45 protein-coding genes and 1 riboswitch are annotated in these 57,671 nt (G+C 42.2%); of the genes, 26 read left to right on the plus strand and 19 right to left on the minus strand.

The features are described from left to right. Positions 1-209: 209 nt before the first annotated feature. The 3 genes from fdhF to H5125_RS15275 all read right to left on the minus strand — a co-directional run bounded on the left by fdhF (position 210) and on the right by H5125_RS15275 (position 6,661). Positions 210-4,418 (minus strand): formate dehydrogenase subunit alpha, encoded by a 4,209-nt coding sequence (fdhF, locus tag H5125_RS15265; protein ID WP_182744673.1) that lies wholly within the window; start codon positions 4,416-4,418, stop codon positions 210-212. 456 nt (positions 4,419-4,874) lie between these two features. After that, on the minus strand, positions 4,875-5,591 hold the full coding sequence (locus tag H5125_RS15270) for an oxidative stress defense protein (RefSeq protein ID WP_182744674.1): 717 nt from the start codon (positions 5,589-5,591) through the stop codon (positions 4,875-4,877). A 164-nt stretch (positions 5,592-5,755) separates the two neighbouring features. After that, positions 5,756-6,661, minus strand: coding sequence for a LysR family transcriptional regulator (locus tag H5125_RS15275; RefSeq protein ID WP_182744675.1), 906 nt, complete (start codon positions 6,659-6,661; stop codon positions 5,756-5,758). 100 nt (positions 6,662-6,761) lie between these two features. On the opposite strand from H5125_RS15275, the gene H5125_RS15280 reads away from it, so the two are divergent. Continuing rightward, entirely contained in the window at positions 6,762-7,568 is an 807-nt protein-coding gene (locus tag H5125_RS15280; RefSeq protein WP_081430151.1) for a class II aldolase/adducin family protein, read from the plus strand. A 136-nt stretch (positions 7,569-7,704) separates the two neighbouring features. Continuing rightward, complete coding sequence (locus H5125_RS15285; RefSeq protein WP_182744676.1) at positions 7,705-8,586, plus strand: bile acid:sodium symporter family protein; 882 nt, start codon at positions 7,705-7,707, stop codon at positions 8,584-8,586. 171 nt (positions 8,587-8,757) lie between these two features. Here the strand turns inward: H5125_RS15285 and H5125_RS15290 are convergent, their stop codons facing one another. Further along, positions 8,758-9,762: an AraC family transcriptional regulator gene (locus tag H5125_RS15290; protein ID WP_182744677.1), complete on the minus strand. Its 1,005-nt coding sequence runs from the start codon at positions 9,760-9,762 to the stop codon at positions 8,758-8,760. A gap of 141 nt (positions 9,763-9,903) precedes the next feature. Between H5125_RS15290 and H5125_RS15295 the strand changes: the two genes are divergently transcribed. After that, a complete protein-coding gene (locus H5125_RS15295) occupies positions 9,904-10,233 on the plus strand; it encodes a 2Fe-2S iron-sulfur cluster-binding protein (RefSeq protein ID WP_182744678.1) in 330 nt (109 codons plus the stop codon). A gap of 10 nt (positions 10,234-10,243) precedes the next feature. Further along, positions 10,244-11,401 (plus strand): alkane 1-monooxygenase, encoded by a 1,158-nt coding sequence (locus H5125_RS15300; RefSeq protein WP_182744679.1) that lies wholly within the window; start codon positions 10,244-10,246, stop codon positions 11,399-11,401. Between the two features lie 37 nt (positions 11,402-11,438). Here the strand turns inward: H5125_RS15300 and H5125_RS15305 are convergent, their stop codons facing one another. The 4 genes from H5125_RS15305 to H5125_RS15320 form a co-directional block, all read right to left on the minus strand. Continuing rightward, complete coding sequence (locus H5125_RS15305; RefSeq protein WP_182744680.1) at positions 11,439-12,584, minus strand: sensor domain-containing diguanylate cyclase; 1,146 nt, start codon at positions 12,582-12,584, stop codon at positions 11,439-11,441. Between the two features lie 540 nt (positions 12,585-13,124). Beyond that, positions 13,125-13,496: a DP-EP family protein gene (locus H5125_RS15310; protein WP_162022418.1), complete on the minus strand. Its 372-nt coding sequence runs from the start codon at positions 13,494-13,496 to the stop codon at positions 13,125-13,127. 23 nt (positions 13,497-13,519) lie between these two features. Next, positions 13,520-16,813 carry a winged helix-turn-helix domain-containing protein gene (locus H5125_RS15315; RefSeq protein WP_182744681.1) on the minus strand — a complete coding sequence of 1,098 codons (3,294 nt, stop codon included), beginning with the start codon at positions 16,811-16,813 and terminating at the stop codon, positions 13,520-13,522. Positions 16,814-17,017: 204 nt separating this feature from the next. Beyond that, entirely contained in the window at positions 17,018-17,983 is a 966-nt protein-coding gene (locus tag H5125_RS15320) for a 2-dehydropantoate 2-reductase (RefSeq protein ID WP_182744682.1), read from the minus strand. A gap of 131 nt (positions 17,984-18,114) precedes the next feature. Between H5125_RS15320 and H5125_RS15325 the strand changes: the two genes are divergently transcribed. Together H5125_RS15325 and H5125_RS15330 are read left to right on the plus strand one after the other, a co-directional pair. Continuing rightward, positions 18,115-19,428 (plus strand): amidohydrolase family protein, encoded by a 1,314-nt coding sequence (locus tag H5125_RS15325; RefSeq protein WP_101085937.1) that lies wholly within the window; start codon positions 18,115-18,117, stop codon positions 19,426-19,428. Between the two features lie 385 nt (positions 19,429-19,813). After that, positions 19,814-20,779 carry a GGDEF domain-containing protein gene (locus H5125_RS15330; protein WP_182744683.1) on the plus strand — a complete coding sequence of 322 codons (966 nt, stop codon included), beginning with the start codon at positions 19,814-19,816 and terminating at the stop codon, positions 20,777-20,779. Positions 20,780-20,982: 203 nt separating this feature from the next. On the opposite strand, the gene H5125_RS15335 is transcribed toward H5125_RS15330, so the two are convergent. Beyond that, on the minus strand, positions 20,983-21,429 hold the full coding sequence (locus H5125_RS15335) for a MarR family winged helix-turn-helix transcriptional regulator (protein ID WP_162022423.1): 447 nt from the start codon (positions 21,427-21,429) through the stop codon (positions 20,983-20,985). 205 nt (positions 21,430-21,634) lie between these two features. Between H5125_RS15335 and H5125_RS15340 the strand changes: the two genes are divergently transcribed. The 4 genes from H5125_RS15340 (at position 21,635) to H5125_RS15355 (ending at position 24,958) form a co-directional block, all read left to right on the plus strand. Next, on the plus strand, positions 21,635-22,663 hold the full coding sequence (locus H5125_RS15340; protein WP_101085934.1) for an NADP-dependent oxidoreductase: 1,029 nt from the start codon (positions 21,635-21,637) through the stop codon (positions 22,661-22,663). 43 nt (positions 22,664-22,706) lie between these two features. Continuing rightward, positions 22,707-23,384: a type 1 glutamine amidotransferase domain-containing protein gene (locus H5125_RS15345; RefSeq protein ID WP_194956143.1), complete on the plus strand. Its 678-nt coding sequence runs from the start codon at positions 22,707-22,709 to the stop codon at positions 23,382-23,384. A 130-nt stretch (positions 23,385-23,514) separates the two neighbouring features. Beyond that, a complete protein-coding gene (locus H5125_RS15350) occupies positions 23,515-24,135 on the plus strand; it encodes a glutathione S-transferase family protein (RefSeq protein ID WP_182744684.1) in 621 nt (206 codons plus the stop codon). A 223-nt stretch (positions 24,136-24,358) separates the two neighbouring features. Next, positions 24,359-24,958: a hypothetical protein gene (locus H5125_RS15355; RefSeq protein ID WP_101085931.1), complete on the plus strand. Its 600-nt coding sequence runs from the start codon at positions 24,359-24,361 to the stop codon at positions 24,956-24,958. Here H5125_RS15355 and H5125_RS15360 read toward each other — a convergent pair. Both H5125_RS15360 and H5125_RS15365 read right to left on the minus strand, forming a co-directional pair. Beyond that, complete coding sequence (locus H5125_RS15360) at positions 24,948-25,781, minus strand: TIGR03899 family protein (protein WP_101085930.1); 834 nt, start codon at positions 25,779-25,781, stop codon at positions 24,948-24,950. The two genes, H5125_RS15355 and H5125_RS15360, sit on opposite strands and share 11 nt — an antisense overlap. 66 nt (positions 25,782-25,847) lie before the next feature. Then, entirely contained in the window at positions 25,848-26,987 is a 1,140-nt protein-coding gene (locus H5125_RS15365; protein ID WP_409085831.1) for an MFS transporter, read from the minus strand. Positions 26,988-27,267: 280 nt separating this feature from the next. Between H5125_RS15365 and H5125_RS15370 the strand changes: the two genes are divergently transcribed. From H5125_RS15370 to H5125_RS15390, 5 genes are all read left to right on the plus strand, one after another. Next, complete coding sequence (locus H5125_RS15370) at positions 27,268-28,671, plus strand: hypothetical protein (RefSeq protein WP_182744686.1); 1,404 nt, start codon at positions 27,268-27,270, stop codon at positions 28,669-28,671. 56 nt (positions 28,672-28,727) lie between these two features. After that, on the plus strand, positions 28,728-29,891 hold the full coding sequence (locus tag H5125_RS15375; RefSeq protein ID WP_182744687.1) for an imelysin family protein: 1,164 nt from the start codon (positions 28,728-28,730) through the stop codon (positions 29,889-29,891). Positions 29,892-30,032: 141 nt separating this feature from the next. After that, entirely contained in the window at positions 30,033-31,661 is a 1,629-nt protein-coding gene (locus H5125_RS15380; RefSeq protein WP_182744688.1) for a di-heme oxidoredictase family protein, read from the plus strand. Between the two features lie 467 nt (positions 31,662-32,128). Beyond that, positions 32,129-32,650 (plus strand): menaquinone-dependent protoporphyrinogen IX dehydrogenase, encoded by a 522-nt coding sequence (gene hemG, locus H5125_RS15385; protein WP_182744689.1) that lies wholly within the window; start codon positions 32,129-32,131, stop codon positions 32,648-32,650. A gap of 3 nt (positions 32,651-32,653) precedes the next feature. Continuing rightward, positions 32,654-33,169, plus strand: a complete 516-nt coding sequence (locus H5125_RS15390) for a cytochrome b/b6 domain-containing protein (RefSeq protein ID WP_101085924.1) — start codon at positions 32,654-32,656, stop codon at positions 33,167-33,169. Between the two features lie 89 nt (positions 33,170-33,258). Here the strand turns inward: H5125_RS15390 and H5125_RS15395 are convergent, their stop codons facing one another. Further along, complete coding sequence (locus H5125_RS15395; RefSeq protein ID WP_182744690.1) at positions 33,259-34,146, minus strand: LysR family transcriptional regulator; 888 nt, start codon at positions 34,144-34,146, stop codon at positions 33,259-33,261. Between the two features lie 144 nt (positions 34,147-34,290). Between H5125_RS15395 and H5125_RS15400 the strand changes: the two genes are divergently transcribed. Continuing rightward, a complete protein-coding gene (locus tag H5125_RS15400) occupies positions 34,291-35,262 on the plus strand; it encodes an aldo/keto reductase family oxidoreductase (protein WP_182744691.1) in 972 nt (323 codons plus the stop codon). Between the two features lie 73 nt (positions 35,263-35,335). Next, positions 35,336-37,135, plus strand: a complete 1,800-nt coding sequence (locus H5125_RS15405) for an alpha-amylase family glycosyl hydrolase (RefSeq protein WP_182744692.1) — start codon at positions 35,336-35,338, stop codon at positions 37,133-37,135. Between the two features lie 57 nt (positions 37,136-37,192). Here H5125_RS15405 and H5125_RS15410 read toward each other — a convergent pair whose 3' ends face one another. Both H5125_RS15410 and H5125_RS15415 read right to left on the minus strand, forming a co-directional pair. Beyond that, complete coding sequence (locus tag H5125_RS15410; protein ID WP_182744693.1) at positions 37,193-37,849, minus strand: thiol:disulfide interchange protein DsbA/DsbL; 657 nt, start codon at positions 37,847-37,849, stop codon at positions 37,193-37,195. A 579-nt stretch (positions 37,850-38,428) separates the two neighbouring features. Continuing rightward, positions 38,429-39,088, minus strand: a complete 660-nt coding sequence (locus H5125_RS15415) for a DNA-J related domain-containing protein (protein ID WP_259395472.1) — start codon at positions 39,086-39,088, stop codon at positions 38,429-38,431. Positions 39,089-39,436: 348 nt separating this feature from the next. Between H5125_RS15415 and H5125_RS15420 the strand changes: the two genes are divergently transcribed. The 6 genes from H5125_RS15420 (at position 39,437) to H5125_RS15445 (ending at position 46,931) form a co-directional block, all read left to right on the plus strand. After that, positions 39,437-40,003 carry a phosphoribosyltransferase gene (locus H5125_RS15420; RefSeq protein ID WP_101085918.1) on the plus strand — a complete coding sequence of 189 codons (567 nt, stop codon included), beginning with the start codon at positions 39,437-39,439 and terminating at the stop codon, positions 40,001-40,003. Between the two features lie 175 nt (positions 40,004-40,178). Beyond that, a complete protein-coding gene (locus H5125_RS15425; protein ID WP_101086306.1) occupies positions 40,179-42,092 on the plus strand; it encodes a U32 family peptidase in 1,914 nt (637 codons plus the stop codon). A gap of 194 nt (positions 42,093-42,286) precedes the next feature. After that, positions 42,287-42,631: a DUF3622 domain-containing protein gene (locus H5125_RS15430; protein WP_182744694.1), complete on the plus strand. Its 345-nt coding sequence runs from the start codon at positions 42,287-42,289 to the stop codon at positions 42,629-42,631. 126 nt (positions 42,632-42,757) lie between these two features. Further along, a complete protein-coding gene (locus tag H5125_RS15435) occupies positions 42,758-43,423 on the plus strand; it encodes a hypothetical protein (protein WP_101085916.1) in 666 nt (221 codons plus the stop codon). A gap of 312 nt (positions 43,424-43,735) precedes the next feature. Beyond that, positions 43,736-43,950: riboswitch (cobalamin riboswitch) on the plus strand. A gap of 140 nt (positions 43,951-44,090) precedes the next feature. Further along, a complete protein-coding gene (locus tag H5125_RS15440; RefSeq protein ID WP_182744695.1) occupies positions 44,091-46,070 on the plus strand; it encodes a TonB-dependent receptor in 1,980 nt (659 codons plus the stop codon). Positions 46,071-46,190: 120 nt separating this feature from the next. Beyond that, positions 46,191-46,931 (plus strand): HDOD domain-containing protein, encoded by a 741-nt coding sequence (locus tag H5125_RS15445; protein WP_101086305.1) that lies wholly within the window; start codon positions 46,191-46,193, stop codon positions 46,929-46,931. Here H5125_RS15445 and H5125_RS15450 read toward each other — a convergent pair. Continuing rightward, the gene (locus H5125_RS15450) at positions 46,914-47,816 is read right to left on the minus strand and encodes a LysR family transcriptional regulator (protein WP_182744696.1); all 903 of its coding nucleotides are present in this window, start codon (positions 47,814-47,816) and stop codon (positions 46,914-46,916) included. The genes H5125_RS15445 and H5125_RS15450 overlap by 18 nt on opposite strands. A gap of 154 nt (positions 47,817-47,970) precedes the next feature. Between H5125_RS15450 and metE the strand changes: the two genes are divergently transcribed. Beyond that, positions 47,971-50,262 carry a 5-methyltetrahydropteroyltriglutamate--homocysteine S-methyltransferase gene (metE, locus tag H5125_RS15455; protein WP_182744697.1) on the plus strand — a complete coding sequence of 764 codons (2,292 nt, stop codon included), beginning with the start codon at positions 47,971-47,973 and terminating at the stop codon, positions 50,260-50,262. Between the two features lie 299 nt (positions 50,263-50,561). After that, on the plus strand, positions 50,562-50,774 hold the full coding sequence (locus H5125_RS15460; RefSeq protein ID WP_041412796.1) for a dodecin: 213 nt from the start codon (positions 50,562-50,564) through the stop codon (positions 50,772-50,774). A gap of 33 nt (positions 50,775-50,807) precedes the next feature. On the opposite strand, the gene queG is transcribed toward H5125_RS15460, so the two are convergent. Then, the gene (queG, locus tag H5125_RS15465; protein ID WP_182744698.1) at positions 50,808-52,037 is read right to left on the minus strand and encodes a tRNA epoxyqueuosine(34) reductase QueG; all 1,230 of its coding nucleotides are present in this window, start codon (positions 52,035-52,037) and stop codon (positions 50,808-50,810) included. Between the two features lie 40 nt (positions 52,038-52,077). Beyond that, positions 52,078-53,961, minus strand: a complete 1,884-nt coding sequence (locus tag H5125_RS15470) for a diguanylate cyclase (protein WP_182744699.1) — start codon at positions 53,959-53,961, stop codon at positions 52,078-52,080. Positions 53,962-54,384: 423 nt separating this feature from the next. Between H5125_RS15470 and H5125_RS15475 the strand changes: the two genes are divergently transcribed. Then, positions 54,385-54,819 carry a DUF3069 domain-containing protein gene (locus H5125_RS15475; protein WP_182744700.1) on the plus strand — a complete coding sequence of 145 codons (435 nt, stop codon included), beginning with the start codon at positions 54,385-54,387 and terminating at the stop codon, positions 54,817-54,819. 156 nt (positions 54,820-54,975) lie between these two features. On the opposite strand, the gene H5125_RS15480 is transcribed toward H5125_RS15475, so the two are convergent. Further along, on the minus strand, positions 54,976-56,664 hold the full coding sequence (locus H5125_RS15480) for an NAD-dependent malic enzyme (RefSeq protein ID WP_011636309.1): 1,689 nt from the start codon (positions 56,662-56,664) through the stop codon (positions 54,976-54,978). A gap of 284 nt (positions 56,665-56,948) precedes the next feature. Beyond that, positions 56,949-57,413, minus strand: coding sequence for a DUF1456 family protein (locus H5125_RS15485; RefSeq protein WP_101086303.1), 465 nt, complete (start codon positions 57,411-57,413; stop codon positions 56,949-56,951). Positions 57,414-57,671: the final 258 nt, after the last annotated feature.

Genomic DNA, 57,671 nt, shown 5'->3' on the forward strand with positions numbered 1-57,671 from the left:
CTAGGATCGCTTCGCTGCTAGGGCGGACTACGTCCTGCTAGGATCGCTTCGCTGCTAGGGCGGACTACGTCCTGCTAGGATCGCTTCGCGACTAGGGCGGACTTGCGTCCTGCTAGGGGCTAGGTTCTTGATTTTATAGGATCTAGCCGCGCAGCGACCTAGCAGCGTAGCGCTACTAGGCTACTAGTATGATGTGAGCTAGGCTCTGCTTAAGCAACAACACTTGGCTGCAGTGACTTTTCTGCTTTAACGGCACACACCTTATATTCTGGAATTTTTGCAATGGGATCTAATGCATTGATGGTCAGTTTATTGGCTGCGGCTTCGGCAAAGTGGAATGGTAAAAATAATACTCCTACCTGAGCCCGCTTAGTCACAAAGGCGGCTATGTCTATTTCTCCGCGGCGAGTACTCAGTTTCAACATATCACCGTTATTGACTCCCAATTGCTCGGCATCAAAAACCGAAATCATTACTCTGGGCGAGCCTTTAATATCCAGTTCCGGGGTTTTGCGCGTCATAGTACCAGTATGGAATTGTTCCAGTAAACGGCCTGTTGAAAGGGTTAATGGATATTCGCTATCGGGCATTTCGGCAGGTAGTCGATAGCTCACTGGCATCATCCTGCCTTTACCGCGTAAAAATGTTTCGGTATGCAAAATCGGTGTGCCAGGATGGTTTTCATCAAAGCATGGCCACTGTAAACCATCTACCTTATGTTCAAGTCGTTGCCAGGTAAGGCCTTGATATTGCGGGGTGACGTGGTTAATTTCTTGCCAGATATCTTTGGTGCTGTGGTAATGCCAATTAGCATCAAGGCTGTTGGCAATCATTTGGATAATTTTCCAGTCTACAATCGCATCCCCCGGAGGGGTTAACGCGACACGTAATTGTTGTACCCGACGTTCTGTATTAGTGAAATGGCCATCTTTTTCGGCAAAGGCAGTTGCGGGTAGTACCACATGGGCCATCTGCGCGGTTTCGGTTAGAAAGATATCTTGCACTACCATAAATTTAATTTTGGATAGTGCAGCGATTACGTGAGCTTGGTCCGGATCGCTTAGCACTGGGTTTTCTCCCAAAACATACAGAGCATCGAGTTTACCTTTCACAATCGCCTGCATGATTTCAGTTGCTGCTAATCCTATCTCTAAATTTAGCGATGTATTGCCCCAAGCTTTGGCAAATTTAACGTTATTGAGTGGGTTATCGACTTGCTGATAACCGGGATAATAATTGGGTAACGCGCCCATATCACAGGCACCTTGCACATTACTTTGGCCACGCAGTGGATTGAGTCCGCCGCCCGTCACGCCAATGTTGCCACACAGCAATTGCAAGTTAGAGGTGGACACAACGTTGTCATAACCCGAGGTATGTTGAGTAATTCCCATGGCATAATACAAGGCGGTTTTATCCGCGGTACCAATCATTTTTGCCATAGCGGCAATGTTTTCAGCGCTCACACCAGTAATTAACGCTGCATTGGCTAAGTTGTAATCTGGCTTCATCACTTCTTGCTTGAGCAATTCATAGTCTTCAATACGGCTATTGATGTAGTGCATGTCTTGCCAGTTATTGATGATAATTTGCTGCATGATGGCATTGAGTAACATCACATCTGTGCCCGGTTTATGTGACACATATAAATGGGCACTGTCTGCAATAGCCGTTCTCTTTGGGTCCGCCACAATTAAGCGCGCGCCGTGTTGGCTGACCGCTCTTTTAATGTGAGAGGCGATAATAGGATGGGCGCTGGTGGTATCGGAGCCAATGATAAAAATTACATCTGAGTCTTTAATGCTGGGAATATCATTGGTCATGGCCCCGCCGCCAATGGTATCGGATAACCCTGCAACAGATGATGAATGACATAGTCGTGCGCAGTGATCGATGTTATTAGTGCCCATAATGCTACGGGCGAATTTTTGCATTAAATAGTTTTCTTCATTGGTGCATTTAGCTGAAGACAATGCCGCAAACTTGCTTGGCCCAGCAGCATCTTTAATCGGTTGCAGTTGCTGTGCTATATAACTAATAGCCTCGCTCCAAGTGGCCGGTTGTAGCTGACCATTTTTGCGAATTAATGGTGTGGTAAGGCGTTTAGGGCTGTTTAAAAAGTCAAAACCAGAGCGCCCTTTAACACATAGCATGCCTTCATTGACCACTGATTGAATGTCACCAGATACTCGCATTACATGATTTTTGTCCTGGTCGACATGCAGTTCAACCCGGCAACCAACGCCACAATATGTGCACACGGTTGAGGTTTTGATTAACGCTCTGTCGCTACCTTGGGTTTTATCGCGGGCATCAACCAAAGCGCCAGTAGGGCAAACTTGAACACAGTTACCGCATTGCACACAATCGCTGTCATTCATCGACGCAGTAAAGCCAACTCGAGGGGCGTTGCGGCTAATGCCTGCTGTTGTAGCATCGGGTAGTGCTTGATAACTATTGGCTTCAAAGCTGATAACGTTATGACCACTTTGTTGATGGCAAGCATCAATACAAGCGGCGCAACTGATACAGCGATTAGCATCGAAAGTAATAAAAGGCGCACTGTTATCGACTTTAAATTTACGCGCCTGAGTTTGATCCAGTGTTTTTCCGTCGACTTTATATTCGGTGGCATAATCGCGTAATTTACAATCGGTATTGGCTTGGCAAGCGCACTCCAAACAGCGCATCGCTTCTTTCATTGCCTCATCGGGAATGAATCCTAGTTCTACCTCGGCAAAGTTAAGCGCTCGATTGAGCTGGTTTAGCTCTGGCATTTTTAAGCGGCGACGCTTGGCTGTCTCTGGGTATATCTCAGCAGATAACGAGGCTGTTTTGTTGGCCTTTCGTGAGTTAAATAGTCTAGGTTCTAAATGACAAGTTAAGCCTTCAGTTAACAATCCTTCAATGGCTTCAGCGGCTTTTCGGCCATCTGCTACTGCACCAACTGCAGTACCTGGGCCGGTGCGGGAATCACCGATAACAAATAGCTTTTCCACTCCAGCAGACATGGTTTGCTCGCAGCCAAGGAAAGTATGCCAGCGGGTCAGGGCGATATGGCCAGTGTCTATTTGATTTTCTGGTTGGTCTAAAAAGGCTAAATCCACTTGTTGAGATACCGCAGGAATTACAGTGTCGAACGCTTCTTCAAAGGTTTCGCCGGTCGCTTTAGGGGAGCGGCGACCAGATTCATCGGGCTCACCGAGCGCCATTTTAGCAAAGGTGACGGATTTAACCCGGCCCTGGTTATCGCTGTGGTTTTCCAGAGGATTAGTGAGAAAATGAAACTTAACCCCTTCCTCTTCTGCTTCATGTATTTCATAGGGCTCAGCTGGCATTTCATCACGGCTACGACGATAGATTAAGGTCACATCAGCACCATCACGGACAGCGGTACGGGCGCAATCAATGGCAGTATTACCGCCACCAATGACGGCTACTTTTTTGCCTGTAATGAATTTTTTGTCGGTGCAATAATCGCGTAAATAGTCCACACCTAAATAACAGCCGATTAAATCACTGCCAGGATAATTCATTGGCACGGCTTTTTGCGCCCCAATCGCGAGGCAAACCGCATCATAATTGGCCACTAACTCGGTTAAATTGGTATCACGACCCAGTTCAACTCCAGTTTCAATCTTAAGTCCATTGCGGGTGAGCAGTTCAATCTCTTTATCCAGTATATCTTTAGGTAAGCGGTACTCAGGAATACCGTAACGTAACCAGCCTCCAGCTTTAGGAGCCGACTCCATAATGGTCACATCGTGGCCATTATTAGACAAATAATAACCCGCGGTGAGTCCTGCAGGGCCACTGCCGATAATGGCAATGCGCTTGTTGGTAGCGGGTGCTTTTGGCGGAACATAAGACTCTGCATCTTGTAAATCTAAGTCTGCTGCATGACGTTTTAATTGGCGAATTGCCACAGGTTCATCTACCAGTCCGCGGCGACACTGGGCTTCACAAAAAGCCGGGCAAACACGGCCAATAGACAAGGGTAAAGGTAAGGTTTGCTTGATGACTTTGACGGCTTCTTTATGATCACCTCTGCCGATATGATACAGGTACGACTGCACGTCAACGCCGGCAGGACAGGCGGTTTGGCAGGGCGCTTCACAGTCAGCAAAGTGATCACTCAGAATATCTTTGAGTGCTTGTTGACGAAGATGGCTTAAGTGGCTCGACTGGGTAATGACCTCTAAGCCGGTTTCAAGCGGGGTTTCACAGGCACGAACACATCGTAAGCTGCCATCATGGTTTTTGATTTGTACTTGGCACAAATTGCAGTGTTGTCTCTCTTGGCGATGAGAATAATCACATAAGCTAGGGATGTTAATACCGGCGTTTTTTGCTGCCTTTAACAAGCTGTCAGCTTTAGGAAGCGAAAGTGTTGTTCCGTCGATAGTGATATCAATCATTGCAAAGCCTTTTCATTTTTTGAGTCACGGGCAAAGTCTAATGCCTTTGAGGATGGGACGAGTAGGGCGTCAATAGGCATAAAAAACTAAACCTAAAATGGGGTTAATGTCAGCAATGGCAGATTAAGCTGATAACCTTGCTCTGGCATCTACAGTCTATGTATCAAGTTTAATTTGAGGAGTGATTTTCAGATGTGACTTAGATCATTTTTATTGCGATTAAATGTGTATTTTATATTAATGTTATAATAAACAATTAATTACTTATGGTTTTATGTCGTAATTATTGCTAGGAGAGTGATGATTTGTTGTCATTGTTCACAATTGTGGACAGTTGGTTGTGATGAGAGGATTCATCGCTGTTGCAACCATTGCAGTTATAGCCATTGCTGTTACAACAATGGCTGTTACAACAAAGCAGGCTGAATAAATGATATTCAACCTGCTTGTTTATTGCTACTTCAATCTAAAAACCACTTCAACTCTGTCGCTAATGTTAACTTGGCCTTGTTGATAGGTTTGCGCCACATCGGCATTCATTTTCATGCTGGCGCGGTACATTTCTGGCTGATTGGCTTGTTGCGGAAAGTATCTTACTTGCCATACCCCAGCAATTTGTTCACCAAAGCCTTTTGCTAAAGATTGAGCTTTTTGCTTGGCATCATCAATCGCGGCTTGGCGAGCTTGAGCAATGATTTTGGCTTCTTGGCTCGACTTTAGTTCGATATTATTAACGTTATTAATCCCTTCAACCAAAGCGCTGTCGAGTAATTCATTTAAGTTGTTAAGGTCAATTACGGTAATGGTCATTTGACGACTAGCGTTATAACCCGTGAGTTTACGCGGTTCATTTTGCACATACATATATTGCGGATTAAGTTGTAAATTAGCACTTTGAATGTGTTTTTTGTCGACTCCAGCCTTGAGTAAACGTTGCATAAATTGGCTGACGGCTTCGTCGGCTTTGTCTTTAGCGGCTTTAGCGCTATCGGCTTCTATAGATACTTGAACATTGATAATAGCCATGTCTGCTGCAGCTTCAATGGTGCTTGTTCCCACTGTTTCAATATGAGCAAAACTGAGCTCGGCTGCTTGTACTGGCGATAAACTGCTGGTGGCGGTTAAGGTAAATAATGAGGCAGAAATGATGCTTGTGAGTAATATTTTGTTCATTGATAACTCCGCTAGTGGTTAGCTAAATACTGTTTACACTCAGGTAAAGTGGGTCTGTTATGAGTGTAAACGGTGCAAATATAAAAAAGGGTTTTTATTTTTGACTATTTTCTGCGATTTATTTCTTACGGTTTATTTATGACTTACTAACTACTTAACAGAAACTAAAACAACTGGGCCGAGATATTAAGCAATTTGTTTCTGATCCATTGATTTACCGGATCGTCTTGGGCTTGTTGATGCCAATACATGTGTACCGCCAGTTCTGGTACTTCAAAGGGCAATGGCGACACTACAATTGGCATGGTTTGTTGTAACAACATGGCGTAGGTGTTTGGCATGGTCATGATCAAATCTGATTGGCAGATCACGCTGATGGCGGCAAAGTAATGCTCGCAGCGTAATGCAATATTGCGGCTAACGCCTTGATGGGCGAGTGCCATGTCGACGGTGTCGATGCTGAAGTCTTTTAAGCTCACTAATGCATGAGATGCGGCGGCATAATTAGCGAGCGTGAGCTGCTGTAATATAGGATGGTTTTGACGACACACTAATGAAAATCGTTCGCTACATATTAGAGTATTGCGAATATCTTTATGGGTTGGCATCAGTACATCGATAACAATATCTAAACTTTGCTGCGCCAGTGACGGCTCAAGTTCAGTGCGTTTAATTTGACGACTGTTTAGGGTGATATTGGGGGTGTTATTGAGTAAATCGGGCATAAGAATAGGAAAGAACATTGACTCTAATATGTCTCTTAAGCCTAGTTTTATCTCGCGTTTGTGCTGTTGTATGTCAAATGTCGCGGGTTGGCTAACGGTATTATTGAGTAACAGCAGCGCTTGTTGCACGTCGGGAATGATTTTTTGGCATAAGGCGGTTGGCACCATTTTACGGCCATGGCGGACAAACAACGGGTCGTTAAATTTGTCGCGTAGCCGAGCAATAGCATGGCTTACAGCGGGTTGTGTTAGGTGCAGTTTACTGGCCGCAGCAGTAATGCTGCCGTGCTGATATACCGTGCTCATAATGAGGAATAAGTTTAAATCAATCTTACTATGCAGCATATTAATAGTTATCTATGATTTAGTATCATTTGAATTTATTTTAGGCTTGGTTAAATTAAAGTCAAACTAAACTAATAAAAGTAGACTCAACATGACCGCAATAAATGACACTCAAGCACAGCAAATTCAAAAAATGACCATTGGCACAGATAAATATCCAATGCCGTTACCGCCAAAGTTTGATAATAAACAACAGCAACAACAATATGAAAAACAGCGTCTAGCGGCGGCATTTAGAGTATTTGCCCATTATCGATTCGATGAGGGTTTAGCGGGGCATATCACCTTGCGTGATTGTATTGACCCTGAGTCATTTTGGGTTAATCCGTTAGCGGTGCATTTTTCTAAAATTAGGGCTTCTGATTTAGTGCGAGTTGATCATAAAGGCAATATTTTGGAGGGTAAGCACCCAATCAATAATGCCGCATTTGCGATTCATTCGCGTATTCACCATGCGCGCCCCGATGTCAACGCAGTGGCCCATGCCCATACTACTTATGGGCGTGCATTTTCATCATTAGGCGAGTTACTTAAACCTATCTCTCAAGATGCCTGTATGTTTTATGAAAACCACAGTGTGTTTGACACTTTTACCGGCGTGGTCGCCGATTTATCTGAAGGCGATATGATTGCTGAGGCGCTACAAGGCCATGCTGCGGTGATATTGCAAAATCATGGTTTGCTTACCGTAGGCAAGTCTGTTGATGCGGCAACGGCTAATTTTGTCATGTTAGACAGTTGCTGCCATAGCCAGTTATTGGCACAGGCGGCGGGTGAACTTAAATTGATTGGCCATGAAATTGCGACTAAAACTCGCCAAATTAATGGCTCAGATTTAGTGACATGGGGTAATTTTCAACCTTTGTATCAGGTCATGTTGGCGCAAGATAACAGCTTTTTAGATTAAGCCTGTTAACGATGCCAAAGGGCGGTTTGATTTTGATAAAACCGTATGCATGCAGCTATATTTCGCAAGAACGTATTCTGTACTGATGCTTATGATACTCGCTAAGTCTGCTTAGCGAGCAAGGATGCAATTCCCTATGACAGGTTCGATTATTACCGAAATACTGCTGCCATTGTCGCTCGCCTTCATTATGTTTGGCATGGGCTTAAGTTTAACTCAATTTGATTTTTTACGTTTATGGCAAACTCCAATGCCGATTATTGGCGGCTTTATTGGCCAAATTATCGTGTTGCCTTTGTTGGCTTTTACGCTTTGTTTGTTGATGGACTTATCGCCAGCGATGTCGATAGGGTTAATGATTTTGGCTGCCTGCCCCGGTGGGACTACCTCAAATGTAATTAGCCACTTAGCTAAAGCGAATTTGGCATTGTCAGTGAGTTTGACTGCACTGAGTAGCATAGTGTGTGTTTTTACCGCACCGTTTATCATCCAATTTGCGGTTAGCTATTTTAGTGATAGCCATGATATTGAGGTGTCGTTAAGTAGTATTTCATTAGGTTTATTGGTGATTACCTTGCTACCGATTATGTTTGGCATGATTGTGCGGCGTTATTATCGCGATTGGGCTGTGAAGGTTGAGGTGTATTTTAGGCGCTTTGCGTTAGTGTTTTTATTGTTGATGATTACTGGGGTAGTGATTCAAGAACGTGACATTATCAGCGACGCTTTTAACGAGGTGTTTATTGCATGCATGTTGTTAAATTTGATTGCCATGATGGTGGGCGTAATTACTGCTAAGATATTCAAATTAAGCCACAAAGATAGCCTTACGTTGGCCATTGAAATTGGTTTGCAAAACTCCACTATGGCAATGCTTATTTGCATTAGTTTACTGCAAGCCCCGAGTTATGCTGTGGTGGCTGGAGTGTATAGTTTAACGATGTATTTAGGGGCTGGCTTATTAATCGCCTATGCCCGTTATGCTAGAAACCAAAAACATACAGTTCAATCTAGCTAATTACATTAGTGCTATTGATTAACGGATTTTGTCGGTTAGTTAATAGCTTAGTTACTTACTTAGGGCTTAGTTAATCACTTAGTGTTTAGTTACATAGTGTTTAGTTAGTTACTTAGTTACTTAGTTACTTCGTTAGTTAGTGCTTACGCACTCGTGTTCCTAAATCGAATGTTATTTTACTCTTTTTTGCTGGCGGTATTCACTGGGTGTGGCGCCTTGCCAGCGTTTAAAAGCCCGCCGAAAGTTAGCCACATCAACATAACCTAATTGATATGCCAACAGCTTAATACTGCCACTAGATTGCGATAAGTATTGCTTCGCAATATGGTGATTCACCGATGCGACAATGTTTTTATAGCTTGTTTGTTGTTGGGTTAAATGGCGATGAAGAGTCCGTGGGGTCATATTAAAATGCGTGGCTGTATCGCTTAAGCTTGGTAGTGGCGTTTGGCTTTGCAGTAAATACTGATACAACTTATCGCTAAGGCTTTGCTGTAAATCAAGTTTTTTAAGTTCGTTAATACACCATTGTTTGGCTTGAATAAACGAGCTGGGATCGGCCATATCCAAGCGTTGATTTAATGATGCTTGAGTTAATATTAGCTGGGTGCTGGCTTGATTAAAATGCACTGGTACTTTGAGTAATGCGGAGTATTGCTGCCAATAGGCTGGTGCAGCGAACCCCAAATTAACCTGGCTTATTGCAGGTGACAACGGGGTGGTTTGTTGTAACAAATTGGCAATGGTGACGAGCAAAGCATCCATAAACGGTTGTTGAATCACGCCCAATGGTTGTATCGCTTGCAGTGTGATAACCATACTGCTGGCGGTTTCATGGGTATTAACATTAACCAATGGTGTGCGTGTATTGATAAATTGCTTCAATGTATCAACAGCTTGTTTAAGGGTACTGCTATTAAGGATGGCAAATCCCATCATGCCATGGGTGTTAATGCCTATTCGGCTGCCGACATGTAAGCCCAAGTCTGGCCGTGCCGATAGATGAATTGCAGACGTTATCAGTCGTTGATAATCATCAAAAGTCACTTGAAAGTTAGGGTCTTGTAGTTGTTCAAGCATAAGGCCGTTATGGGCTAGCCATATATCGACATTGCATTCCCACAGGCGCAGCTGTTGATACACTTGGTTTAAGTAAAATACAGGAAGCAGCTGCATAGCAATCTTATTAATGGCTTTGAGTTAGTTGTAACGGATTTTGCTGTGCTTGTCTATTAATGACCCCTTAATGTCCATTCTTCCCTCTTTGTTATATTTCTGGTTGGCGTACAGTAAACCTTTAATCACCAAGGAATGTGTATGTTGTCTATGTTTACTGCCAAACCGGTTAGCCTAACCATTAATGATGAAATAGTGATAGCGCAAACTAGCGTTAAACACTCTATTTTAACCGCCGCGTTGGCCGCCAACATTGCCTTTCCGCATCATTGCCGAGTAGGCAGTTGCGGTGCTTGTCGATGCAAGTTGGTTGCGGGCGAAGTGAAACAATTAACCGACAGCGCATATGTTTTATCAGCTGAAGCCATCGCTCAAGGAATGATTTTGGCCTGTCAGAGTCTGGCTAAAACTGATGTGAACATTCACGTTAATTTACGCCAGCGTCCTTTAGCTGACGAACCGCAAGCATAAGGACGTGGCCATGTTTAAATACCTTAAATTTATGTCGTTTCATCTTATGGCGGTGATCGCTATTATCAGCATCACTTTGGGTGGAACCTATATCAGCATTGGCTTTGCTATTTGGGTTGCGGTGTATTTGGGTGGTGACATCGTGTTTGGTGATGATACCGCGACGCCACAATATCGCTATCCGGCTTTGCTTACGTGGCAATTGTGGTTGGCACTGCCATTGACTGTGATATTAGTGTTTGTGTGTTGCTGGCAATTTGCCAGCCAAGATATTGGCCAATATGGCGCATGGGTCACTCGTTTTACGGGGTATGACGCCCTGTTAGCGAGGCAAAACACTAGCGTTATTCAATATGGGGTGATGGTGATTTATTTGGGCTTAGTGGTTGGCGTAATGGCGACGATTACAGGCCATGAGCTAACCCATCGTACTTGGCAGCCGGTGTCATTATTGATTGGACGCTGGTTATTGGCATTTAGCTTTGATGCTAACTTTGCCATTGAACATGTATATGGCCACCATAAATACGTTAGTACCTTGAACGATCCTGCTACCGCTCCGCGTGGTCGTGGTGTTTATGCACATATTATTATTTCGACCATTAAGGGCAATATTAGTGCGTGGCATATTGAGCAACAAAGGCTGGTGCGTAAACAGTTAGCTGTGTGGAGTTGGCACAATAAAGCGTTACGAGGTTACGCTATGAGTGTCGCTATTATGGTGTGGGTATTTTGGCTTGCTGGTTGGCAGGGGGTAAGCTTTTTTGTATTAATGGCGTTATGGGCTAAAGCGACTTTAGAGATAGTCAATTACATGGAGCATTATGGTTTGGTTCGCGAACTTAACTCGCCAGTAAAACCTCATCATTCTTGGAATACCAATAAGCGGGTAAGCTCGTGGGCAATGTTTAACTTAACCCGACATTCACATCATCACGCTCAAGGGCAGTTACCTTACCATCAGTTATCGCCTTATCCCGATGCACCGCAAATGATTGGCGGTTACCTTAGTACCTTTGTATTGACCCTCATTCCGCCTTTATGGCATCGACTTATGCTGCCCAAATTACAACATTGGGATGCACATTTTGCCACGCCAGCTGAATATAATATGGCCCAGCAGGCAAATCAACAAAGTGGCATTGCAACTTATCAAGCGTGTTGTTAACCCTTTGATTGTTAGATTGTTTAGACGCTAATAGATATTAGCTACTCATATTAATGCGGTTACGGCCTGTTGATTTGGCGCGGTAAAGTGCTGTGTCTGCGGCGCAAACCAGTGCGGTTGGCGTGCGGTATTGACCACTGCGTTCACAGGCAATGCCCTGGCTGACACTGATTTTGGTTTGTGCAGGTAACCCTATATCGGTAAAGCTTAACTGGTTAATACGACGTTGAATATTTTTGGCAATGTATTCTGCAGTTAACGGATTACTGTTGGGCAAAATGACCACAAACTCTTCACCACCATAACGGGCAGCCATCGCATTGTTAGACGGGAGCACCTCTGCCAGTACTTGGGCAATTTTTTGCAAACATTTATCACCGTTAACATGACCATACTGGTCATTAAACATTTTAAAATAATCGACATCGATAATGATTAAACACAGCGGTTGATCGTGGTTAATGCTGTCGTTCCAGTTGGTTTGCAGGGCATCATCAAAAGCGTGACGGTTGGCAAGGCCAGTTAATTTGTCGGTATGCGCTAAGTGGCGCAGTTTGTTGTATTCAGCTTTATGGGTTGTGAGATTATGCATGATGCCAATAAATAACGGCTCAGAACCTATCTGCATCGACGGTAAACATGACAATGATAAGTCTGCTTCGAGTAACGTGCTGTCGGCGCGATTAATGATAATTTCTTTAGGGCCATGATTAAACTGAGTCACTTTATTGGCCTGACCGCTGGCGCTGTTCCACAAGGTAAATAAAGATAGATACTCATCTTTAAAAGGGCTTTGTAGATAATCGGTCCAGGTTTGACCGATTAACATTTCGGCTGGGGCACCGAATAATTTAGCGCCTAACGGATTGATCATCTCAATGACGCCAGCAGAATTAATCACAAAAATCGCTTCTGAAATCGCGGTGATCACATTGAGCAAGGTGCTAATTTGTAGGTTATCTGCTACTGCCATTTTGCCATTATGGCTTGCTGAGGTGGCATCAAAAGTTGCATTAAAAGTGGTATCAAAAATGACATCTGTTGCTGATGAGTTGGATTGTGGTTCAGCCTCAACTCGCAATGGTATTTTTATCGCGCTGGGAAATTTAGCGAATGAGTTTGTTAATTTAGTCACACGAGAAATAGTGTCATTGAGTTCAGTTAATTTATCATTGGTAAACATGGTGCATTCCCTTAAGCGTTTGGTATTGGTAACCCCTTGTTGATGTCAAATACTCTATTAGGAATAAGGCTTATTTACCTTTCGGTAATCTTCTGCTTTTAACTTGTTGATTTTAAATTGTTTAAAGTTGCTATTTATTGTGAAAATGTGTTGCGATTGAGTTGTGTCTATTGCATGTACCTTGGAGGTAAGCTGATTTTGTTGCTGGTTTTTAGGATTTGTCTCACTAAAATCGATAGTGTTCTTAGCTTAAATAGCCTGTTTTGCAGCTGTATTTTATTGCATCGTTGACAGATATTAAGCCGTTAATGGGAGGTGGCGAGACCGTTATTTGACAGGCGTTTGCTCATCGGTCTATTGAGAAATGATTGGTTTTTGAGTTCGGTTAACGGGTAAAAGGTAACTCCAACCTCGGGTTATGCTACTGGATAACACAAGTCGTTTTAGCAATGGTTATGTTATTGATTAATGTTGCTCTGTGGTTCAGCATAAAAGCTCAGGGCAAGCCTGAGCTTTCGTCATATTCAACTCATCGAATATTTAGTCTGGGTGATTAACAACTTCAGGATCTGGGCTGAGTACCAATAAGGTATTGCTGGTGTTCGACAACACAAACTGAAAACTGGTATTGCCTGCTACTTCATCTAAATCGGTTAAGTGTATCAAGCTGCCATTGTTGCAGATGCTTACGGCATCAATAATGCCGTCAAATGGGGTAATAAAAGCCGCGCCAACAAATCTAAGTCCTTTGCCCGTTTGATCAATAAGTTGGTACGTGATGGTACAGTTTTTAGTAATAATAACATCACCGCTTTTAGGGGTGCCATCGTGATTGGTATAACTGAAAAACGGCTCGCCGTTTTCTAGGGTGACGGTGAGATTAAAAAATGTTGTATCTTGAGTTGTTGACATTATATTTTCCATTTTTTGTTGGTTTAGGGTTTAGGGGTAAATCTATAATTGGTTATTGCCGATTTATCTAACAGTTGTAACAAGTCAGGATACTTATTCAATTCGCCTAAGCAGTCGAGTGCTTTAGCATAGGGAATCGTATACTTAGGGTCGCTGTTGTTATCTATAATCAGTGCCAGTTGGTTTTTAGTCTGTTTACACTGAACATTAACTTGCTGTGATGGTTCTATAGATTTCATCAAAATGGCTGTAAGAATGGTACTTTCAGCTAAATCGGCAGTGTAAGCCGTATTTTGGTGAAACTCGGTGATTAATTGATTAAACGAGGTTATTGCCTGACGCGCAAAAAGTAGGCTTTTTTGTAACTGTCCTTGTGATGCTAAATAATTTGCAGCTGCCAGCTGATATTTAGCCCATAACTCGTTATTTTTACTAGAAGTTGTTAAAGTCGCATCGGTTTCAAGCATAGCCGCCAAAGAGTTAATACTCTGACCCATAGTGTTTTCAATAGGTATCGAACTATATGTCAACATATCAAAGTAAGCATAATATTGTTGGATTTTCAAAATATCATTTTGAGGGTCTTGTTTAAAGGCCTTGGTAATAGTAGCTAAACGGAGTTCGGCAGTTGAAAATACTTCCTGATGTTTGCCTTGATAGTTTAATAATTTAGCCAGCAGACCATAACTACTCGATAATCGTTCAAGTAAATAAGGCTGCTTTTCTAAAGCTTGATTGGCCAACTGCTGTTGAATTTGTTGGTGTATTTGTATCGCAGCGGTAATGTCGCCTTGGGCGGTGGCTGCACTGGCAATCCATGATTGTGCATTGGCCACATCAGCAATCATTTTGCTATTACTTGGGTCTTGAACTAGTGCTTTTTGTTTTAACTGTAATGATTGCTCAAATGCCTCTCGTGCAGCAGCAAAGTTTTGCTGCTTCATATGTATCGAGCCAAGAGAGTTTTGCGCGTACGACAACTCCATTAACGCATCGTCATCGTCTGGCGCGTATTGATACATGGCTTGGCTGTATGTTAAATATTGTTCAAACCAAGGTTGAGTGGCAAGCCAATCACTTTTATCGTACTCAAGCAGACCGATCCAATAGGCATTAGCGCCTAAGGTTTTAAGTAAACTAAGGTTTTGAGGTTGTATTTCGAGTAACGGCTGCATGCGCTCACGGGCGGCGATTAAGGCGCTGCGGGCTTCGTCGGTATTGCCGCGAGAATAGGCCACTTCGCCCATGGCCTCTAAGGTTTGGCTGTGTTGAAACTGGGCTTCAAAGCTTAAATAGCTGGCATCGTCGGCAGAAAAATCGCTGAAATATTCCAATGCTTTATTGCTGATACCATCGAGCAAGTCCATGCGGCCAATACCGCGCATTTTGTCGGCGAATTCACCCACCATAAAACCAAGTAAGTTTTCTGCCGCAAGGCGTTTTTGTTGTGCCTGGGTTTCGGCCTCAATGCTGCGAATACTCATGGCGACCGAAATGAGTGTCAGTGCCACAAGGGCTAGCATGACTGCACGGCGGCGCCAGCGGCCGATGTTGGCTTGTTTGGTTGAGGCTTGAATGAGTGCCAGTTCTTGAGGCTCTAAACTAAACAATTGGTTATCGAGCAATGTGCTTGCTTCTACTAATGGTTTGCCTTCTGCCAGTAAATAAGCATTACTCTTTGACTCGGCCAGCCAGCGGTTAGATTGATGCTGTAAACGGCTTTTAATGGCTAAACTGTCCTTGTGCTCGGTTATCCATTGGGTGGCGCGGGGCCAGCGCCTTAATAGCGCTTCGTGAGCAATACTAAAGCAGGGTTGATCTTGTTGCAGATGCGAAACAAACAAACGGTTATCAACCATGGCTTTGACGAGGTTTATTTCGGCATCACTACTGAGATCGCTCCAGCGGGCGGTGCTGCTGGTGATTGATTTTTCATCTTCGGTTAGGGTGACTAACATCGACAGTATTTTAGGCAGTGCGGCGCGTTCGCTGTTGTTTAATTGGTTGAGCACTTCTTCGGCATTTTTACCGATGGCGCCTTCAATCCCCCCAAGCGAATGGTATACCGACACCAATAATTGGTTGTTGTCATCTTTGTGCAAATACAGTGATTGCAAGGTGTATTGCAACATGGGCAGAGCATCGGGGTTTGAGGCGGCTTCACTGCAAAGTATTTCGTCCAACGGCATTGCCGTATCGGGATCGAGTGTCCATGTGAGGTTAGCTGCATTGGCCGGCAAGCGGATCATTTGCATCAGCTCTGATCGGGTTGGCGCCGATAAATCGAAATGTGAGCCATTAGCTTTGCCTGCCATTAGGCTTGGGTGGCTAACAACCTGAGGGTAAAAGTCATTGCGGCAAGCACTAATTATTAATACTGCCCCTGAAACCGCAAGGGTTTCGAGGATATCTAATACATTGTTGCGTTCGGATTCGGTAAATAATGGCGACGCTAATAAGATTTCTAAACGGTCGATAAACAATGAAAAATGGGGCCGACTGTATTTTGGGGCATTGTCATCATTGATTGATGAGTATTTGGCTAAAGCTAGCTGACAATATTCAATAACGGCGTTGATGTCGTTTTGCAGTTTGTTTGCCAGCATATCGGCACTACAGTCGGTAAACACCGCTTGGTCTTTGATTTCCCAGTCGAGCATCGCACTGGCGATATCGATAATTAAGCGTCCTTTAGTGACATCGGCTAAATCTAGGTTAGCATTATCGATTACGCCAACCCCGTTAAAGCCATTTTTGGACATTAAATTAGGCATGATGCCGGCATTAATTAACGATGATTTACCTGTACCGCTGGGGCCGAGGATTAAGCAAAAGGCACGGCCAAATTCAACTTGTTTTGTGATGCGATTTAATAAAGTGTCAACTTGCTCACTTCGGCCAAAAAATACATTGGAGTCGTTGGTGTCAAATGCGCGTAAACCTGGAAACGGCGAGGCGCCTTGCCATTGTTGGGTAGTGACTTTGGCATGATGACCAATAGGGAATTCAACACTGGCGATGGTGCGATAACCGCGTTTGCGGATGGTTTCTATGTACTGCGGATTAGATGCTTGATCGCCTAATGCTTTACGCAGCTGGGTAATGACTTTATGCAGCGGATTATCGCCAATGGCGATGCTGTTCCAGCAGTGGTTAATAATATCGTCTGCTGCTAGCACTTCCCCTTGGTGTTGGCACAGTAAACGCAACACATCCATGGCTTTGGGTTCAAGACTGCGAATAACATCGCCAGACTGAATGCTATTGCTGTGTGGATTAATTTGCCAATCGCCAAAAAAGAAAGTGCTGTCGTTCATCTGTAATTAATTTCCGATTGGTTAATCGCGTTAAGTTATAAGCAATAAAGATTACGTCACGATGACTCTTATTGAGAGTCATCTTTAGGCGTACTACTTCTGCTTGTTTGATTGTATCGTGCGACTACGTCAATTGTATTTTTTTGCAATATTTTACAATAGATTTACTTTTTTCTCGACAACGATATCGCGTACGGCATTTGGTTAATGTCGTTGTTCTAGCTGCTTTATTTGTTCTACTATCGCTTGATTCTCCGGTGTTTTTATACCGTATTTTTTCCCAATGCTGACCACCGCGCCATTGATGTAATCGACTTCTGTTTTTCGTTTCGCTTGAATGTCTTCCCACATTGATGATCGTGCTTTGGGATCGATGTCGAGCATCTGTTTAGCGACCAGATTAAACAACCCATTTGGCAACGATAAAATGGTGGGTAACCAGGAGGGTTTAACCTTGGTGTATTGATGCAATGTAATGTTTGCCGCTTCGCATACTGCTAGCCATTCTTTCATTGCTTTGGCTAAAACTCGGCGATTTTTGTAGTCACTTAATTGCTGTTTAATCGGTAAATCGGTGACCGCATTTAATGCATTATTGAGATTTAATAATAATTTACCGTAAATCATTGGGGTAAAGTCTGCTTCAATGTCGCAACCAAATCCGTGGTTAACCAGTGCGGATTGAATTGCGATGGTATGAGGGTTTTCTTGTAAGGTAAACACACCCTCTGTGCCTTTATGAAATACGCCATTGGGCAGTTGCAGCACATTAAATGGCGTGATCCCTTGGAGTAAGCGGTAATGATCGAGCGAGTCTTTAATGCTGTCAAAACTGCCTAAGCCATTTTGCATAAATATAATGCTGCTGTTGTCGTGAGTAATCGCCATTAATTGATTGGCAATACTGCTAACTTGATGACATTTTAAGGTGACAAATACTACATCAAATTTGCCATTGATTGATGATTCTTGGTCGATATCGGTGATCAACGCTTGCGGCATAATCGTTTGTTTTAAGCCGTTATAATCGGTCAAGGTAATGCCGTTATTGGCAATGATTTTTTGCTTAATTGCTTGGCGACAAATTAAGCTGACTTGTAACCCCGAAATACATAACTGACCCGCTAAATAACAGCCTGTTGAACCCGCGCCAAAAATTGCAATATTCATTTTTTATTCATTCACTGTTTGTTAATGACGAAACGATTTTTCTAATACAATATTTTACTCTCTTGTAACATAACAGCATTTTTGGCAGTGTAGAAACTTAACCTCTTTCTCGTTATCAACAGTGAGCGTCTATGAATAATAATACTATTACCACCATCGCCTTAGCGGTGTTCGGATTAACGATGGCATCGACGGTGGTTGAGGCTGCCGATATTAACGTTATTTATGCTGGCACATTATTAACTACGCCAGGCGAGTCACCTTTAACTCAGCAAACTGTGGTGATAAAAGATGGGGTAATCACTTCTATCACTTCAGGTTATCAGTCTGCACCGGTGGTGGACGAGCATGACAATGTTGAGATGATTGATTTAAAAAATAGCTTTGTTATGCCTGGCATGATGGATATGCATGTTCATTTACAAGGCGAGTTAGGGCCGAATAATGATAGCGAAGCTTTGCGAATGTCGGATGCTGACGTGGCAATGCGCAGTGCTTATTTTGCTAAAAAGACCTTATTAGCAGGCTTTACTACGGTGCGAGACTTAGGCGCGAAACCGGAACAGATTTATGCCTTACGCGACGGCATTAATAAAGGCTGGATTGATGGCCCGAGAATTATTGCATCTGGTGGCGTGTCGGTTACCGGAGGCCATGGTGATGTTGACGGTATGAGTCCTGATTTACTTGATAAGTTTACCTCTAAAACCATTTGTGACGGACCTTATGATTGCCGCCGCGCGACTCGTCGGGCGATAAAGTTTGGCGCTGATGTGATTAAAATCACCTCTACCGGAGGAGTGTTATCGGACACTAATACGGGTACTGGCCAGCAAATGGATGATGATGAGCTTAAAGAGGTGATTGATACTGCGCATGCCTTAGGTCGTAAAGTGGCCAGCCATGCCCATGCTGCTCAAGGTATTAATGCAGCGTTGCGCGCCGGTGTCGACAGTATTGAACATGGCAGTTACGCCGATAAAGAAAGTATTAAATTAATGAAAAAAAGTGGCGCGTTTTTAGTGCCAACATTGTTGGCGGGCGACACGGTAGTGAAAATGGCCAATACCGCAGGGGCTGACTTTATGTCTCCTGCCATAAAAGCCAAGGCAATACGTGTTGGTGGCGACATGATGCAAAACTTTAGTGCGGCTTATAAAGCTGGGGTTAATATTGCTTATGGCACCGACAGTGGGGTGTCACATCATGGTGATAATGCTAAAGAAGCTGTATTGATGAGCAAAGCGGGTATGAGTAATGAGGATATTATAATCAGTGCGACGATTAATTCGGCAAAACTGATTGATATGTCAGATAAACTTGGCACTTTGGAGGTTGGCAAATATGCCGACATCATCGCAACGCATAAAAGTCCTCTTGAGCAAATTGAAGCGTTATTAGATGTGTCATTTGTGATGAAGAGCGGAGTTATTTATAAGCGTTAATGTTATTTATTATTGTAGGTCAATAGTATCGACAATAACTAACCTTAACGCTTGTTTTGTTTTGAGTTGAGGTTAGTTAGCAAAACAGTAGACAGTTTAATCACCGTTTATTAGCGGAAGCTAAGGTTAACTTGACTTGAGCCCCAATATTGTCGATTTCAACACGATAATCAGAATCTATATTGCGATATTTCAATAATATGCAACGCATTTCGGCGTTGAATCCAGGCATTCATTATTTGATTGTCACAATAGATCTTTTTATACTTGACCCTGTTTACTATACGGTATGGTTAACCGTAAGTAATAAGAGTATATTGTTGGATCTGCGTCATTAACATCATCAATGACGTATATGGATATAGATGGTAGCTAAGGAATGCTCATGTCGCTTGAAATCGTTGGATTATTGATTTTCATCTTATTGTTAATCATTGCTTTTTTGCTGTTTTTTAACCTAAACCGATACCGTCAGCAGCAAGCAAAAAAGATGATATTAGATACCTATGAGCTTATCCTTGATCAAGTTGATGCTTATATTTATTTAAAAGACACTCAATGCAAATATGTTTATGCGAATCAACTAACGCTTGACTACTTTGGTGTGACGCTTGAAAAGCTAAAGGGCACTTCCGATAGCGATTACTTTCCCGCGAATGTTGTAGATATTTTGCACGTGAATGACACTAAAGTGCTTAACTCGCAAAGTAAACTCTCTGACGATATTATTGTTGATACCCCAGCCTCGCTCATTGTATATCACGAAGTTAAACAACCCTTATATAACCATAAAGGCACATTAATTGGCCTCATCGGTATTTCTACCGATATTACCGCTGCTTATCATTTACGTTCAAAACTAGAGCGACTTGCTAATACCGATCCGTTAACGGGTTTGTTTAATCGTCGTTCATTTACGTCTTTTTGCGAACATGAGTTTTTTCGTGCTACTCGCTATTTTCAACCATTCTCGTTAATGATCATTGATATTGATTTATTCAAAAATGTGAATGATACCTATGGCCATTTAGTGGGTGATGAAGTGATTAAGCGCGTTGCCAATATATGCAATGAACATATTAGGGAGGCCGATGTATTGGCTCGAATTGGCGGTGAAGAGTTTGCTATTTTATTACCCGATACTGATATTGACTCTGCTTATATCTTGGCTGAACGGTTAAGAGAAGCTCAACAACAGTACGACGAACAAAAAGCTCCTTCGATAACCATTAGTATTGGCGTTGCAACCTTACGTTCTCAGGATAAAGCATTTTTAGAGATATTTAAGCGGGCAGATAAAGCGTTGTACTCATCAAAAAATATCGGTCGCAATAGTGTCAATGTCGCGTAATGGTAAGTGCTTGATAACCATTTCAGTCAGATGGCAAAGTGGGATTTCATCGCGTTTTATTCTCTTCAAACAATGCGGCGGCATCACGTAATTGTTTATAGACCTTAAAAATTGTTAATTTAAGTTGCGCACAATTAGTTATCGTGATTATCATATAGCTAAGCAAAACAAATTAAACTCAAAATTTTGAGTCATTTTGTGCGTTAGAACTCAATATGACTAGGCAGTTTTAGCCTAAATTGATCCAGTTGTCGTTTTAGATCGGTGATTTCAGACATTTCGATACCGCATTGTTCAAGAATACATAGGTGGATTTGTTCTGCTTGGGGCTGCAGTTGATGACCTTTTTCAGTTAATTGCATGCACAAGGTCCGTTCATCTAAGGGCTCGCGAATGCGCTTTAGCAGGCCATCAGTTTCGAGACGTTTTATGACCGGTGTTAATGCACCCGATTGCTGCCCGAGTTTGCTGGCCAAGGTTTTTAAACTTAGACCATCTTGCTCCCAGAGGACTAACATCACCAAATATTGAGTGTAAGTTAGCCCAATAGAGTCTAGTAACGGTTTGTACAGTTGGGTAATAGCCAATGACGTTGAATAAACAGCAAAACACAACTGATTTTCGAGTAATAGATGTTTGTTTTTATTCATATCAATCGCTTAGCTCGCAAAGTTGTTGATCATATTTGAATTGATCAACTTAAGTAAAAAGATCGTATTATTTGGCCTCGGTTGTTTATTGTACCAGTGTTTGGTTGATATCAGTATTACAGCGGTAATCAACTTTTAACAACCGAGGTCATATTGTCTTCTCAAGTACCACTTTATGGTGCTTATGTTATTTAAAGGACACAAGATGAACACTCAAAATCGTCGTATAGTACTTGCCAGCCGTCCACAAGGTGAGCCAGTGGCTAATAATTTCCGTTTAGAAACCGTCAACAAACCTGTACCAGCAGAAGGTGAGGTGTTATTGCGCGCGGTGTATTTATCGCTTGATCCTTACATGCGTGGCCGTATGAATGACGCCAAATCATATGCAGATCCAGTAGCAATTGACGATGTGATGGTGGGCGCGGCGGTATCACAAGTGGAAGAGTCTAATCATCCTGATTATAAAGTGGGTGAGTGGGTGTTAGCGTTTGGTGGTTGGCAAGATTATTTGGTCTCTAATGGTGAAGGACTGATGAAATTGGGCGATAACCCAAGCCATCCTTCTTATGCGTTGGGTATTATGGGCATGCCAGGCTTTACTGCGTATATGGGGCTATTAGACATTGGCGCGCCTAAAGCGGGCGAAACCGTTGTGGTTGCTGCAGCTACTGGGCCTGTTGGCGCAACGGTTGGCCAAATTGCTAAGTTGAAAGGCTGTCGAGTTGTTGGTATCGCCGGTGGCGCAGAAAAATGTCGCTACGCAAAAGAAGTATTAGGCTTTGATGAATGTATTGACCATAAAGCGGCTGATTTTGCGCAGCAACTGGCAACGCATTGTGATAACGGCATTGATGTGTATTTTGAAAACGTTGGCGGCAAGGTGTTTGATGCGGTAATGCCATTACTCAACACTGGTGCTCGAGTGCCAGTGTGTGGCTTAATTTCTCAGTACAACGCGACCTCGTTACCGGATGGTCCTGATCGTTTGTCATTACTGATGGGCACTTTGCTGGTTAAGCGCATTAAGATGCAAGGCTTTATTATTTTTGACGATTATGGCGACCGCTATCCAGAGTTTGCCAAAGATATGGGCCAATGGCTTGGTGAAGGTAAGATTCAATATCGTGAACAAATTGTCGATGGTCTTGAAAATATGACTACAGCCTTTATCGGGCTATTAAAAGGCGAAAACTTCGGCAAGGTTGTCATTAAAGTAAACAATCCTCTGTAATCTAAGTGATTACAACTAAACATACAGTATTTAAGGAATCACTATGAAAGTATTAATGGTATTAACTTCGCACGATAAATTAGGCGACACTGGCGAGAAAACCGGTTTTTGGTTAGAAGAATTAGCGGCTCCATACTACGCATTTACCGATAAAGGTGTTGAGGTAGTGCTAACATCTCCTAAAGGTGGTTTACCGCCATTGGATCCTACAAGTGATAAAGTTGATTTTCAAACTGACTCTACGCGTCGTTTTACAGCCGATACTAAAGCGCAAGCATTACTAGCCAATACACTCACATTGGCATCAATTGACGTAGCAGATTATGACGCGGTATTTTATCCAGGCGGTCATGGTCCATTATGGGATTTAACCAATGACAAAGACTCTATTGCATTAATTGAACAGTGCTACAAAACAGATAAACTTTTAGGTTTAGTATGTCACGCACCGGCTGCACTTAAGTACCCTAAAAAGCCAGACGGAACGCCACTCGTTGCCGGTAAAAATGTCACTGGTTTTACTAATGGTGAAGAAGAAGCTGTACAGTTAACTAACGTTGTACCGTTTTTAGTTGAAGATATGCTGCAGCAAAATGGCGCGACTTATTCTAAGGGTGACGACTGGCATCCATATGCAGTAGTTGACGGTAAACTAGTTACCGGTCAGAACCCTGCATCGTCTGAATTAGTGGCAGAGAAAATGTTAGCTTTACTAAGCTAATCTGCTGTTTAGTTTAGTGGTTACAGTTAACTGTAACTCGAAATAACAGAATACGTAGATTGATAGAAGCAAACCCAGTGAGTTGTTCATTGGGTTTATTTTTTATCACTAACAATACAAGGATGGCTTAATGATTAAACTACATCATTTAAATAAATCACGTTCAAAACGCATTATTTGGTTATTAGAAGAATTGGGAGTGGACTATGAGCTGGTTGCTTATCAGCGTGATACAACCACATTTTTAGCGCCAGAGTCGTTAAAAGCGGTTCATCCATTAGGTAAATCACCAGTATTAGAAGCGAGCGGTTATACCATTGCTGAGTCGGGCGCGATTACCGAGTATTTAATTCATACCTATGGCGCTGATAAACTGATGCCAGCACTCGGCACAGCAGATTATATCGATTACTTACAATGGATGCATTTTGCTGAAAGCTCAGCTGCTTTGCCACTATTGCTGAAAATTTTTGTTAAAATGGATGGCGCAGAAACCCGTTTTATCGGTGGATATGCCGATGCAGAAACGGCAAAAGTCATCAGCTATGTTAACGACCGCTTAGAAGATAAGTCATACCTAGTCGGTAACCGTCTTAGCGGTGCAGATATTATGATGTCGTTTATTGCAGAGCTTGTTGGCCAAAACGGTGAGTTTGACAAGTATCCTAATATTGCTAAGTACTATCAACAACTAATGAGCCATGCATCGTTTAAAAAAGCCATGCAAATAGAAGCTGAACACGATCGATAATGATTAGATTGTATCGGCACTAAAAAGACGAACTGAGTTCGTCTTTTTTCATTTAAGTGTGAGTACTGTTCATTCACATCGGCTTATCCTTTGTGATGTATTTTACGCTGTTCGGCAACTCTTGTGCATTATAAGTGGTGGTGTATTTTGGTTAAAGTTTGTTCGCTATCATACTAAGGTGTTAGTATAGGGGTCGTGTTAGTGTGTAAAAAAAGGCTAGATTATGTCGACTTTATCTGATGAAGAGCTCGCTTATTTTAGCGGTGTATTTTCGCCGGAAGATGACAGTACCGATAATGCTTTATCGAGACATTCATTAAGTGTTGCGACTGAAATACCGCAAGTGCTTGCTCATATTTTGGGGAATGCCAAATTAACCTTATTGGCAGAAATTAGTTATTACCGTTTATGGTTTCCATTAACCTTAAAGCAAGATGAGCTTGGGCAATTTTTGCCTGAGTTGGGTATTCCTGAAGTGATTGATATGCGCGGCGGTGAACGTAGCTGGCGGCTCAATAATGTCAAAAATATAAAAGTCATTGATAACGATACGGCTAAATTTGTTGAGGTACTCTCTTTATCGAGTTCAGGCATGACCATTAAAGTGCCGCAAGAACTTAACGATAAAGTGCCACGCTTAACACAGCTAATTTTACCTAATGGTGTGCACCTCGATATGGTGTTTGAACCGGTACGAACTGAAAATGGGGTAATGGCAGCAAAAATTAGTGCTGAAGGTGAATCCCGTGAAATACTGCGTCAATTTTTGTTTAGCGAACATAAGGCTAAGTATTCGCACCTTTACAAAAATATTAACCGCTAACCATAAAATCTTTGGCTAACATGGTTTTAACGGCATTGATAAATTCATCATCACTTTTTGCCTGAATTAATTGGCACAACTCATCACCTACAGTGGTAAATCGATAATACGTAAATAATAAGTGCTGATGCTTAGGTTTGAGCGACAAAGTGGCATTACACATAGTTAACTGAATATGTTCACTACTGCTTAATAGTCCGGTTTCAAACTCGCTTTTATGTAAAATTCCCGCATCGACTAAGGTAAGAATACTCGAATAAGGTAAGCCGAATTGGGACAGGCCGAAGTTAGTGTGAGTATGCTTACGAAAATATTGTTTCATCCCACCATTAATACGGTAACTACTGAGTAATTTAAATCTGGGCTCGGTATTAATTTTAACTGACATGCCTAAGGCTTTTTCAAATATCAGTGCTTCTCGAAACGTCAGTTGCAGTAATACCGCTAAAGTTCTAAGGCTAAAGTTACCTGGATTAACGACTTCACTGGCTAAAATTCTGGCCCACAAATCCTGCATTTTACGGTTATGAATTTGTTCAGCCATTTGAAAAAATTGATAGCGCCAATCTGGATCTAATTCAACTCCTGTCACATCGGATGGGGTGTAATTGAGTGCTAAGGCAAAAATGCTTTCAAGGTTGGTCTGATGCTGGCTGAGTTGCTTGCGTTGACGGTGCTCAGCACGCTCGGCAACGGAGGCTGTTGAAGGGCGATAATCTTCCTCGCTCGCTAAGCCGATAATGCGCCCGAGTAATAAGGTTTTTTTGCGTGCGGACACTTGAGTATTGTCATCTTGTGTTGCCGTCACATCAATATCAGTCATCATTAACTCCCTTTATGCATTACACTTTCGCCATGTTTGTATGGTATGACATCTGTGCTAAATCTTTTAGCGTTTTGTCATTAACGGTGACCATAAGGCTTCTTTACCAGGCTCCGGATGACGCGGCACATTGAATGCTAGTGCGAGTGAGCATACGGCAAACCCAGTGCCTATGAAGAATACTGCTTTAGGCGAACTGAGCCATAAAATGCCTAATAAAACAGGGATAATTACCGCGGCAATATGGTTAATGGTAAAGCTGACCGACATGGTTGAAGCAATATCTTGTTTATCGGCAATTTTTTGAAAATAGGTTTTCATCGCAATCGCCATAGCAAAAAGCAGATGATCAATCACATACAATCCAGCCGCAATATTGGCATCGCTGACATAAGCGTAACTACTGAAAATAATCACTAAGCCAACGTATTCGATAATTAACGCGTTACGTTCCCCCATTTTGCCAATAAAGCGGCCAATGGTGGGGGCAAAGAGTAAGTTAACGACATAATTGATTAAGAATAACGCGGTAATTTCAGACACCGAGTAGCCAAATTTTTCAACCATCATGAAGCCAGCAAACACCATAAATATTTGCCTGCGCGCCCCAGAGAAAAAGGTTAGTAAGTAATAAAGCCAGTAGCGTTTTCGAAGTATTAAGTGTTTGTGCTGAATGGAGCCAATGGCAAAACGAGGAAAATACACTGCCATAATGAACACCATGACTAATCCACATCCGCCAATAATGCTATACATCCAGATGTAATCTAGACTCAGCCAGCTCATTATTAACCAAATTGACCCATAGCCGACAAGTGCTGCAGCGGAGCGCCACGCTAACGCTTTGCCCATAAAGCCAGGTGCATCGGCTTTATCTACCCACTGTAACGTAAGTGATTGATTTATTGTCTCAAAATAATGAAATCCAATCGACATGAGTATCGTTGTTAAATACAACCCGATGACATCAGGAAACCAGCCGGTAATTCCCACTCCAATGCACAATAGTGCCAAGGATGATAAGGCAAAAGTTTGCTCTTTGATCAGCAGCAATACAAACACCGCGGTAAAAGCTAAAAATCCAGGTACCTCTCTTAAACTCTGCAGTAATCCAATCTCAGCGCCAGTGAATGCGGCGCGTTCAATAACAAAGTTATTTAACAAAGCCTGCCAAACTGCAAACACCATGGACATTACAAAGGTCATCCATAGCAGCAAATGTTGTGGATTAGTGCGCTCAATACGGGCCGATTTACCACTAAAGAGGGCAGTATTACTGATGTTTGACATTGAAAGTACTCGGTTTATAGGAGGTTTTTTGATTGTTGTTTTCCATAGTGACATAAAACAGTTTGTTAAGTGAAATGTAATCTAGTGTAAATAAAATTGCTAATCTTAATGTAAATTATAATGCGAATGGTTATCGTTTGATATATGGTTGTTGCGTTTTTTGAGGGAGTATTAACGTGACGTGTCGGAGAAACAGATGAATAAAAAGTTAACCTTGTTGGCAGTATCTGTGGCAAGTGTATTGGGTTTGAGTGGGATGCCTAATGCTCAAGCTGCAACGAATACCGAAACATTAGCCAAAGCCATTGCCAAGCAAGAAGCTGAAATTACGATATTGAAACAGCAGCTTGCTACATTAGCAGCCGAACAAAAACAACAACAGCAGCAAAACAAACAAGTGGCGACTCAAGTTGACACTGTGGTGCAACAGGCCACTAAAGCGCAAGACCGATTGAGCCGTTTTAGCTTTAACTCATATGGTAGCGCTGTTTACACCAGTGATGAATATTTCGATAACGTACAAGATACATCCGCAGAGCGACGCAGTCGTACTGATTTAGAGCGGATTGTGACCGAGTTTGGTTATCAGTTCACTGATGATTGGAGTATGGAAGTTGAAATTGAATATGAGCACGGTGGCACTGGCACTTCACTAGAATATGACGGCTTTGATGAATTTGGTGAGTTTGAATCCGAAGTTGAAGCGGGTGGCGAAGTGGTGGTTGAAAAAGCAGAAATTCGTTACCGTCCATCAAAAGCCTTTGGGGTGAAATTCGGTAACATTCACTTGCCTATTGGCTTGTCGAGCATGTTACACAAACCTAATCAATATCTAACAGTGCAACGTCACAAGAGTGAAGCTGCGATGATGCCGACCGTTTGGAACGAAAACGGTATTGGTGTTTACGGGGAAATTGCCGATTTTCATTATCAGGCACAAGTTGTCAGTGGTTTAAACTCTGAGTATTTCCGCACTTATGATTGGGTGGCATCAGGCCATCAAAAACGCTTTGAAGAAGTGAATGCTGACGATTTAGCATTTGCTGGTCGTATTGATTATGGCAATTTCAAAACTGGCAGTGCAGTCGGCGTGGCTTATTACTACGGTAATACCAGTGGTAATCGCCATAAGAGTAACAAACTCGATGTTGATGGTGCTCTTAGCATTGTGTCTGTTGCCGGAGCCTTTGTTGAAGGTCCGTGGATCCTCCGCGGTCAATATTTATATGGCTCGTTAGACAATGCTGACGCTATTACCCAGGCTAATAAAACCACCCCAGGTTTACGTCCAGGTAATTTTGCCCAACTGGGTTCAGAGTCGCAGTCGTTCTTTGTTGAGGCGGGCGTCAAACTTGATGAATGGTTTGATATTCCGATGACCGTGTTTGCCAATATCGATTATTCCAATCCACTTATGGCCGTTGAAACGGGCACCGCAACCAAGCGTTATGAAAATACTTGGAGCAGCGTGGGTATTAACTATTTCCCGATACCTGAAATTGTGATTAAAGCCGAAGGTGGTCTTCATCAAGTGGCTGTTGCCAGTATTCCTGACACCAATTTCTTTGCTTTAGGTGTGGGATATCAGTTCTCGCTATAAGCAAATTTAATTTTTCGACCTATTTTTTGATCTGTTTTTTTACATGGAGTTTTATTATGCGTTTTAACTACACTGCAATCTCACTAGCACTCGTGGCAACATTATCCGCGTGTGGCGGTTCAGGCTCGGATGACACTAGCACCCCGACAACCCCAACTACACCTACAACCGGTTTTAGTTTTGTCGCGACAGAAATGATCACTAACTTAACCGATGATGTGATTGTGGCTGGTTATGCTGATTTAGCGGCAAAAGGGGATGCCTTATTATTGGCAACCCAAACCTTACTTACTTCAACGGTGCAAGCCGATTTAGTGGCTGCACAAAATGCGTGGAAGTCGGCTCGTCAACCTTGGGAGCAAGGGGAGTCGCATATCTTTGGCCCAGTCGATTCATTGAGTATCGACCCGCATTTAGACAGCTGGCCGTTAAACACCACTGACTTACAAACCCAGTTAGCCAACAGTAATGGTTTTGATGCCGACACCATTAAAGGTTGGAATGATGACGTTCAAGGTTTCCATACCATGGAATATCTGTTGTTTGGCGATGGTGTTAACAGCAACACAAAGTTGATTGCAGATCTTAGCACCAAAGAACGTGAGTATTTAATCGCCTTAGCGGAAGTGTTCCGCGATTACACCACTCAATTAGACGATGCTTGGCAAGTGAGCCATAACCCACAAGATACTAACGCCAAACCTTATGCCGAGTTGCTTAAAACTCCTGGCGATGCCACTAACACTATTTACTCTTCTCAGTTGGCAGTTATTGAAGAATTGATCAACGGCATGATTGGTATTGTCGATGAAGTGGGTAACGGTAAAATTGCCGATCCATTCGGAGAGTCATTAACTACGGCAGACACCTCTAAGGTGGAGTCGCAGTATTCGTGGAACTCACTAACCGACTTTTCAAATAACATCATAGGTGTGCGTAACGTTTATCAAGGTGAGTTTACGGGTGGCGCTGATAAGCAAGGCTTAATTGATTTTGTGACAGCAGCTGATGCGACTTTAGCGACGCGTGTCGCCAGCGAAATTGATGATGCCATTTTAAAAATTCAAGCCATTTCGGGTAGCACTAGCATGCCGTTCCGCCAAGCGATTCTCGATGCTGATGGCCGAGCTAGAACCCAAGTCGCCGTGGATGCATTAACAAAGTTACAAGCGACGCTGCAGTCAGATATGCTGCCTTTATTATCTGATTGGAACTCATAATTTAGCTGTTACCCTCCCAATAAGGCCATGGAACGACCTTATTGGGAGGGTAAGTGTGACCAAAAAATAGAGACTCAACTCATAACAAGGTCGCATTACTGCCAAATAAACTCAATTTTAGTGTGAATGTGTGAGACAAAGATGAACAAATTATTACGACAACCATATTGGTTTGTAGCATTACTGGGGCTTAGCCTTAGTGCTTGTGGTGGCAGCGGCGATGATGAAACCTCGCCAGCACCCATTGATCCTGTAGTGACTTATCCTAGCTATACCTCAATTGTTGCTTTAGGTGGTGACACCACGACATTCGATGCCAGTAACTCTGGCCATGGCTTTTCAACGCCATCGTTAAATTTAACGGCAGATGAACTCGCGTTACATTTACGAGGTGATACCAACTTTGAAGTCTCGTTTACTACAGCGCCGAATGATCAACACCCTGAGCTTGATGGTTTAGGCCCAGTATTTAATAACGCTGACTGTAATTCTTGCCATCAACGCGATGGCCGAAATTCCACTCCCTTTTTGGCCGCAGATGAAACTCGGGTAAAACTGGGGTCGGCAGCGGGTATTTTCTTACGTATCAGCAAAGCTCCTGCTGAACCTTGTACTGTAGGAACTGCAGATAATAATTACTGTGCGCCGATTAAAGTGCCAGATTTTGGTGACCAGCTATTTCATCGCGGAGTGTTAAAAGCGCGCCCTGATTGGCAAGACAATGCATTTGTTGGTCAAGCAGATGTGTATTTGTCTTATGAGCGGCATGATGAAGTGTATGCCGATGGACGCATCATTAGTTTGAAGAAGCCTATTTTTGCGGTCGAAAATCCATATGATGCACCTGGCGAAACCAAACAAAGTGCCAATGTAACTTCAAATCTATTACAAGATGATGTGTTAATGGGTTGGCGTAACGGCATGCCTGTGTTTGGTTTAGGGTTGCTAGAAGCAATACCTGAGGCAAGCATTCTCGCCAATGTTGATGCTGATGACAGCAATAAAGATGATATTTCTGGACGGGCTAATTGGGTATTTGATGCCATAAAAGCACAAAATGGTGACAGTACTCCCGTGTCTTTAGGTCGCTTTGGTTGGAAAGCCAACACTCCAAGTGTGCGAGTACAATCGTTAGGTGCATTACGTGGTGATATTGGTATTACTAATCCGTTATTTCCTGATGAAAGCATTGTTGGCACTAGTTTACATGATTCATATTTAACACGAACTGGGTTTGTTGATACTGGTGAAGATGTTAACGGTGCGCCTGAGGCCAGTGCAGAGTTCAGTGATTCAGTGGTGTTTTATGCCGAAACTTTAGCGGTGCCAGCAAGACGTAACGTTGATAAAACGGCAGTACGCGAAGGCGCTAGGTTATTTGAGCAACTTAATTGCAGCAGTTGTCATACGCCGTCGTTTGTGACCAAAACCTCAGGTGATATTGGCGGATTACCGATGAGCGACAGCTTAAAAGGCCAAACTATTTATCCCTTTAGTGACCTGTTGTTGCACGATATGGGTGAAGGACTGGCAGATGGTCGTCCAGACTTTTTAGCCGACGGTAATGAATGGCGTACTCGACCATTGTGGGGCATAGGCTTAACTCAAACGGTTAATCCCCAAGCCGGATTTTTACATGACGGCCGTGCAGCAACCTTGGAAGAAGCCATTTTGTGGCATGACGGAGAATCTAAAACGTCTAAACAAGACTTTATGGCCTTAACGCAAGCAGAGCGTGATCAAGTTATCGCCTTTTTACAGTCGTTATAAATTGCTGTAGAGCTCAAATACCTTAGGGTCTGTAGATCTTTCAAGGTTTTTTTGCAGCGAATTGTTGGTCATTACTTACACATGAGCTACAAGGCAGAGGCTTTGTAGTGTAGTTATTCTACATTAAGAGCTGATAACGCAGTAGAAATGACCAACAAACGCTGCCCGAAGAGTTCGGCTAAAAACGTTTTACTCTTTGTTGAGCGAATTTTGCTTAGATTGCTAGGCAGCAATCCACTCGCCTCGATTAAAATGTTTTTATCTCGAACGAAATTTAACCAGCAAAGTTCAGCAGACCCTAGACATTTATGCCTAGGGTCTTTTTTTGCGCGGCAGTTCACATTGCATTACGGTAGTTCATATTGAAGTAATTGTGGATGATGATGACGTGATCTGTTTCATGTAAATTTTCGCGCCAGTGGTCTAAGATACTGTATTACTTTTAAATGATTTCATTCGAGGTCAGCATGAGCCAAATTTTACTGATCCATTCAAGTGTCCATGGTTACACTCAAAAAATATGTGAATATTTACAGCGTCAACTGGTTGAGCAAGGCGAGCTGGTCACGGTAGCACCCTTAGCGGAAGCTCCCGATTTAGCCCTATTTGATAAAGTGTACATTGGCGCCAGTATTCGTCATGGCAAACATCGCCCAGCCCTGTATCAATTTATTGAAGATCATCGTGCGGAATTGGACAGCAAACCCAGTGGTTTTTTCTCGGTGAGTTTAGTGGCGCGCAAACCCAATAAAAATACGCCGCAAACTAACAGCTATATGCAACAGTTTTTAAGTCAAAGCCCTTGGCAGCCAAGGTTATTACAGGTGTTTGGCGGTAATTTAGATTACCAAGGTTATGGTGCCATGGACCGGAATATTATTCGGTTTATTATGTGGTTAACCAAAGGGCCGACAGACCCTAATACCAAAGTTGAGTTTACCGATTGGCAAAAAGTTGATGAGTTTGCTCAGCAAATAATAGAGGCATAATTAATGGTATTAAAGCCGTTATGGCAGCGTATTGAAGCAGTATTGCATCCATTGATGATATTGATGTCGTTGTTATTAATTTGCACCAGCCCATGGATATTAATTGGACGTCAATTAAGTCCTCGCGCCAGTGTTTGGGATGTATTTCATGTTTATGGTGGCTTGTTTACCACATTGTTAGCATTGATGTTTACTTATAAAGTGTGTGCGGCCGGGCAGTGGCGGCAGTTTTTTCCTTGGCTTACCTTTGAGTTAACGCCATTGCTTGCAGATGTGCGAGGGTTAGTGCACGGTCAATTGCCACATTCTGGGGGTAAAGGTTTAATCAGTGTCATTGAAGGCATTGGGGTTATTTTGTTACTGCTGGTGGTGTGTAGCGGAGCCGGTTGGTACATAGCAGATCCTAGTAATGCTTTAGCATGGCGCGGTTATCATATTGTGTTTGCTCAGGGGTTTATTGGCTTTATTGTGCTTCATTGTTTATTGGCTCTTTTACATCTTCGCGATTTTTTTAATTAACTGTGCCTGAGTCGCTGGCAAACCGGCATTGTCATCAGCATTGTCATCAACATTGTCACCAGAAGAATGGCTTAGTTCAAATCGACCCGTTATTGGGTATTCAATTGTTGAAACCAATTTAGCGTAAACTGTATAAAACTGCTTAACCTTGCGGATTGTTGTACCAACTGTGGGTGAATTAAATAGGCGGTCGATGCGTTCATGGTTTCTGTGGTTAAGATGGCTTGTAATGTGCCTGCTTGTATTTCTTTATCGACTAAATACTCTGGCCCGACAATAATCCCTCGACCCAATAATGCCAACTGTTTAAGCATATGATTATCGTTAACACTCAAGCAGCTATTGATTAATATCGGCTGAGCATTGAAGGTCCAGTGAGTTTGTTCTGTTGCCGTTAGGCATTGGTGATGTTGCAAATCCTCAATCGAATTGGGCGTTCCGTGTTGTTGAAGATACGCTGGGGCCGCACAACAGATTTGCTGATAATCAAATAATTTTTTAGCGACCATGTTTTGCGGTGGTGTTGCGGTAGCCCTAAATGCGAGATCAAAATCGTTACGGGTTAAGTCGTGCAGGGTATAGCTGCAATCAATACTAAAATGTACCTGCGGATGCAATTGCGTAAACTCATGGCAAATATTAAGCAAATGGCGTTGAGTGAGTTGGCTGGGCGCTGTAATGCGGATCCGCCCTGAGATATCGTCGTTGTCGTGACGAATTCTTTTGTCTAGCATGAGTAAGTCGGCTTTTACTTGTACCATGCTCGATAAAATCATCTCACCTTGTGGCGTTAGCCTTACACTGCGTGTTGTACGTATGAGTAATGGTCGGCCTACTTCTTTTTCGAGTTGCCTAATCTGCTCAGATAAATAGCCTCTCGATATCCCTAATGAGGCCGCCGCTTCGGTAAAGCTAAGTTGTTTGGCGACTTCACTGAATAAGAATAATCGCTCAAATTTTTTGTGTTCACGGCTCATGATTATCACCATCAATAATATTTTATAGAGAACTGTAATCTGTTATTGGTAGATATACCAAATAATGATTTTGGTTTTTGCGGTTCATTTTTACGCTGAATCCCATACACTCATATTCATCATAATTATAAAAAGAGTATCAATATGACAGCTTTACCCTTAACAGAATTTTTACCCAATGTTAGCCCTATCGTGTATGGCTGTATGGGGCTGGGTGGCGGTTGGAATAACAATGCGATTACTCGAGCGGATATTCAGCAAGCCCATGAAGTTATTGATACTGCGCTGGATAACCAAATAAACTATTTTGATCACGCTGATATTTATACTTTTGGTAAAGCAGAGTCCGTTTTTGGCAAGATATTAGCTCAGCGTCCTGAGTTGCGTGAAAAAATATACCTGCAAACCAAGTGCGGTATTCGATTTGAAGACAGCAAGGGCCCTAAGCGTTACGACTTATCAGCTGAGTGGATTAAGTATTCTGTTGATAACAGCCTCAAGCAGCTCAATGCCGAATACCTTGATGTATTAGTGCTTCATCGCCCAGACCCGTTAATGCGACCAGCAGAAATTGCCGAAACGTTTCAACAGCTAAAGTCTGCTGGTAAGGTACGCTTTCTGGGTGTTTCGAATATGCAGCAACATCAAATTAGCGCGCTGCAGCGTATGCTTGGTGAGCCATTAGTGGTAAACCAAATTGAAATGAGTTTGCAAAAACACGCATGGGTAGACGAAACCATTTATGCGGGTAATCAAGACGGCAAAGACATCAACTTTACCCCTGGTACGTTAGAGTACTGCAATCAACATAATATACAAATTCAGGCGTGGGGCAGTTTATGTCAAGGGATTTACAGTGGCATAGCAACAGCGGAGCAGTCGACAGCCGTGCAGCAAACCAGCCAGCTTGTTGCTACGTTAGCCGCTGAATACCACACCAGCCCAGAAGCCGTGTTATTAAGTTGGTTAATGCAGCATCCTAGCCAAATTCAACCTGTTATTGGCACCACCAACCTTGAGCGTATTAAGGCTTGTGCAAAAGCCACTAACGTCTCGTTAAGTCGCGAGCACTGGTATGCATTGTATGTCAGCGCTAAAGGACATGAGTTACCTTAATCATCACTACAGCATGTTTGAGCAATACCCGAGCATTTCTCGATGCCATTCAATTAAAGGATTCTAAGACAATATGAACAAGACAACATGGGCACTATTGAGTGCAGCATTGGTGTTAAGTGGATGTCAGCAAGCAGAAACAGAAGTGGTCGCGTCGGCGGTTCAGCCTTTGCCACAACCAAGCGTACAAGCTGATATATACCAAGATTACTTACATCGTGATGTTCGGGACGATATTTTCTATTTTGTATTACCAGACCGTTTTTATAACGGCGATAGCAGTAATGATAACGGCTCAATCTCTAAACCAATTTCAGCGGGTGGTTTTGATACTAGCAGCAGTCGCGGTTTTCATGGCGGTGATATTTTAGGCATTGAACAAAAGTTAGATTATCTCCAAAACCTTGGTATTACCGCGATTTGGATGACGCCATTATTGCGAAATAAGGCCATTCAATCAGATGGCATTGCGCATCATGGTTATTGGATTGTCGACTTTACCGAAATAGACCCGCATTTTGGATCTAACGCAGACTTAAAACAGCTAATAGACTCGGCACATCAACGCGGTATAAAAGTCTTTTTTGATATTATTACTAACCACACGGCCGATGTCATCAAGTACCAAGAGTGTCATCAAGCGTCGGGAGAGTTTATTGCGCCGCAAACCCATTGCGAATACAAGTCGTTAGCTCAAGTTGAAAAGGGCGACAGTTACACGCCGTTTGTGCCGCAAGATCAAGCGAGTGTAAAAGTGCCTGATTGGTTAAATGACCCGCGTTTTTATCACAACCAAGGTGATAGCACATTCAAAGGTGAGAGCTCATTAAATGGCGACTTTAGTGGCTTAGATGATCTTAATACCGCAGATCCTCAAGTGGTATCTGGCATGGTTGATATTTACCAAAATCTGATTAAAGAATTTAAGCCAGATGGATTTAGGATCGACACGGTTAAACATGTGGACTTGTCATTTTGGCAAACGTTTAGCCCTGAAATCGTTAACTTTGCCAAGGCGCAAGGCATTCCTCAGTTTCATGTGTTTGGTGAAGTGTACGATACCAACCCTAACAACCTCAGCGTTTTTACTACCCAAGGCAAGTTACCTTCGGTATTGGACTTTGCGTTTCAACAAACTGCGGCAGATATTTTTTATCGCGGCAAGAGTCCTGTATTAGCCCAGCAATTATTTGCCCAAGATTCGTTATATCAAGATGACGACAGCCAGGCTGATTTATTGATGACTTTTTTAGGTAATCATGACATGGGCCGCACTGGCTATTTCGTCAATCAAGCCAATCCTGATGTAAGCTCAGCCGATAAACTGCAACGCAGTATTTTGTCGCATGCGTTTATGTTTTTATCTCGCGGTATTCCAGTGATTTATTATGGTGATGAGCAAGGATTTACGGGCGATGGCAATGACATTGACGCACGAGAAGATATGTTTGCATCTCACGTTGCTAGCTACAATGACAATATTTTACTGGGCACGAACGCGACGACCGCAGATGATAACTTTGACCCTAAACACCCTTTGTATCAAGCAATAGCAAAACTGAGTGAACTGCGTAAGCAATATCCTATTTTGCGTCGTGGTCAATATCAAGACCGCTTTTATCAAGCAGACAAAGACATGTTTGCATTTGCTCGGGTAGACCCTGAAACAGGGGCAGAGTTTTTGATGGTGTTTAATAGCGGTGAGCAAGCGCAGACGATTAATGTCACCCAAGAGGGCAAGCGTTATCGCTTAATGACCACATGGCCAGATGTTGTCGTGCCACCAATTGAAGATGCCGCACAGGCCGTATCAGCAGAGTTAACGGTGACCTTACCGCGATTAAGTTATGCAATTTATACCACAGCGAGTTAAGCAATAGAGATAAAAAAATGGCTATCCATTGGATAGCCATTTTTGTATTGGTTAGCACTACTGCTTTAATGCTAAGTAGTTAATGACCCCAATGATATCGTCCAAACTGCGCATTTCATTTAAATTGATAGCGTATTTATCGTTAACAATAAATGCCGGTACACTTTGTACTGCATACGACACTTGCTGTTGACGCCACATGGTTAACTTTTTATTGGTGTCTGCACTGTTTGCTACCGTGTCATATTGCTCTGCATCGACACCAAACTGAGCAAAAACATTTTTAATATCATCACGGTTATTAATTTGTGATTGGTGTTCATGTCCAGCTGCAGCGTGGTCGTGACCGCCGGTATTATCTTTGCCTTGGATCGCGCCAAACATGGCTATTTTTAACGCTTCTTTATTATCTAGTTCATGAATAACCGCTAATGCGCGCATGACTTCAGTGCCCAAGTCGCTATTCATAAAGTCGACATGTTTACTGTCGAAAGCGATTTTTTTGTCTAAACCGGCCTTGATTTCAGGCAAGTACTGGCTTTCCATATTGAAACAGTTATGGCAATAGAACGAGAAGAATTCAGTGACTTTAGGTTCACTTGGAACCATGTTGTTAGAAATCTGGGTATAGTGCTTACCCTCAACAAATGGCGTAGCAAATGTGCTAAACGAGGCGGTGATGAGCGTTAGTACTATGGCAAAATATTTAATCATGTAAACCTCAAATCTATGTTAATAGCTAATCTATGTTAATAGCGAATCAATGTAAGTAGTAAATCGATGTTAGTAGTAAATAGTCACTAGGATTCGATTAATCTGCTTGAGCTAATTAGGGTAAGTTTGTTAGCTGAATTATGACTTAAATCATCAATCAAAAAGACGCTAATTTCGTGATCGATGCGTGCTTTATGAGGATAATCCTTTAATAAAGTTCAGATATTGCTGTGAGGTTAATGATCTGTGCCAATGTCACTATTGCGTGGTCATGAGCGGTTCATTGTTGATGGGTTATGTGGCAAGGCCGATATGGCATGCTGAATTAGCAGGGATAATATAGAAGGATGAATGTAGAACAGTAATCTAAATGCTGACAACGATAATGGCTGTGGATGAAGAGTGGTCATAAGCGGTTCATTGTTGTTGGGTTATGTGGCAAGGCCGATATGGCATGCTGAATTAGCAGGGCTGATGTGGAAGGATGAATGTAGAACAGTCACCCTGAATATTTTAGTGCTGACAACGATAACGGCTGTGGATGAAGAGTGTTCAACCACGGTAGTTTACCGATCAACGCTAATCTCTGAGTGTTTGCCATGCTTCGCACACTTCTCGAAAGCGTTCAGCATTACCTTGTTCACGATCGGGATGCCATTTTAATGCTAGTTTACGCCATTGCTTGCGAATGTCTTTATTGGTTGCGGTTTCATCAAGTTCAAACACTTTTAACGCATGACCTTTGTGCATCAACTGTGTGTTAACGCCAATATACTCTTGAAAGCTAGACCAGAATGACTCAAGCATTTCCCGTACAACGTTTACGCTGGAATCATAATTGTTCCAATCGAGATAATAGTCACGTAATGCACCATCGCGAATATGTTGTATATCAGCACTGGCTGGAATGATCCGAAATATTTGGATTTCCATCGCCTTCACTTGCAACCACTGCTTGGGCATCAGTATGTCTTGTAATTCATACAAGGCGTTCATCAGGAGAAAATTGCGTTTGAATAGGTCTTTTTCGGGTAATGGGTCAAGGTTATGCATTAAACCTTTAGTTTGTAATTCACTGGCTAAATGATGCACTTTCCAACTTTGATTTGATGATTGCAATAAACTCAGCACAGGCCATATGAGCGGGTTGTCACCTTTGGGCACATTGAGTTCGTTGCTGTCCGTGGTGTTAGCCAGTCCAGTTCCGTCAGTATTGTGTAAGGTTTTATTGAGCAACATAGTGGCGTATTCATCCTGAATTGGCGATTAAATCTGCTAGTCATTAACGCCCACTATGCCATAGTCGTTTTTAATGACAAGTAGATTTATCTGCACCAATAAGCCTATTTGGCCACTCAGCGAATACGTTAACTTGATAGTATGCTTACTGATGACAGATTGGTTCCGCGTGACATGATAGCCGATACGAGCATGCTTCAAATAGGTAACAATCAATATTGAGTCATATTATGATTTGATCAACATTTTTATTTTTATGGGTTTGATCAATTAATTCCTATTCTTACAGGCAAGAAAGCTTTATTTGGTATAAAATTCTCCGCAATAAAATAATCGGGGGCTTAACCAATGACAGATAAACACTTTATTAGTGCGCAACAACTACTGGAAGATTCATTTAGACTCGCTGCACAAGTATATGATAGTGGCTTTCGACCTCAGTTTATCGTGGGTATTTGGCGCGGTGGCGCTCCAATTGGTATTGCAGTCCAAGAGTATTTTGATTTCAAGAAAGTTGAAACTGACCATATAGCCGTTAGAACGTCTTCTTATTATGGTATTGGCACTGACAAACAAGATAAGAATATCAAAGTACACGGTTTGCATTACATTATTGAAAATGCCAATGCTAGCGATGGTTTGTTGATCGTTGATGACGTATTTGACTCTGGCCGCAGTATTGATGCACTTATTGGTAAATTAAGAAAGTTCATGCGTTTGAACATGCCAACCGATATCCGTATCGCATGCCCTTATTACAAGCCAAAAAACACTAAAGTAGACCTAAAACCTGAATATTTTATTCATTCATCTGAAGATTGGTTAGTGTTTCCCCATGAAGTGTCTGGGCTTAATCCGCAAGAAATTGCTGAAGGCAAAGCTGACTTTAAAAACATCCAAGAGTTGTTTTTATAAGCTATATTCAGCAGTTGTTTAAGCGGTAATTAGCAACGAATTTACTTAGAACTTTGTTCAAAGTTTGCTAAAGTATAAAGCTATGTGAGTGCGTCAACATACTTATGTCAATGCGACAATATTAGTATGTTGGCGCACTTTTTTATCCGAATCAATGCGAAATTTAATTAACATTATGGTTTCTGTAGAATTGTTCACCCCCGAGGCGCCTGTAAAGCGCCAACTTGAACTGTTAGCACCGGCTAAAAATGCTGATTATGGCATTGAAGCTATTCGTCATGGTGCTGATGCGGTTTATATTGGCGGCCCTGCATTTGGCGCGCGTCATAATGCTGGCAACAGCGTTAAAGACATCGCTCGCTTAGCTGAATTTGCTCATCGTTACCATGCCCAAGTGTTTGTGGCGCTCAATACCATTTTAATGGATGACGAGATTGATAAAGCGCAAAAGCTTATTTGGCAACTTTATGAAGCCGGTGTCGATGCCTTGATTGTTCAAGACATGGGGGTTTTACAATTAGATCTTCCACCTATCGCGTTGCATGCGAGTACCCAAACTGATAACCGCAGCCCAGAAAAAACGGTCTTTTTCGAACAAGTCGGTTTTTCACAAGTCGTGTTAGCTCGCGAGTTGAATATTCCACAAATTCGCGACATTGCTGCTAGCACAAAAATGAAGTTAGAGTTCTTTATTCATGGTGCGTTATGTGTCAGTTATAGCGGTTTATGTAATTTAAGCCATGCATATTCTAATCGCAGTGCTAATCGCGGTGAATGTTCACAGATGTGTCGATTACCGTGTAATTTGACTACGCGTGAAGGTGAAGTATTAGCTGAAAATAAGCATTTATTATCACTAAAAGACAATAACCAAACGGATAATTTAGAAGCCTTAATTGATGCGGGCATTAGCTCATTTAAAATTGAGGGCCGCTTAAAAGACATTACTTACCTCAAGAATGTTACCGCACATTACCGTCAACAACTGGATGCCATTATTGCTAAACGCAATGATGTAGAATCTATTTCTCATGGTCGTTGTGAGTTTAATTTTACGCCCGATCCTGATAAAAGTTTTAACCGCGGTAAAACAGATTATTTTGTCAATGAACGCACTGAGGCCATTGAGCATTTTAGTTCGCCTAAGTTTATCGGTGAAAAAGTGGGCCGTATCACCCAAGTAGGTAAAGACTTTATTAAAATCGATACCAGTGAAAGTGGCAAAGACATTCATTTTAACAATGGTGATGGCTTATGTTTCTTTGTTGAACATTATGAAACCCAGCGGTTGTCTGACGATAAGCTCTCCGGTGTGCGCATTAACCGCGCCGACGGTAATACCTTGTATTTAACTGAGGTGCCTAAAGATCTTAAAATTGGCGTGATGATGTTCCGTAACTTCGATCATAAGTTTGAAGCTATCTTAAATAAAGATTCTGCCACCCGTAAAATAGCTGTTGATATGCAATTTTTTGATACCGATGACGGCGTCGGATTAACCATCACCGATGTACACGGTATAAGTGCAACCGTTACCTTAGCCTGTGATAAAGCCCCTGCGAATGATCAAGCTAAAACGGCAGAAAATCTGAAAAAGCAACTTAGCAAACTTGGCAGCAGTGATTTTGTATTGAATAAGGTTAATTTACTGACGGAGCAAATGTGGTTTTTACCTGCCTCGGTGGTAAACGAGCTACGCCGCGACGCTGTGAGTGCATTAATGGCCACAAGGGTGACGAGTTACCAACGACCAGAGCGTTGGGTGCACGATAAAACGGCGCGTTTTCCACAAAAAGCATTGAGCTTTTTATCTAACGTGGCTAACGAAAAAGCTAAATCGTTTTATCATCAGCATGGGGTGATTCAAATTGAAGATACCTATGAGAAAAATAACGTGTTGCATGATGCACCGTTAATGGTGACCAAACATTGTTTGCGTTACAGCTTTAACTTATGCCCGAAAGAAGTTGAAGGGATTAAAGCCGACCCAATGTTTTTAGACGTCGGTAAAGATAAATTGAAGTTGGTGTTTGACTGCCATAAATGTGAAATGATGATTGTTGGTTCTAACCAATTAGTGAAACAATAACCGCATCGCAGCGAGATTTTATTCATCATATTTTCTCCAGTGGCAGCATTACGCTTGCCACTGAGTTAATTTTTCAAATAAGCTGCAAAAATAACCATTAAATAGCTGCCCAAACTCGTGCGTTTCGAGTACACTGCGCGGCTGAAATTTCATGGGTTTTAGCCTGTGATACCTTAAGTAGGAAAGAATAGATTATGAGCGATAGCAAAAAGTATGCTTTACGTGTTATTCAAATTGAAAACACGTGGAAAACCGAAATCACTCGTCGTATGACATCGACTAAAACCATAGTATCAAAAAGCCAAGATGGTTTTGCGTCAGAAGCAGAAGCTACTGCATGGGGCGAGCAATCACTGCAAGGTTTTTTATCTAAGCAAGTTGATCGTAACAAGCGTAAAACTGAAAAGCACCTTAAAGCTAAAAGTTTAGCAGCGGCTATAGCTGCAGAATCTGCCGTCGATGAAGAAGAGTTATTCGATGCTGAAGATGAAGGCGATGCTGAAGACGAAGAAGACGAAGATGACGAAGAACTAAACTAACATCTTACCAACGATGTAAATGTTATCGATAAGTGTCAATTTTTGTATGTTCAGGATAGGATATACCTAATTAGAATGATTTTTAGTCAACTTATCTCTTTCTTGACCAAATAAGGATTCATTTGGATGAACAAGATTGCTGCAATTATCGGCTGCTCGGGCTGTCTAGGAATTATGTTCCTGTTCCCGAGTAGTGCATCTGCGACACTTCCAGCACTGATGGCATTTGGCGAAGATGACAACTCATCAGGTGCTATGGTGATGTCTGAGGATGTTCAAAAACTCACGGCTCTATCTGAAAAATTTGGCTTTTTACCGCCATTAGATTGGAAGCTTGCATTCAGCGATAAACGTGGCGATATGACAATGGCTGAGTTTATTCCATCCAATGAATCATTAAATGATTGGTCTCGTTTAGTCTGTATGCAGGGGTTTAAAGGCTTAGCAAATGACGTTGAACCCGACCAGTTTTTAGATTCGATGGCGGCGACATATCAAGAACATTGTGAAGGCAAAATTGTTTATCAACAGCTAGGCAGTTCTAAAGTCGATGGGCTCGAGGCTGTACATGGTTTATTAGGCTGCACCAGTATGCCTAATATTCATCATTCTTCCACAGTGGTTGAAGCGTCTTATGTTTCCAGCCCGCAAGGTGAGATGGGCTATTTTACGGTGATAAGTGATGACGAAAATGTCTACTTAATCCATAAATCCATTCGTACAGCCATTTTTACCACAGAGACAGCTCCTATCACTATCGATAATTATCGTAACTTCATGAGCCAACCTTAACGTCGACATTTATCGCTAACATTGACGACATATTCATATATTAGCGCTGTGTTGATATAATTAGTGCCGTGTTGATAGCGTTGTTGGCCATTTCTAGTGTCACTCTCGTAACATGTTGAATGCCCGACAAGTTGAATAATCTGCGAGTTAAGCTTTTGTTAGTATCAACTTCACCTTAGGATCCGTTATAATCGCCGCGCTAATATTTTGGGATGTCACTCATTAGTCAGACAGTACTATGGTACTCAATGTTAACGCAGACATAACAACAGATATTTTTCAATCATGAGTTGAATATCAACTTATGATAATTTAATAGTCAATCTTTACGGTGCTTGCTTTGAAACGATAGACCAAAGCAGGATAATCGGGAAACCAGTGTAAATCTGGTACTGCCCCCGCAACGGTGATTGGTGAGAGTCAGGTGCGCAATAACCTTGCGTTAATCATCTCGACTCGCGTGCGTTTACCTTTAGTGTAACGCCATAACCTTAGTCCGGAGACCGGCCTTAAAGGTGATTTCGATGATTTCGGTGGGCAGATCTCGAAATGTAATGTGATACCGCTTGTGGGCTTATTTATAGAACCTTTCTGTAGAATAAGGCCCAAGAGGAGTTTTATATTGCGGCGTTATTGCCCCATTTTTCCTTTCAGGAGTTAAAGGTAAATGGGTACTAAACCAACAAAAATTGCACTGTTATTAAGTGCTGTCTTCAGTGTCGCAAGTGTTAATGCTGTTGCGATTGAATCAGTTGTTACATCCCCCTCGTCTTCGGCTATCAGCATGGATGAAACCATTGTGGTTATTGGCCGAAATGCTGCTAAGCCATTAAATATTGCTGCCAATGTTAATGTCATTGATGCTGCTGATATTCAAATGAGCGGCGCCACCAATTTAACCGATTTATTACGTGGACAATCTGGTATTCAGGTGTCGGATAATAACTCGGGCAGTGTATTTTCTATGCGTGGGTTTTCTGCATCACAAGCCGCTAATAACACGCTGATCTTAGTCGATGGACGCAGACTGAATAATATTGATATTGCGGCACCGAGCATTGAGTCGATCCCGATTAACTTAGTTGAGCGTATTGAGATTTTATCAGGCAGTGCAGGGGTACTATATGGTGACCAAGCTGTTGGCGGCGTGATCAATATCATTACCAAAGCACCGACAGAAACGGGTGGTGGTTTACAGGTTAGTGGTGGCAGTTTTGATACCTATGAAGCTAAGGGCGATATTTCAGGGGCTATCAATGATGCATGGCGTTACTTTTTAGCGGCCAGTTATAACGAAAGCGATAATTACCGCGATAATAATGACAATGAAACTAGTTCTATTCTAGGTCGCTTACAATATCAAACAGATACCGAAGACTTCTATGTTGAAGTGAATCATTTTGATAACGATCGCCAAGCACCAGGCGCGCTAACGCTGGCGCAGTACGAAGCAGATCCTCGCCAAGTAGCATCATTTTCTGAAGGTGAATTCTCTCATGAAATAACCACAGCATTGCGCAGCGGTTATCAATACCAGCTGAATAATATTTGGGCCTTAGGTGCTGATTTAACCTACTCGGATACATCAACCACGAGTCTGTTATTTGGTGGAGCAGGGCGTATTGAGCGCGACTTATTAAGTTTCTCACCTAAAGCTACTGCTAACTATCATTTAGAACATGGTGATTTAAATTTTGTTGCTGGTATTGATGTGAGTAAAGGTGAAGCTGATTTCGATACACTTTATACGCAACGAAATAATGAACAAACACAAAAGAGCGCTTATGTGCAAGCATCGGTACCGATAACGCCGACGTTATCTTATGTTGTTGGTGGTCGTTATTCTGAAGTGACTGACGATTTATATGACCAATTACTTTATCCGAACCGTATTGAAATCGATAATGACGCCCATGCGTTGGAGTTAGGGTTAAATTATCGCCCAAGCAGTGAACATCGTTTTTATGTCCGTGCAAATGATAACTTCCGTTTTGCCAAAGTCGATGAACAAGCTTACACCCCGCTTGATGTACAAGGTTTAAATCCACAAACAGGCCGTTCTTACGAAGCAGGTTGGGACTTTACCACTACAACTCAAACATTAAAAATCAATGCTTATCAACTTGAGTTAGAAGATGAGATTGTTTACGAAGGCGGTCGTACAGATGGGCCTTATGGGGGGGGGGCTAACGTAAACGCCGATGAATCTCGCCGTTTTGGTGTAAGCACTGCTTATGATGTGCAGTTATCAAATGACTGGCTGCTAGGTGCTTCGTACGACTATATTGATGCAGAGTTCACTCAAGGTGAGAACGACGGTAAAGCGTTATCTTGGGTGGCAAAACATTCAGGTAAAGCCTTCGTAAGCTATGATTTTGCTGATAATTGGCAAGCGTTTGTTGAAGGCGTTTACACTGGTGAGCGTTACATGGAAGGCGACAACAGCAATACCGGTGATAAGTTAGACAGTTACGTGCTAACAAACCTTGCGCTTAACTATACCTATTCAGGTTGGAATGGTAGCTTACGTGTAGATAACTTGCTTGATGAAGATTATGTTGGCACTGGTTATTACTCGGCTTATGGCAGTGGTTATTATTCTGGTACGGGTCGCTCAATTAGACTGACTGCGGGTTATCGTTTCTAGATTATCTTTTTTTAGCGGATAACCTTTCGAAAGCCAGTAAACTATTACTGGCTTTCGTTTTAATATATCGTTAAATTAATGAATAAAGTGATTTATTCTAAGAAAAGGTAATTGATGAATATGACTAATCTTGAGCAACAAGTCCTTACTCAAGTTCAAGCTATTATTGGCAATGAAGAGCAAGTCATTGGTCGTCGTGGCATATTAATTCCATTAAAAAAATCTCTGATTAACGAAGCAGATATTCGAGTCGTTATCGATATCATTTCAGCGGATCCTGCTTTGGCAGCACATTTATTGTTACGCAGTAATACCGCGCAAACAGCAGGTGTCATATCAACAAAAAGCCGTAGTGTAAAAGATGCCTTAATCCGTTTGGGCCAAGTGAACATTTATCGCTACGCGTTTTCGTTTTACCTTAAAGAAAGACTTGATGAACTTTCTGAGCCTTACAAAAAACTGGTTCAAGGCTATTGGGCATTAAATGAAACCATTGCGGTGGATTGTATACAACTGTTACGTGAAGACAACGACATTGGTGTAGGCACTAAAATCGATGCGGATGAAATGCAAACATTAGCGTTGTTTAGTGTGTTTGGGCAGGTGATTGCGTTAACCGCTTTTGCTTATTTAAATGCTGAGTTATCTCGACCAGTATCGTTAAAAGTATTGAAGTCGCTTATTGATAAACAACAACAGCAGTTATCGCTCGAAGCATTTGCGTCATTAGGGCTAGATGATGATTTACGCGAAGAATTTTTGATTGCACATAACTTACGCCAAACACAAAACCCTGATTCTCCAGGACTTGTGCTTCGACGCGTACTATCTAAACGAGGTTTATTAATCAACCCGTTGTAGATTTATGCCTTCACTTGCTACCAGTTCGAGCCACTTTTGGATTAAATTTGCATTAGTGGCATCGCGACGATAGGCCCCAAACAAAGGACGTTTTAGTCCTTCTGCTCCTAATTTTACCGCAGTAAGGCTTAGCCCCTGACTCTCTCGGATAGACCAAGTTGGTAGGGTTGCTACGCCATCATTACAGGCTACTCTTTGTAATAGCATGGAGGTTAAATCGCATTGCTTTTGCTCGCCAGGTTCAATGCCAGCGGGCTCTAAAAAGTGTTTGTATATGTCTAAACGCGCTAAAGGCACGGGGTAACTGATTAAGGTTTGCTTTGCCAATTGCGCTGGCGTGACAAACGCTTGTGCCGCTAATGCGTGATCACTAGCAACGACTAACTTTACTTCAAAATCAAATAGATGCTGATATGCGACGCTATGTCCTGGCACAGGGTCAGATGTTAGCACTATATCTAAACTCCCCGTCTCCAACGCATTGAGTGAATCAAATAAATGACGGCTCGAAATGTCAATTTGAGTTGCTGGCGCATGCTGTTTAAATTGCTCAATAACGGGCATTAACCAACGAAAACAACTGTGGCATTCAATGCCGAGCTTAAGCTGTTGGCTTTCACCTTCTAAACCGCGTTTAAGATCTGACTCGGTTGCAATCACTTTCGGTAAGATTTCTTCCGCTAAATTCAGCAGACGTGAACCTTCGTGAGTAAACGTTAACGGTTTACTTTTACGAACAAAAATAGTTGAGTTAATTCGTGTCTCTAACTCTTTTATTTGATGAGAAAGCGCCGACTGGGTTACAAACCGTTTTTTAGCTGCACCCGCTAAACTGCCACTTTCCTTTAACGCCATCAAGGTGCGAAGGTGTCTAAGCTCTATCATTTTCTCTCCACATGAATCTTGCTCAACTAGCTGATGAAATCAATTCGATTGCTTGACAGCAGAGTAACACAATAAACTTCTAGACGTCCAGACGCCTATGTAGCTTTTCTACATAAATGGCTATAAATTTTTGCTCAACGAAAAGGAAAGCAGTATGAAAATTTCAAGTTTAGGATTTCCCCGCATAGGACGTCAGCGTGAATTGAAGTTTGTTTTAGAACGTTATTGGCGCGGTGAAGCAACATTAACGGAGCTGAAAAACGTTGCCAGTGAATTAAAACGCACTCATTGGCAGTGGCAAGCAGATGCGGGTGTTGAATTACTGCCAGTAGGGGATTTTGCTTATTATGACCAGGTGCTAACCCTGAGCGCGACCTTAAATGTGATCCCCGATCGTCATCGGGCCACTCAAGCTGATGGCAGCCCAGCCGCTGTCGATATTGACACCTTATTTCGCGTGGCTCGTGGCCGTTCGCAAAGCGGTCAACATGCGTGTGCGGCAGAAATGACCAAGTTTTTTAATACTAACTACCATTACCAAGTGCCAGAACTAAGCGCTGATCAAACATTTGAGATTGCCTTCGAACAATTGTTTGATGAAGTCACAGAAGCACAGCAATTAGGTCATCAAGCAAAACCTGTGCTGCTCGGTCCGGTGACGTATTTATACTTATCTAAAAGCCTTTCTGAGTTTAATAAGTTGACGTTGTTACCGCAGTTATTGGTTGCCTATCAACAAATTTTGTCTCGTTTTGCTGCCCAAGGTGTGAGTTGGGTACAGCTTGATGAACCGGTATTAGCGGCAGACTTAACCGATGAGTGGCAGCAAGCCATTAGCCACAGTTATCAAACGTTAGCGCAACAAAAGCCAGCATCATTAAAGGTTTTACTCGCCAGTTATTACGGTTCTATTGCCCATCATCAAGCATTGGTGAGTGCATTACCGGTTGAGGGGCTACATCTTGATTTAGTCACCGCGCCAGAACAGCTTGATGTGTTTGTTAATGCTTTAGGCGTTCAGCAGGTACTTTCTGTTGGGGTGGTTAATGGCCGTAATGTGTGGGCTGCTGATGTTGATGTGATTGCACAGAAGGTAACCGAGTTAGCGACCACGTTAGGCGATCGTTTGTGGATTGCACCTTCATGTTCATTGTTGCATTGTCCTGTGGATGTCGAGGTTGAAAGCCAATTAATTACGCCATTACTTGGCCAATTAGCTTTTGCGAAACAAAAATTATTTGAACTTAACGAAATTCATCAATTAATCGTTGAGCAAGGTTCAGCAACTAGCCAAGCGATTATTGATCGTTGCCAGCAACGCCGCTTGGCAAAAGCTGCCGCAGCTAATCAACAGGTTGTAGAACGTGTGTCGCAGCTAACCGCTGATGATTTTGAACGTAACAGTCCATTTGCCCGCCGTATCATTGCCCAACAACAAAAGTTAGCGCTGCCATTATTACCCACAACCACCATAGGTTCATTTCCGCAAACGCCAGCTATTCGGGGGTTACGCAGTCGCTGGCGTAAAGGCGAAATCAATGACAATGATTACCGTTCACAGCTTGAGCAAGTCACTCAAGACACCATTTCTCGTCAACTTAAATTGGGTATCGACGTGCTAGTTCACGGCGAAGCTGAGCGTAATGACATGGTGGAGTATTTTGGTGAACAATTAGAGGGCGTTGGGTTTACTCAATTTGGTTGGGTGCAAAGTTATGGTTCTCGTTGCGTTAAGCCGCCGTTAATTTATGGCGATGTCTCTCGCCCCAAACCAATGACGGTCGACTGGGCTACCTATGCGCAAAGCTTAACCGACAAGCCCGTTAAGGGCATGCTAACGGGTCCGGTGACCATTTTACATTGGTCGTTCGCTCGTGAAGATATTCCACGTAAAGATATTGCTAACCAACTTGCATTAGCAGTACGTGACGAAGTGGTCGATTTAGAAAGTGCAGGTATTGGCATTATTCAAATTGATGAACCTGCATTTCGTGAAGGTTTACCGATTAAACAAAGCCAATGGGCAGATTATTTAACCTGGGCGGTGGATGCGTTTAAGTTATCGGCTGCAGGTGTTGAAGATGCAACTCAAATCCATACACACATGTGTTACAGCGAGTTCAATGACACCATTAATGCCATAGCGGCGATGGATGCTGATGTTATCACCATTGAGACGTCACGTTCGCGTATGGAGCTACTGAGTGCCTTTGAAGACTTTCATTATCCTAATGAAATTGGCCCCGGTGTGTATGACATTCATTCGCCAAATATTCCAACCGTTGATGAAATGGTCGTCTTAATAACTAAAGCGTCGCAAAAAGTGCCGGTGAAACAGTTATGGGTTAATCCTGATTGTGGTTTAAAAACCCGTACCTGGGATGAAGTTGAGCCCGCGCTGCGGAATATGATTGAAGCGACTAAAGTGCTTCGACGTCGGTTCTAATTGGGATGAACTCGTTATAGATAACATTGATTTAAATGAAAATAATTTATCAATATTAGCTGGCAGACATGGCGAAGCCAAATGTAGACTTGGCAATTGTATGTAGTTGTATGTAGTTGAGTTTGGTTGTTCTCTGTTGAGAGTAGTTGAAAAAAACTTATCTTAGGGAAAAACGGTGTGAGCCCCCCCGGATTCAACGGCTTACCGTTATCTGTTTATTATTCAACGATACTGCGGTGAATAGCGCTATTGTTTACTACACTGAAACTAAAGATGTGCAGTTAACAATAGGAGCTATTATGAGTCACACTTATAAAGTCATTGAACTCGTGGGATCATCACCAATAAGTTCAGATGAGGCGGTCAAAAATGCGATTGCAGAAGCCAATAAAAGTTTACTACATTTGCGTTGGTTTCAAGTTATCGAAACTCGTGGTCACTTAGAAGAAGGCCTAATTGCTCATTGGCAAGTGACCATTAAAGTGGGTTTTACCTTAGACTCTAATGCCTAATGCCTAATGCCTAATGCCTAATGTTTATTTTGTTTATGCGTCTCTTGGTAAACCCTTTTGTATTGATCTGATCACTCGTTGAGTTTTACGTGAAAGCGCCGACTGTGGCGCTTTTTGTATTTGTTGAACTAATGCCCATTCAATATGCTCAAGTACCATATCATCCACTTCTTCACTGTGTTTACGTTGCTCTAACGCATTAATAATGGCCGGATTAGCAGGGGCATTACCTAATGCAATCGCGATATTACGTAACCAACGTTTATGACCAATTCGTCGAATCGCACTGCCTTCTGTTTGGCTGAGAAAATAAGTTTCAGACCAAGCAAATAGAGTCAGTAAATCGGGTTGAATAAGCGCACTGCGAGTATGAAAATCAGTTTCTTTTGTCAGTGGTGCTTTAGCATTGACTGGGCACACTAGCTGGCAGTCATCACAGCCATAAATACGATTGCCTATAAGCGGGCGAAACTCTTCTGGGATAGCGCCCTGTAATTCAATGGTCAAGTAAGAAATACAACGTCTTGCATCGACAACATAGGGTTCGACAATCGCATCAGTTGGGCATGACTTTATGCAGGCTACGCAAGTGTTGCAGCCTTCTTCAATCGGGATATCTAACGGTAACGGTAAGTTAATGAGTAACTCGCCAAGAAAAAACCAGCTGCCTGCATCTGGGTGTAAAATTAACGAGTGTTTGCCTGTCCAGCCTAGTCCTGCTTTATCGGCTAATGGACGTTCTAAAATAGGTGCAGAATCCACAAAAGGTCTAAAATCAGTCGTATCAAAGTCGAGCTGTTGGCAATACTGGTTAATTTTATCGCCGAGCTTTTTAAGCCGTTGTCGGATGAGTTTATGGTAATCACGTCCACCCGCATAACGAGAGATATAACCAAGATTTGGGTCGGTTAAATTACTGGCAAAGCCAGCGTCAGGCGGTAAATAGTCCATCCGAGCACAAATCACTCTAATGGTTCCGGGATGTAACTCAGCGGGTCTAGCACGCATCATTCCGTGATTAGCCATGTAAGCCATCTCACCGTGATAACCTTTATCTAACCAGTCTTGTAATGCTGCCTCATGCTGAGTTAAGTCGACATCAGCAACACCAATATGAGCAAAGCCAAGTTCTTTACCCCAAAGCTTGATTTGCCTATTGAGCACATCAAGTTGAACCGCGGTCAATGGACAGGGCTCAGTTGTTAGATCGGTTCCTAGATCAGGAGTAGGATTTGGAGTTAATACTGGGGTCGTTGTTGTCATAACACTGTCATTGAGTAAACACGCAGAAATTATACGCGTTTTACTCAGCTTTGACACAATTACGACCCGCAGCTTTGGCTGAATAGAGTGCTTTGTCCGCTTTTAGCAACAACGGAGATAACTCTGTTTCATTACTATAACTCGCCACTCCAGCACTGATGGTTTGATGTAAGTTCGGCGAAATCTGAGTCCAGTCGTAATCAGCAATGGTCTCAATTAACCGATTAGCGATTTCAATGGCTTTCGCTTTGTCGATATTAGGTAATAAAATCAAAAACTCTTCACCACCAACACGTCCAACAACATCGGTATCGCGCATCATACTAGTACTAATAGAGGCCAGTTTTACCAGTACTTTATCGCCCATGTCGTGGCCTAAAGTGTCGTTAACGATTTTAAAGTGGTCGGCATCAAAAGAGATGATTGAAAAAGGTTTACCCGACTGTTGTGATGATTTCAGGAAATAATTGCCTTGAGAATAGGTGTCACGTCTATTGGAGAGCTTAGTGAGCTCATCAGTTAGGGCTAAACGTCTAAAGAGCTGTTTTCGCATGACTTGCTTGTAAGCAAACATTGATACGATAATTAAAATAATCGCAACTAAGATTATAATGATGATTTGCATGCTTTCGTTACGCTGTAAAATCTGTAACTGTTGTTCTTTATCTTTGTCGCGTTGTATTAACCATTCGTTTTCGGTTTGAATTTTGTTGGTGTTAAAGCGCGCTTGCATTTCTGAGTTGCGATCAGACATATTTTGCTTATCAAGTGCCATGTGCATTTTAATAAATTTTTGTAATGTTTTTAATGCGTTTTCAATATCACCTTTAGCTTGGTAGATATCGCTTTTGAGATAGATGTTTTCATTTTCACCGCGTTCATTGCCACCACGGTTAAAATCAATTGATGCAAGCTGACTGTATTCAAGTGCCTTATCTAATTCATTTTTAGCTAAATATACTTGTGCTAGGTATAACATTAATGAGCTATGCGGCCCATCATGACTGACTGGGATTTCTTTTTCTGCTTCCTTTAACAGCACTAGTGCTTCATCTATTTTATCTAGCTTAATCAGATTACCTGCAATATTGGTTTTGGCATCTGCAATCGCAACGTTATCTTTTTGGGTTTTCCAGAAGGCGAGCGACTGTTTAAATCGAGCTGTAGACTCATCGATACGTCCAAGCTCTAAAAGTGAAAATGCGATCTGATTATTGATGTTATCAGCTTCTATTTGTTGATTGGCCTTAAGGTAAGCTTGTTCAAGTTTTATTTGGTATTTAAGAGCGGTTTCAGCATCACCAAAACGCCGATAACTTGCAGCAAGTTCACTCAAGTTATCATTTGCCCAATAAGTTAAATTAAGATTTTCATACAATTGTTGCGATGTAATTAAATCTTCTAATGCAGATGAATAGTTGCCTTGATAGGACAGCATTGCCCCTCGAATGCTGCGACCGTCAGCGATAAGTCGAGGATCTTCAAGTACGTATGCATTATTTATTGCATTAGAAAGATCGTCCAGAGCTTCGTCTAATTGCCCTGAAAACTGTTTGTAATAGCCCAAACATAATAATAAATCGGTATGAATTGCGGATGGATAGGGTTCTGAATATATCAGCAGTTGCTGCTCTGCATACTTAATGGCGTTGGTAAGTTCACTCTCTGTAGTAGAGGGCTGGTTCCAGCAGTATAAACGGACATAGAGTTTTTGACGGATCTCATCGTCAGAGGCAATGATCCGCTTATATTCGTTGAGTAGCTTTTCGCCAGCGATCTGATCAATATAATCAGCTAAATCTATTTTTTTATAGATAGCATCAGCTTTGTCGTTGTCGTAATAAGCGGCAAAGACTGAAGTAGGTAAAAAATATATTGCGATAAAAATGGCAATAAAAAAGTGAAAATTTAGTGATTTGTTCAAAATAATAAGCTGCTTTTTTATTTGTAGTTTTTTGTTGGCAACAATAATCATTGTGTAGGCATAGTTATAGCACTTTTATATACATCTTTACTATCGATGAGCAATTATTGTGCACAACAGGTGTTTTATCAAGGATAAATTGATGTGACCTGCAGATTAAAGTCCATATTTAGAGACTGATCTGCTCATTAAGTTAATATATCGGCGGAGTATTACTTTAAAAACTGATAATACAAACAGTAAAAAATCATGTCATAATTGGATTAGCTTGTTTTCATTTACATGAGTAAAAGACATATCACTGCATAGATATGGCATTAAGAGTGCGTTTGTTCTGGCCTAATTTCAATAAATAATTTGATTATTATGCCATCAAACATTCTGATGCCAATCCATGTGTAGAATGTTAATTGAGAGATAACCATGACCAAAGTTGACCCGCAGTATCAAGAAGTAGCAAAACAAATTTCGTATAACGTAGCAAACAAAGTACTGCCGATGGACAAGTTACCTGAAACATTACTTGAGGCCTATGAAGGCTTGTTTAGCGAACTTATTGAAGATAAAGCCAATACATTTACTCATGCTTGGGATGCATTACCTGCGAGTGCGCAAAAGTTAATGACCAAAGCAGAGTTTCATGGCTTTTATATTGCCAATGCGTGGATGCAGTTAAGCCGTGTTGCGCAAGAAATTGCTGATAGTGCTGACTCTGAAGAAGAGATGAATAATAACGAATATGATGGTGTCTTCGGACGCTTAGCTGAGCAGTCGTTGAAAGAGTGTTTACGTAAGCTTAAAAAAGCGCGCACCGACCGCCCATTGTTGAATAGTTTTAAGCTAGTGATGTCGGCATAAATTTACTGTTATTACAGACATAAAAAATCCCAACTTAGGTTGGGATTTTTTTATGGTTAAAAAGCGCATAACCTTTTCAATCAATGAGTTTCACTATCACACTAATGACAATCAGCGCTTTACAATTCTAAAGCGCTGAGTCGTACTTAATCATTGTTAGAATGAGGTACGTTTGTAACGACGATATTCAGGTTCCCAGAAGTTAGCCTCAATCGATTGTTGCAGTAACTCATCGGTACAAGGTAATGCTAAACCTTGATCAATAGCTGCTTTAGCAACAGCAAAAGCAATATATTTACTAACAGTTTGAATATCTTCAAGGCGAGGTAATAGCGAGCCAACACCGTCTTTACCTAATGGTGAACATTCCGCTAAAGCACGACTTGAAGCCATTAACATTTCATCCGATACACGCCTTGCACCACAAGATAATACACCTAAGCCAATACCTGGGAAGATAAAGCTATTATTACATTGTGCTATCTCAAAAGTTTCGCCATTGACTATTACTGGTTCAAATGGGCTGCCCGTTGCCACGAGTGCTTGGCCCGATGTCCAATTAAGGATGTCCTTAGGAGTCGCTTCTACACGGCTTGTCGGATTCGATAATGGGAATACAATTGGGCGTTTACAATGGCTGTGCATTGCCTTAATGATTTCTTCAGTAAATAACCCTGGAGAGCCTGATACTCCGATAAGTACCGTTGGTTTAGCATTGTTAACTACATCAAGTAACGAGATATTGTCACTGTAATTGTCCCATGCTTCTATCGTGGCACAAGGTTGAGCTAGCTTCTGTTGGAAAGGGAGTAGGTTAGGCATGTTATCGAGTAATAAGCCCCAACGATCGACCATAAACACTTGTGAGCGAGCTTGTTGATCGCTAATGCCCTCAGATACCATTGTCGCCACAATCGCTTCGGCAATACCACAACCAGCGCTACCCGCACCCAAGAAGGTAATACGTTGCTCGCTAAGTTTACTGTTAGCGGCTTTACAAGCTGCCAGTAGTGAGCCTACCGTAACGGCTGCAGTGCCTTGAATATCATCATTGAAACTGCAATATTGATCTTTATATCGTTCAAGTAATGGCATGGCATTTTTTTGTGCAAAATCTTCGAACTGAATTAAGGCATCTGGCCAGCGACGGCTGACTGCTTGCATAAACTCTTCAACAAATTCAGCATATTCATCACCGCCAATACGCTGATGACGCCAGCCCATATACATAGGGTCTTCAAGAAGTTGTGGGTTATCAGTACCAACATCTAAGGTCACCGCAAGACAATACGCCGGGCTTATGCCGCCACAACTGGTGTATAGCGATAATTTACCAATTGGGATCCCCATACCGCCTATGCCTTGGTCGCCTAAACCGAGAATACGTTCTCCGTCCGTCACCACGATGACTTTGACTTTATGGCGGGTTGAGTTATTTAAAATATCATCAATGCGATCTTTGTTAGGATACGAAATAAATAAACCGCGGTTACGACGATAGTTTTTTGAGAAACGTTCACAGGCTAAACCAACCGTAGGCGTGTAGATAATTGGCATCATTTCACTGATGTTATTACGCACTAAACGATAAAATAAGGTTTCGTTAGTATCTTGAATGTTGCGTAAATAAATGTGCTTATCGAGATCATTGGTGAAGTTTTTAAACTGTGCGTAAGCACGAGCGGCTTGCTCATCAATGGTTTCAATGACCCAAGGAATGAGGCCTTCGAGGTTGAAATAAATTCGTTCTTCTTCACTAAATGCACTGCCTTTATTAAGCAGGGGTGATTCAAGAATCGCTGGGCCGGCAAAAGGAAGATAGAGGGGGCGTTTGTTATCGTCCATGGGGAACCTTAATGTGTGAGATCCAGTTAGATCGTTATTAGAATTGGGCTGGTTTTTTGTGCTTGTAGATTATCACGTCTGATCTTTTTTGTGGTCTGTTAAGTGAGTAAAATCACATAATTGTTAGGTACTTTTACTCACCTCTCACTATTGTGTCATTGCTATGTGAACAATCGTATGGTGTAAATACAAAATTATTATTGTTTAAATGTAAATCTCACAAACAAAAATGCGCAGTCTAAGCTACGCATTTATAAAGCATTATCTCAACAACTTGGCAGGTTTTACTTACCGCGATGTTTGATTGATAAACCTTTAACGAAATTTCTTAATACCTGGTCGCCACAAGGTTTATAGTTTTTATGATCAGGGTTACGGAATAGCGCACCTAGCTCAGATTTAGTCATTGAAAAATCTGCTAAAGCTAATGCGGCAATAATATCTTCTTCACGCATTTCAAGCGCAACGCGTAATTTTTTGAACATAAGGTTGTTAGTCAATTGCTTTAAAGGTGCTGGTACTTCAGCTCCTGGCTTTAATCCACGATTTTGAATGATCAAACCATCTAAGAATTGACACATTAATGTGTCATTACACGCTTGATAACCTTCTTCTTCCTCTTTTTTCAACAGCGCAATAATTTGCTCTGAAGACATGTCTACTTTGGCTTGGCTGAAAATGTTAATCATTTTGGCATTTGAATAGTCAAACACAAAGCGAATACGGCGAAGAATATCATTGTTAATCATAAGGTTCTCTGGCGCGGATGCGCATAAATGGTTTAGGTCAATTGACGAAACACTAGTATAACGGGTAATCATTGATTAGTCAGATTAATCCTGCTTGAACTGCAATCGATTTCTAACACTGCTAGTGCCGCTTCGCTGCTAGGGCGGCCTTCGGTCTGCTGGTATCGCTTCGCTGCTAGGGCGACCTTCGGTCTGCTAGTGCCGCTTCGCTGCTAGGGCGACCTTCGGTCTGCTGGTATCGCTTCGCTGCTAGGGCGA

Source organism: Shewanella sp. SR44-4, from assembly GCF_014163715.1.
Lineage (GTDB): Bacteria > Pseudomonadota > Gammaproteobacteria > Enterobacterales > Shewanellaceae > Shewanella.

What these genes read in the sequence shown, in the direction of transcription:
- fdhF (WP_182744673.1), bottom strand. Translation starts at nt 4,418, where the DNA reads ATGATTGATATCACTATCGACGGAACAACACTTTCGCTTCCTAAAGCT.
- H5125_RS15270 (WP_182744674.1), bottom strand. Translation starts at nt 5,591, where the DNA reads ATGAACAAAATATTACTCACAAGCATCATTTCTGCCTCATTATTTACC.
- H5125_RS15275 (WP_182744675.1), bottom strand. Translation starts at nt 6,661, where the DNA reads ATGCTGCATAGTAAGATTGATTTAAACTTATTCCTCATTATGAGCACG.
- H5125_RS15285 (WP_182744676.1), top strand. Translation starts at nt 7,705, where the DNA reads ATGACAGGTTCGATTATTACCGAAATACTGCTGCCATTGTCGCTCGCC.
- H5125_RS15290 (WP_182744677.1), bottom strand. Translation starts at nt 9,762, where the DNA reads ATGCAGCTGCTTCCTGTATTTTACTTAAACCAAGTGTATCAACAGCTG.
- H5125_RS15295 (WP_182744678.1), top strand. Translation starts at nt 9,904, where the DNA reads ATGTTGTCTATGTTTACTGCCAAACCGGTTAGCCTAACCATTAATGAT.
- H5125_RS15300 (WP_182744679.1), top strand. Translation starts at nt 10,244, where the DNA reads ATGTTTAAATACCTTAAATTTATGTCGTTTCATCTTATGGCGGTGATC.
- H5125_RS15305 (WP_182744680.1), bottom strand. Translation starts at nt 12,584, where the DNA reads ATGTTTACCAATGATAAATTAACTGAACTCAATGACACTATTTCTCGT.
- H5125_RS15310 (WP_162022418.1), bottom strand. Translation starts at nt 13,496, where the DNA reads ATGTCAACAACTCAAGATACAACATTTTTTAATCTCACCGTCACCCTA.
- H5125_RS15315 (WP_182744681.1), bottom strand. Translation starts at nt 16,813, where the DNA reads ATGAACGACAGCACTTTCTTTTTTGGCGATTGGCAAATTAATCCACAC.
- H5125_RS15320 (WP_182744682.1), bottom strand. Translation starts at nt 17,983, where the DNA reads ATGAATATTGCAATTTTTGGCGCGGGTTCAACAGGCTGTTATTTAGCG.
- H5125_RS15325 (WP_101085937.1), top strand. Translation starts at nt 18,115, where the DNA reads ATGAATAATAATACTATTACCACCATCGCCTTAGCGGTGTTCGGATTA.
- H5125_RS15330 (WP_182744683.1), top strand. Translation starts at nt 19,814, where the DNA reads ATGTCGCTTGAAATCGTTGGATTATTGATTTTCATCTTATTGTTAATC.
- H5125_RS15335 (WP_162022423.1), bottom strand. Translation starts at nt 21,429, where the DNA reads ATGAATAAAAACAAACATCTATTACTCGAAAATCAGTTGTGTTTTGCT.
- H5125_RS15340 (WP_101085934.1), top strand. Translation starts at nt 21,635, where the DNA reads ATGAACACTCAAAATCGTCGTATAGTACTTGCCAGCCGTCCACAAGGT.
- H5125_RS15345 (WP_194956143.1), top strand. Translation starts at nt 22,707, where the DNA reads ATGAAAGTATTAATGGTATTAACTTCGCACGATAAATTAGGCGACACT.
- H5125_RS15350 (WP_182744684.1), top strand. Translation starts at nt 23,515, where the DNA reads ATGATTAAACTACATCATTTAAATAAATCACGTTCAAAACGCATTATT.
- H5125_RS15355 (WP_101085931.1), top strand. Translation starts at nt 24,359, where the DNA reads ATGTCGACTTTATCTGATGAAGAGCTCGCTTATTTTAGCGGTGTATTT.
- H5125_RS15360 (WP_101085930.1), bottom strand. Translation starts at nt 25,781, where the DNA reads ATGACTGATATTGATGTGACGGCAACACAAGATGACAATACTCAAGTG.
- H5125_RS15365 (WP_409085831.1), bottom strand. Translation starts at nt 26,987, where the DNA reads ATGACCTTTGTAATGTCCATGGTGTTTGCAGTTTGGCAGGCTTTGTTA.
- H5125_RS15370 (WP_182744686.1), top strand. Translation starts at nt 27,268, where the DNA reads ATGAATAAAAAGTTAACCTTGTTGGCAGTATCTGTGGCAAGTGTATTG.
- H5125_RS15375 (WP_182744687.1), top strand. Translation starts at nt 28,728, where the DNA reads ATGCGTTTTAACTACACTGCAATCTCACTAGCACTCGTGGCAACATTA.
- H5125_RS15380 (WP_182744688.1), top strand. Translation starts at nt 30,033, where the DNA reads ATGAACAAATTATTACGACAACCATATTGGTTTGTAGCATTACTGGGG.
- hemG (WP_182744689.1), top strand. Translation starts at nt 32,129, where the DNA reads ATGAGCCAAATTTTACTGATCCATTCAAGTGTCCATGGTTACACTCAA.
- H5125_RS15390 (WP_101085924.1), top strand. Translation starts at nt 32,654, where the DNA reads ATGGTATTAAAGCCGTTATGGCAGCGTATTGAAGCAGTATTGCATCCA.
- H5125_RS15395 (WP_182744690.1), bottom strand. Translation starts at nt 34,146, where the DNA reads ATGAGCCGTGAACACAAAAAATTTGAGCGATTATTCTTATTCAGTGAA.
- H5125_RS15400 (WP_182744691.1), top strand. Translation starts at nt 34,291, where the DNA reads ATGACAGCTTTACCCTTAACAGAATTTTTACCCAATGTTAGCCCTATC.
- H5125_RS15405 (WP_182744692.1), top strand. Translation starts at nt 35,336, where the DNA reads ATGAACAAGACAACATGGGCACTATTGAGTGCAGCATTGGTGTTAAGT.
- H5125_RS15410 (WP_182744693.1), bottom strand. Translation starts at nt 37,849, where the DNA reads ATGATTAAATATTTTGCCATAGTACTAACGCTCATCACCGCCTCGTTT.
- H5125_RS15415 (WP_259395472.1), bottom strand. Translation starts at nt 39,088, where the DNA reads ATGTTGCTCAATAAAACCTTACACAATACTGACGGAACTGGACTGGCT.
- H5125_RS15420 (WP_101085918.1), top strand. Translation starts at nt 39,437, where the DNA reads ATGACAGATAAACACTTTATTAGTGCGCAACAACTACTGGAAGATTCA.
- H5125_RS15425 (WP_101086306.1), top strand. Translation starts at nt 40,179, where the DNA reads ATGGTTTCTGTAGAATTGTTCACCCCCGAGGCGCCTGTAAAGCGCCAA.
- H5125_RS15430 (WP_182744694.1), top strand. Translation starts at nt 42,287, where the DNA reads ATGAGCGATAGCAAAAAGTATGCTTTACGTGTTATTCAAATTGAAAAC.
- H5125_RS15435 (WP_101085916.1), top strand. Translation starts at nt 42,758, where the DNA reads ATGAACAAGATTGCTGCAATTATCGGCTGCTCGGGCTGTCTAGGAATT.
- H5125_RS15440 (WP_182744695.1), top strand. Translation starts at nt 44,091, where the DNA reads ATGGGTACTAAACCAACAAAAATTGCACTGTTATTAAGTGCTGTCTTC.
- H5125_RS15445 (WP_101086305.1), top strand. Translation starts at nt 46,191, where the DNA reads ATGACTAATCTTGAGCAACAAGTCCTTACTCAAGTTCAAGCTATTATT.
- H5125_RS15450 (WP_182744696.1), bottom strand. Translation starts at nt 47,816, where the DNA reads ATGATAGAGCTTAGACACCTTCGCACCTTGATGGCGTTAAAGGAAAGT.
- metE (WP_182744697.1), top strand. Translation starts at nt 47,971, where the DNA reads ATGAAAATTTCAAGTTTAGGATTTCCCCGCATAGGACGTCAGCGTGAA.
- H5125_RS15460 (WP_041412796.1), top strand. Translation starts at nt 50,562, where the DNA reads ATGAGTCACACTTATAAAGTCATTGAACTCGTGGGATCATCACCAATA.
- queG (WP_182744698.1), bottom strand. Translation starts at nt 52,037, where the DNA reads ATGACAACAACGACCCCAGTATTAACTCCAAATCCTACTCCTGATCTA.
- H5125_RS15475 (WP_182744700.1), top strand. Translation starts at nt 54,385, where the DNA reads ATGACCAAAGTTGACCCGCAGTATCAAGAAGTAGCAAAACAAATTTCG.
- H5125_RS15480 (WP_011636309.1), bottom strand. Translation starts at nt 56,664, where the DNA reads ATGGACGATAACAAACGCCCCCTCTATCTTCCTTTTGCCGGCCCAGCG.
- H5125_RS15485 (WP_101086303.1), bottom strand. Translation starts at nt 57,413, where the DNA reads ATGATTAACAATGATATTCTTCGCCGTATTCGCTTTGTGTTTGACTAT.